We start from the raw sequence: 57671 nt of genomic DNA on the forward strand, positions 1-57671 counted from the left end.
CGATGGAATACAACACCATCGAAAAAATGGGCGCCGGTGATTTCAAGGCGACCAGCGACTGGAACGGGTCGGCGCTGCGCCAGCGGCTGGCCAATCCGGCCATCCACTACAACTATCCGAAAGAAGGCTTTGGCCTGTGGAGCGACAATGTGGTCGTTCTGAAGGAAGCCAAGAATGTCGAGAACGCCAAGCTGTTCCAGAACTTCATCATGGATCCGGAAAACGCAGCAGGTCTCTCGGCTTTTCACCGCTACGCCAACGCCATCACCGGATCGGACAAGTACATGCCTGCCGACATGAAGGATGCACCGGAAGTTGTCATTCCGGCGGCCGACAAGCCGCATGCCGAGTTGCAGCAAATGTGTGCTCCGGAAATCCAGGACATCTACACCAAGATCTGGACCGAACTGCAGAAGTAACTGCGTTTCGACGGACCCGGCGGCACACGCCGCCGGGTCCGTTTTGATGTTCACCGGGGCTTGGCTTTCATGGACTCCTATCGCAATTCCGATCCGCGGCCGCCGATCATGCAGGGCTCGCCGCCCGCCATGGTGGTTCCCAAGCTCGACTGGGACCGGCCGCCGTGGAACCGCTGGGCGTTCCAGCACATCCGCGAATTCCTGCCGACCGCCGAAGTCTGGCGCGGCAATGGCCATCGCCATCGCTTCGACCGCGCCGAGGTTGATCTCGACGGGCTGGTGGTCGAAGACAGCACGGGGGCGCCGACGACGCTCGCCGGGCTGCTCGACGAGACCTATACGGACGGCTTCCTGGTGCTCAAGGACGGCAGGATAGCCTATGAGCGCTATTTCAACGGCATGGGCGAGCGGTCGCTGCATCTGTCGCAATCGATGGCGAAATCGGTCACCGGCTCGGTGTTCGGCATATTGGTCGGCCGCGGCCTGATCGGTCCGGCCAGGCCGGTGACCGACTACCTGCCGGAACTCAGCGTCACCGGATGGGCGGGAGCTAGCGTCCAGCACGTGCTCGACATGACGAGCGGGGTGCGTTTTTCCGAGGCGTATACCGACCGTTATTCGGACATCGGTCAGGTCGATGTCGCGACCGGCTGGAAACCGGTGCCGCCGGGCAGCGATCCGGCCTTTCGTTGGCCCTCGCACATGTTCGATCTGATCCTCGGCCTCACGGAAACGATCCGCCCGCATGGTGCTGCCTTCGAATATCGCTCGATCGAGACCGATGTGCTCGCCTTCATCATGGAGCGGGTAACGGGCAAGCGTCTACCGCAGCTGGTTTCGGAAGAGCTCTGGCAAAAGCTCGGCGCTGATGAAAGCGCCTGTTTCACCGTCGACAGCGCCGGCTATGCGGTCGCCGATGGCGGCTTCAACGCGACGCTGCGCGACTATGGCCGCTTCGGCCAGCTGATCCTCGACAATGGCGGCGGCGTGGTGCCGGCCGACTGGATCGAGGCGACGCGCAACGGCAGGCACGGGCCGGACTTCAACCCCAGCCTGCCCGAAGGCAGCTACCGCAACCAGTTCTGGATCGAGGATCCGCGCTCGCGCGCGCTGATGTGCCGGGGCGTGTTCGGACAGATGATCCACATCGACTGGAACACCCGTATGGTCGTGGTGAAGCTTTCGACCTTTCCGGATTTCAGCAATGTCGGCTATTCGGTGGCGACGGTGAAGGCCGTGCACACCATCGCCGCCGCGCTCGACTGAGAGGCTGTTTGGAAACTCACTCCAGCGGCCATCTAGCGGCGTTTTCTGCGCTTCCGGTGCTCATGGACCCGAATGTCCGCTCCGCTCCGGTTCTCGAAACCACCGCCATATGACTCGCCGGAGCGAGTTTCGAAACAGCCTCTAAGAAACCCAAAGAAGACTTGGAAGGAAGCGCCATGACCGGCAAGACCGCGTTCGAGACCCGATACGGCTTCCGTCGCAATGAGGTGTTGCTCGCCAACTGGCGCGAAAACCCGTTCAACCGGTGGTCGTTCCAGAATCTCGGCGAACTGGTGCCGACGGCGCCCGTGACGGCCTCGCCTGATAGTGTCGAGGCGCCGGTGCGGGATCTTGGCGGGTTACTCGAAAACAAGGTCACGATCGCCAGCGCGCCGGAGACGGTGGCTGAATTTCTCGCCCGCTCGAGCACCGACGCGCTGACGGTGTTGAAGGGCGGCAAGGTCATCGGCGACTGGTTTGCGCCGCATATGGATTTCGGCGCCCGCCACATCATCTTTTCGATCAGCAAGTCGCTGACCGCCATCGTCGCCGGCATACTGGAAGGCGAGGGGGTGTTCGACCCGGAAGCGCCGGTGGCGGCCTACATCCCGGAAGCCGTCGGTTCGGCCTATGGCGATGCCAGCGTGCGGCACGTGCTCGACATGAGTGTCAGTCTCGATTTCGAGGAAGCCTATCTCGATCCGGAAAGCGCCTTTGCCCGCTATCGCCGCGCCACGCTGTGGAACCCGGGCGGCGGCACCGAAAGCCTGCGCGAATTCATCCTGACCTTGCAGCGCCTTGCCGAGCCGCATGGCCAGACCTTCCGCTACCGCTCGCCCAATTCCGACCTGCTCGGCATCCTGCTCGAGCGCGCCTCCGGCCAGCGTTTCACCGACCTGATGCGCGAGAAGCTCTGGCTGCCGCTTGGCGCTGTTAGCGAAGCCTCGATCGGCGTCGACATGGAAGGCACGGCGCGCACCGCCGGCGGCATTTCGGTGACGCCACGCGACCTGGCGCGTGTCGGCGAGATGATGCGGCAAGGCGGCATGGCCAATGGCCGGCGCATCGTGCCCGAAGCCTGGGTGCGCGACACCACCAGCACCGGCGGCAGCACGGATGCCTGGCAGCGCGGCGCGATGCTGCCGCTGTTTCCCAAGGGTCGTTATCGCAACAAATGGTACCAGACCGGTGCCGAAAACGGAGCCTATTGCGGCATCGGCATCCACGGCCAATGGCTCTATGTCGATCCGAGGACCGAAGTGGTGATCGCCAAGATGTCGTCGCAGCCGGAGCCGGTCAACGATCCGCTCGATATCGAGATCGTCGCCTTCCTCGACGCGCTGAGCCGGATGGTCTGATCCTTCCCAAGCCGTCGCAATAGCGCGCGAGCGCGTGCTTTCCTGTGGACCCGCCGGGCTGATGAAAACGCGGCGGTTGGCGGACTGAATGTCTGCGCCTATGGTCGCCGCTCTTTTCGATGAGAGCAGGAACGACATGGCATCCGACATCAAGCGCATTGCAGCCATCATCGCGGCCGAGATCACCGCGCGGCCCGAACAGGCGGCGGCGGCAATAGAATTGCTCGACGAGGGCGCGACGGTGCCGTTCGTGGCGCGCTACCGCAAGGAAGTGACGGGCGGGCTGGACGACACGCAATTGCGCCTGCTTTCGGAGCGTCTCGTCTATCTGCGCGAGCTCGATGCGCGCCGCGACACCATCCTTGGTTCCATCCGCGAGCAGGGCAAGCTGACCGACGAGCTTGAAGGCAAGATCACCGCCGCCACCACCAAGGCGGAGCTGGAAGATATCTATCTGCCCTACAAGCCCAAGCGACGGACCAAAGCCGAGATCGCCAGGGAGCGCGGGCTGGGGCCGCTGGCCGAAGCCATCCTCGCCGACCGTTCGCTGGTCCCGGCCGAACTGGCGCTGGCCTATGTCACCGAAGAGGTGGCCGACGCCAAGGCAGCACTCGAAGGCGCGCGCGACATCCTGTCGGAACAGTTCGCCGAGAATGCCGACCTGGTCGGCAAATTGCGCACGTACATGAAGGAACGCGCCTTCATGCGAGCCCGGGTTGTCGACGGCAAACAGGAGGCCGGCGCGAAATTCTCCGATTATTTCGACCATGTCGAGCGCTGGGCAAATGTGCCGAGCCATCGCGCGCTGGCGATGCTGCGCGGCCGCAACGAGGAAGTGCTGTCGCTCGACATCGAGGTCGATGCCGACGACACGTCACCGGTGAAGCCGGTCGAGCGGATGATCGCCAACGCCTATGCCATCGGCGGCAGCCTGCCGGGCGACCGCTGGCTGATGGAGGTGGCGGGCTGGACCTGGCGCATAAAACTCTCGCTGCACCTGACGCTCGACCTGATGCGGGATCTGCGCGAGCGGGCGGAAGAGGAAGCAATCCACGTCTTCGCCCGCAACCTCAAGGATTTGCTGCTGGCCGCGCCCGCCGGCTCGCGCGCCACCATGGGGCTCGACCCCGGCATCCGCACCGGCGTCAAGGTGGCGGTGGTCGACGGCACCGGCAAGGTGCTGACGACGACGACCGTCTATCCGTTTCCGCCCAGGAACGATGTGCGCGGCACGCAGGCGGAGCTGGCCAAGCTCATTCGCCTGCACAAGGTAGAGCTGATTTCGATCGGCAATGGCACCGGCAGCCGCGAGACCGAAAAGCTGGTCGCCGACATGCTGTCCGATATGCCTGCGGATGGTGGGCCGAAGCCGCTCAAGGTGATCGTCAGCGAGGCCGGCGCCTCGGTCTATTCGGCATCGGCGACGGCGGCGGCGGAATTCCCCGGTCTCGACGTGTCGCTGCGTGGCGCGGTGTCGATCGCCCGACGCCTGCAGGATCCGCTGGCCGAACTGGTCAAGATCGAGCCGAAGTCGATCGGCGTCGGCCAGTACCAGCACGATGTCGACCAGTACCGGCTTGGCCGCTCGCTGGAAGCGGTGGTCGAGGATGCGGTCAACGCCGTTGGCGTCGATCTCAACACCGCCTCGGCGCCGCTGCTGGCCCGCGTTTCGGGCCTTGGTGTATCGCTGGCCGACGCTATCGTCGCGCATCGCGACGCGACTGGACCTTTTGCCAGCCGCAAGGATCTGCTCAAGGTGCCCCGCCTTGGACCTCGCGCCTTCGAACAATCCGCCGGCTTCCTGCGCATTGCCAACGGCAGCGAGCCGCTCGATGCCTCGTCGGTGCATCCGGAAGCCTATGGCGTGGCCAAGAAGATCGTCGCCGCCTGCGGCCGCGACGTGCGCGCGCTGATGGGCGACAGTGCCGTGCTCAAGGCACTCGATCCGCGTGTCTTCGTCGATGAGCGTTTCGGCTTGCCGACGGTGCGCGACATCCTGGCGGAGCTGGAAAAGCCCGGCCGCGACCCGCGCCCCGGTTTCAAGACCGCGACCTTCGCCGACGGCATCGACGACATCAAGGATTTGAAGCCCGGCATGCTGCTGGAAGGCACCGTCACCAATGTCGCCGCCTTCGGCGCCTTCGTCGATATCGGCGTGCATCAGGACGGGCTGGTGCATGTCTCGCAACTGGCCGACCGTTTCATCAAAGACGCGCATGAGGTGGTCAAGGCCGGTGATGTGGTCAAGGTGCGGGTCGTCGATGTCGACATCAAGCGCAAGCGCATCGCCCTCTCGATGCGCAGGGATGGCGGCGAGGGAAGTGCATCGAGGGGCGGGCCACGTGACACCACGGGTGGCAAGCCAGCGCCGCGTTCGCCGGCGCCGCAGCGCCAGCGGGAACGGCCGGCGCAGCAAGGTGCGTTCGGCGCAGCACTGGCCGATGCGTTGAAGCGGAAGTAGTTGCTCTGCACAGACCCTAAGCACGCCCCTGTCCAACAACATTCAGTACAAAGAGCTAGGCCGTGAACCCATAGACTGGGACTCACCGAGATGGCTTGGGGAACGGTTCCCAAGCTGCTAAGTCTACTTCGCGTTGGAAGGTAGCGCGCATGTCACTTTCGCGATTCGTTGAGAAGTGGACCATCCCTAAATATCCCCCTGATTCAGTCTCAGAGGAGGATTTGGATGCTGCTGAGCAGCAGCTAGGCGTCTGCTTTCCCGAAGACTATCGACGAGCAGTACTTGACGTGGGGTTGCCTCGGCCCACAATCGCGCTTTTACATGCTATCGTCGAGCGTGAACTGGATCTGCATGATCTTGGTAACTTCTATTCTCCGAAGGAGATAGTTGAGGAAACGCTTGGCTGGCGTGAGATCGGGATGCCTGATCGGCTTGTCGCTATCGCGAGCGATGGGTCCGGAAACAAGTTCTGTTTCAATGCAGACCAGCTTGGCCGTGACAGCGCCGACATGCGGGCAATTTGGTTCTTCGATCACGACTTTGGAACCGTCGATGAGGTTGCGCCAAGTTTTCATGCCTGGATTGACGCCCTTTGCGACGTCGAGCCGTGGCATGAGGACCCGAGCTAAGTCCGCAACCGGTTTGTCCTGCGTAATTCTGATTCAGCATCGCCGGCGCTGGAAGCCCTGCTTCAGCAAACGGCTCTATCGCGAGCGCAACCTGATCGAGCGGTTCTTCTCCAAGCTGAAGCACTTCCGTCGCGCTCGCCGACAACTACCTCGCCATGGTTCAACTCGCCTCAATGTGCATCAGCAGCCAGTCGCGAAAGCTGGCGACCGGCGGATGGCCGCGCTTGTCGTGCGGGACGACGAGATAGTAGGCGCTGCGGCTTTGCATCGGCTGGCCGGGTGCTGGCACCAGCTGGCCGCGCTGCAATTCGCCTGCGATGAGGATCAGCGGCAAAAGCGCCACGCCGAGCCCCGCCATGCAGGCCTGAGCGGCGGTGCCGAACTGTTCGAACTGCATGCCCGGTCCGGTCGGCGCGCTCAGGCCCTGGTGCTCGAACCATTCGGTCCAGGCGCCCGGCCGAGTCGTCATATGCAGCAGCGGCAAGCGACCGATATCGGCCGGTGCGGCGATGGCGCGGCCGGCGAGGAATTCGGGCGACACGACCGGCGCCACCGTTTCGCGCACCAAGAGCGTCGAGTCGGCCTCCGGCCAGTCCGGCAGGCCGTAGTGAATGGCGGCATCCAGCCGCTCGCGGGCGAAGTCGAAGCGGCCGACGCGAGTGACGAAGTTGATGGTGATATCGGGATTGGTTTCGACGAAATCGGGGATCATCGGCATCAGCCAGCGCGTGCCGAAGGTCGGCAAGATGGCAAGGTTCAGGATGCCACTATGCCGATTGCTCATCAATCCAAGGGCGGCGTCACGCAATTGGCCGAGCGCTGACCGCACCGCATCGGCGTAGATTTCGCCCGCCGTCGACAGCCTGACATTGCGGCTGTCGCGTTCGAACAGCCGGCGGCCGAACTGATCTTCCAGCAATCTGATCTGCCGGCTGACCGCGCCCTGGGTCAGATCGAGTTCCTGGGCGGCGGCGGTGAAACTGCCGAGGCGGGCCACTGCCTCGAAGGCGGCAAGGGCGCTGATGTTGGGCAAAAGGCGGCGCTGGACACTCATGATCCATTACTATCGCTCATTGATCGGCGACGCAATTTCGTTTGATTTTTTCGGGCCGCGGGTCGATAAGCCGGGCCAAGATTTTGCTTCATGCATGTCGCAAAACCGCTGAATACTTTTGGGCGACATGCATTGATTGGGAGAGAGCCATGGCCGCCGACAAGAATGTATTCGTCTGGGAAGACCCGTTCCTGATCGAGGACCAGCTTTCGGAAGACGAGCGCATGGTGCGTGACGGTGCCGCGGCCTTCGCCGCCGACAAACTCGCGCCGCGGATCGAGGACGCCTATCTCAACGAGACCTTCGACACGGCGATCTTTCGCGAAATGGGCGAGGCCGGCCTGCTCGGCATCAACATTCCCGAGGAGTTTGGCGGGCTTGGTGCCAACTACGTGACCTACGGACTGGTGGCGCGCGAAGTGGAGCGCGTCGATTCCGGCTATCGCTCGATGATGAGCGTGCAGTCGTCGCTGGTGATGTATCCGATCTATGCCTATGGCTCGGAAGAGCAGCGCAAGAAGTATCTGCCCAAGCTCGCCAGCGGCGAATGGATCGGCTGTTTCGGCCTGACCGAGCCCGATGCCGGCTCCGACCCGGGCGGCATGAAGACGCGCGCCGAGAAGACCGCCAATGGCTACAGGCTCTCCGGCTCGAAGATGTGGATTTCCAACTCGCCGGTCGCCGATGTGTTCGTCGTCTGGGCAAAATCTTCAGCGCATGACAACCAGATCCGCGGTTTTGTGCTGGAAAAGGGCATGAAGGGGCTTTCGGCACCGAAGATCGGCGGCAAGCTGTCGCTGCGGGCTTCGATCACTGGCGAGGTGGTGATGGAAGGTGTCGAGGTCGGCGAGGACGCGCTGCTGCCGAACGCCAAGGGCCTCGGCGGTCCGTTTGGCTGCCTCAACCGGGCCCGCTTCGGCATTTCCTGGGGTTCGATGGGCGCCGCGGAAGATTGCTGGCATCGCGCCCGCCAGTACGGCCTCGACCGCAAGCAGTTCGGCAAGCCGCTGGCCGGCACGCAGCTTTACCAGAAGAAGCTCGCCGACATGCAGACCGAGATCGCGCTCGGATTGCAGGCTAGCCTGCGCGTCGGACGGTTGCTGGATGAAGGCAAGATGGCGCCGGAAATGATCTCGATCGTCAAGCGCAACAATTGCGGCAAGGCGCTCGACATCGCCCGCCAGGCCCGCGACATGCATGGCGGCAACGGCATCCAGATCGGCTACCACGTCATGCGCCACGCGCAGAATCTGGAAACCGTCAACACCTATGAGGGCACGCATGACGTGCATGCGCTGATCCTGGGACGGGCGCAGACGGGAATCCAGGCGTTTTTCTAAGCCGGCACACCCGCTTAAATTAGGTGCACCGCAACATCTCTGCTTGGAGAATGGCCGCCATTTGTGTCAGGGTTCAGCGAAATCGTTTGAAACGCTGAATTCCGGGGCCCCATGGCAATTCTGGCAGCCGTCTATCACCTGACCCATTACAAATATGACCGGCCGGTGGTTCTCGGGCCGCAAATCATCAGGCTGCAGCCGGCGCCGCATTCCCGCACCAAGGTGTTGAGTCATTCGCTGAAGGTCGAGCCGGCGAACCACTTCGTCAATCTGCAGCAGGACCCTTACGGCAACTTTCTGGCTCGTTTCGTTTTTCCCGACCCGGTGACGGAACTGAAGATCGAGGTCGATCTCGTCGCCGACATGACGGTGTACAATCCGTTCGATTTCTTCGTCGAGCCATCGGCCGAGGCGTTTCCGTTCGAGTACCCGGAAGAGATCCGCGACGATCTCGCCATCTACCGCACGCCGGAGCCGGCCGGTCCGCTGCTTTCGGCCTTGCTTGGGACTATCGAGCGCAGCGCAAAAAACACCGTCAATTTCCTCGTCGATCTCAATGCCCGGCTGCAGCGCGAGATCGCCTATATCGTGCGCATGGAGACCGGTGTGTTCTCGCCGGAAGAGACGCTGGCCGCGAAAAAAGGTTCGTGTCGGGATTCGAGCTGGCTGCTGGTGCAGATCCTGCGCAATCTCGGCATCGCCGCGCGCTTCGTCTCCGGCTACCTGATCCAGCTCAAGCCGGATCTCGTCGCGTTGGACGGACCGCCGGGAACCGCCGTCGACTTCACCGATTTGCATGCCTGGTGCGAGGTCTATCTTCCCGGCGCCGGCTGGATCGGCTTCGACCCGACCTCCGGCCTGCTCACCGGCGAGAGCCACGTGCCGCTCGCCGCCACGCCGCATTTTCGCAATGCCGCACCCATTTCCGGCATGGCGAGCTTTGCCAATGTCGAATTCGGCTTCGAGATGCGGGTCGATCGCATCGCCGAACATCCGCGCATCACCAAGCCGTTCTCGGATGAAAGCTGGCAGGCGCTCGATGCGCTTGGCAACAAGGTCGATGCCGCGCTTTCGGAAGGGGATGTGCGGCTGACGATGGGCGGCGAGCCGACCTTCGTGTCGATCGACGATTTCGAGTCGGCCGAGTGGAACACCGCCGCCGTCGGGCCGACCAAACGCGAAAAAGCCGATGCATTGATCCGGAAGCTGCGCGAGCGCTTCGCGCCGGGCGGCTTTCTCCACTACGGCCAGGGCAAATGGTATCCGGGCGAGAGCCTGCCGCGCTGGACCTTCTCGCTCTATTGGCGCGCCGATGGTGAGCCGGTGTGGAGCGACCCGTCGCTGATCGCGCGGGAAAAGAGCGAGGCCGATGTCGGCCCGAAACAGGCCGAAAGCCTGCTGACCGCGATTGCAGGCGAACTCGGCATCGAAAAATCCATGGTCAGCGAAGCCTTTGAGGATCCGGCCGAGTGGCTGCTCAAGGAAGGCAAGTTGCCGGACAATGTCGATCCGTCCAACTCCAAGCTGGAGGATCCGGAAGAGCGCAGCCGCATGGCGAAAGTGTTCGAGCGCGGGCTAACCAAGCCGTCCGGCTATGTGCTGCCGGTGCAGCGCTGGAACAGCCAGGCGTCTGGTCCGCGCTGGCGTTCGGAAAAGTGGAAGACCCGGCGTGGCCGGTTGTTCCTGGTGCCGGGCGATTCACCCGTCGGCTATCGCTTGCCGCTAGGCACGCTGCCCTATGTGCCGCCGGCGCAGTTCCCCTATATTGTGCCGGTCGATCCGTCGCTGCCACGCGGCCCGCTGCCGGCGCGCGAGGCGATCCTGCCCATCGCGGCTCCGGCCGAGCTGGAAGGCGCCGATGAAATGGCACGCCGCCAGCAAGCGGTGTCGTTCACGGCGGCGACTGGGCAGCAGGACCGGGTCGAGCAGGAAATCACCGAGATCGGCGGCGCGGTGCGCACCGCACTCTCGGTCGAGCCGCGCGACGGGCGGCTCTGCGTGTTCATGCCGCCGGTAGAGGCGCTCGAAGACTATCTTGAACTGGTCGCGGCGGCCGAGAACGCGGCAAAGGCGATCGGAATGCCGGTGCATATCGAGGGCTACGGCCCGCCGCACGATCCGCGCCTCAACGTCATCCGCGTCGCGCCCGATCCAGGTGTCATCGAGGTCAACATCCATCCGGCCGCCAACTGGCAGGATTGCGTGGCGACGACGACGGCAATCTACGAGGAGGCGCGGCAGACGCGGCTTGGCGCCGACAAGTTTATGATCGACGGACGCCACACCGGCACCGGCGGCGGCAACCATGTCGTGGTCGGCGGCGCGACGCCCAACGACAGCCCGTTCCTGCGCCGGCCCGATCTGTTGAAGAGCCTGGTGCTGCAATGGCAGCGGCATCCGTCGCTGTCCTACCTGTTCTCCGGCCTGTTCATCGGCCCGACCAGCCAGGCGCCGCGCTTCGACGAGGCGCGTCACGACTCGCTCTATGAGCTCGAGATCGCGATGGCGCAGGTGCCGCATCCGGACACGGGCGCGGCACCGTTGCCGTGGCTGGTCGACCGGCTGTTCCGCAACTTGTTGACCGATGTCACGGGGAATACGCATCGCTCGGAAATCTGCATCGACAAGCTGTTTTCGCCGGATGGCCCGACCGGCCGGCTCGGGCTGGTCGAGTTCCGCGGCTTCGAGATGCCGCCCAATGCGCGCATGTCGCTGGCACAGCAATTGCTGGTGCGCGCCATCATCGCGCGCGCCTGGAAAAACCCGCTCGACGGCCGCTTCGTGCGCTGGGGCACCTCGCTGCATGATCGCTTCATGCTGCCACACCATGTCTGGGCGGATTTTCTCGACGTGCTCGACGATCTCAAGCTCAACGGTTTCGAGTTCCGTCCGGAATGGTTCGATGCCCAGCTCGAATTCCGCTTCCCATTCTGCGGCGAGGTCCAGCACGCCGGCATCAAGCTGGAATTGCGGCAGGCGCTGGAGCCTTGGCACGTCATGGGCGAGCAGGGTGCGATTGGCGGCACCGTGCGCTTCGTCGATTCCTCGGTCGAACGGCTGCAGGTCAAGACCGAGGGGCTGAACCCCGAGCGTTATGCGGTGGTCTGCAACGGCCGCATCGTGCCGATGAGGGTGACGGATAACAGAGAGGTCGCGGTGGCGGGCGTCCGTTTCAAGGCCTGGCAGCCGGCTTCGGGCCTGCATCCGGCGTTGCCGGTCAACACGCCGCTGGTCTTCGACATCTACGACCGCTGGTCGGGCCGCGCGGTCGGCGGCTGCGTCTACCATGTCGCGCATCCCGGCGGACGCAATTACGATACGTTCCCGGTCAACGGCAACGAGGCGGAGGCACGGCGGCTCGCCCGCTTCGAACCGCGCGGCCACACGCCGTCCTTCTATGTGCTGCGCGAGGAACAACCGGCGGAAGATTTCCCGATGACCCTTGACCTTCGGCGTCCACCAAGACTGTGATCGGACATGGCAAAGGGGAATCACAAGAGGGTACGCGGCAAGCCGCAGCACCATAGCCTGCTGGAGCACTACCAGCCGATCGACGGCGTTGTCGACGAGATGGTCGATGCGTCAGGCAATCCCCGTCCGGTCTGGAAGCATTTTGTCGAAGCCCTTGATGAGCTGGGTGCCGAAAAACTCGGCCAACGTTTTGCCCGCGCCGACCAGTATCTGCGCGATGCCGGCGTCTACTACCGTGTCTACGACAAGGCCGGCGCCAATGAGCGTGAATGGCCGCTGGCGCATGTTCCGGTTCTGATCGAAGAGAGCGAGTGGGCCGCGATCAGCGCCGGCCTCGTCCAGCGCGCCGAGCTGTTCGAGGAAACCATCGCCGATATCTACGGGCCAAACCGGTTGGTCGAAAAAGGCATCTTGCCAGCCGGGCTGATCGCCGCCAGCCCCGAATATTTGCGACCCGTCGTCGGCACCAGGCCGGCTGGCGGCCATTTCCTGCATTTCTGTGCCTTCGAGCTCGGCCGTGGGCCTGACGGCCAATGGTGGGTGCTGGGCGACCGCACGCAGGCGCCATCCGGCGCCGGCTTTGCGCTGGAGAACCGCGTCGCTACCACGCGCGCGCTGTCCGATATCTATGGCGAAATGCATGTGCACCGCCTTGCCGGCTTCTTCCGCCGCTTTCGCGATGCGCTGATCGGTATGGCCAAGGAAACCGATGGCCGCGTCGCCATCCTGACGCCGGGGCCGCTCAACGAAACCTATTACGAACACGCCTATATCGCCCGCTATCTCGGCATCATGCTGCTCGAAGGCGAGGACCTCACCGTTTCCGGCGGCAGGCTGATGGTGCGCACGGTTTCCGGCCTGATGCCGATCAGCGTGTTGTGGCGGCGGCTCGACGCCGCCTTCGCCGATCCGCTCGAACTGCGCTCGGATTCGCAGATTGGCACGCCGGGCCTGGTCGAGGCGATCCGCCAGGGCGCGGTTGCGACCGTCAATGCGCTGGGCTCCGGCCTGATGGAAACACGCGCGCTGCTCGCCTTCCTGCCCAAGATTTCACGTGCCTTGCGGGGCGAGGAATTGCTGCTGCCGAGCGTCGCGACGTGGTGGTGCGGGCAAGCGACGGAGCGCGCGCATGTGCTGGCCAACATCGACCGCATGGTGATCGGCCCGGCGCTGTCGACAAGGCTTGCCTTCGAGGATGACGATTCGACGAAGCTCGGCTCGGCGCTGTCCGCGGGGGAGCGGGCGGAACTGGTGGCGCGCATCGAACGCGAAGGCGGCGCCTTCGTTGGCCAGGAAGCGGTGACGCTTTCGACGACACCCGTCTATGTCGGCGGCTGGCTGGAGCCACGGCCGGCGAGCCTGCGCGTCTATCTGGCGCGAACGCCCGAGGGCTGGACCGTGATGCCGGGCGGTTTTGCCCGCGTCGGCCTGTCGCTCGATCCAACGGCGATCGCCATGCAGCGCGGCGGCCAGGCGGCGGATGTCTGGGTGGTCAGCGACCGGCCGGTGGAGCGCGAAACGCTGCTGCCGCAGGAAGGCGACAGTTTTACACGCACCAGGCCGGGCAGCCTGCCCAGCCGCGCGGCGGAGAATCTGACCTGGCTCGGCCGCTACATCGAACGTTCGGAAGACACGGTGCGTATCCTGCGCGCCTATCATGTGCGGCTCGCCGAGACCTCCGACCCGGACATGCCGCTGCTCGCCGACATCAGGGATTATCTCGAGCCGTTCGGCATCGATGTCGAGACGGCGATCCCGTCAGGGCTGATCGGCACGCTCGACAGCGCCGTCTACAGCGCGGGGCAGATCCGCGACCGCTTCTCGCCCGATGGCTGGCTGGCGCTCAAGGACCTGTCGAAGACCATCCATCAGTTTGCAACCACGGTGGCGCCGGGCGATGACGCGACACGGGCCATGACGGTCATCCTGCGCAAGCTCGCCGGCTTCTCCGGCCTGCTGCATGAGAACATGTACCGCTTCGCGGGCTGGCGTTTCCTGGAGATCGGCCGGCGGCTGGAGCGCGGCATCCAGATCGCCCGCACGCTGTCCCGGCTGACCAGTGCCAAGGCGCCGGACGGCGCGCTCGACATGATGCTGGAGATCGGCGACAGCGTGATGACCCACCGCCGGCAATATCCGGTGCAGGCCGGCCGGCGCACGGTGATCGATCTTCTGGCGCTCGACCCGCTCAATCCGCGCTCCATCCTGTTCCAGCTCGAACGGCTGAAGGCCGAGATTGGCCTGTTGCCGTCGCTCGGCGGTGAGGGGCACATGTCGCCGGCGGCGAAGGAGATACTGCAGCTCAACACCCAGATCGCCATCAAGGAGCCTTCGGACATGACGGCAAAGGCGCTGGACGATCTCGCCTATGAAATCGGTGGGCTCTACAACAGCCTCGCCAAAGCCTATTTCGGCTAAGCAGGTTCCGCAAAAGTGCCGCGGTTTTGCGACAAGAACCTGCGCCAAGACAAGAAAAGTAGCGCATGCTTTACGACATCCGGCTCCATCTCCACTACGACTATGCGGCGGCGGCCGGCGGCGGCCGCCATCAGATCCGCGTGCTGCCGTCGACGATTTCCGGCGTGCAGCGCGTCATCGCCGCGTCATTGTCCTTTGCGCCGGCGCCCAACGAGCGTTCGGATTTTTCCGACTTCTTCGGCAACAACGTCACCTCGATCGCCTTTCGCGACGCGCATGACGCGCTCGACATAAGGATGAGCGCGCGGGTATCGGTGTCGCGGCCCGAGCCCGGGCTCGACGTGTCGCCGGATATCGGCCGGCTCAGGCAGGAACTCGCCGCGGTGCGGTCGCTGGCGCCTGATACACCGCACCATTTCCTGACGGGCAGCACTCATGCCGGCCTCGATGATGCGATCACCCTCTATGCGCACGACAGCGTCGGCGGCTCGGCCGCCGGCACGGCAATGGACCTGTGCAATCGCATCCATCGCGATTTCACCTATGACGGCGAAGCGACCACGGTGCGAACCCGGGCCAGCGATGCCTTCAATCTGAGGCGCGGCGTCTGCCAGGATTTTTCGCACATCATGATCGCCGGCCTGCGCGGACTCGGCATCCCGGCCGGCTATGTCAGCGGCTTCCTGCGCACCATCCCGCCGAAGGGCAAGCCTCGGCTGGAAGGCGCCGATGCCATGCATGCCTGGGTCAAGGTCTGGTGCGGGCGCGATGCCGGCTGGCAGGAATTCGACCCGACCAACGGCATGCGGGCAAGCAACGACCACATCACCGTCGGCCACGGCCGCGACTATTCGGACGTGGCGCCGATCGTCGGCGTGCTCAAGACCACCGGGGGACAGGTCGGCGAGCAGGCTGTCGATGTCATTCCGGTCGTGCTCGAAAAGGCGTGAAGGCAGGCCGGGCGTCATCGTCGCCGCAGGCTTTTCGGACGGGGTGTGGAACCAGCAATCGGCCCGCAGCTTATCTACGGATATTTGCGTGGAGCAGACATGCTGCAAAAATCCGGATTGTCGCACAGCCGATCGGCTGACGAAGAGGCTGTGCCGAAGAACGAGGCGCAAAGCTCGGCCAATCACGCCTCGCTTAGCTATGTCAGCGATGCCGAGCCTGGTATCCGCCGGCTGAAGACAGGCAAGGGGTTTTCCTACAAGGGGCCGGACGGGCGGGCAGTTCCGGACGCCGTGAGGGCGCGCATCGAGGCGATCGTCATTCCGCCGGCCTGGACGGATGTGTGGATTTCGCCCGACGCCGACGGTCACATCCAGGTAACCGGCAGGGACCAGCGCGGCCGCAAGCAATACCGCTACCATCCGCAATGGGCCGAAGAACGCGACGGTGCCAAATATTCGAGCCTTGTCGCCTTTGCCGAAAGCCTGCCTGACCTGCGGCGCAGGATAGACGGTGATCTGCGCCGTCACGGCCTGCCGCTCGAGCGCGTCGTCGCCGCCGTCGTCTGGCTGCTCGACAACACGATGATCCGCGTCGGCAATGTCGCCTACGCCCGCGACAACAAGAGCTTCGGACTGACCACGCTGCGCGACCGCCATGTCGATATTTCGGGCTCGAGCCTGCGTTTTGCCTTCAAGGGCAAGTCCGGCAAGGAATGGAAACTGAAGCTGGTCGACCGCCGCATCGCCGGCATTGTGCGGGGTGCGCAGGACTTGCCGGGCCAGAAGCTGTTCCAGTATCTCGATGAAGACGGCAACAGGCGGCCGGTCCGCTCCGATGACGTCAACCACTACATCAGGCAAGCGGCCGGGGCCGAGTTCAGCTCCAAGCACTTCCGCACCTGGGGCGGCACCATCCACGCCGCGTCGCTGTTTGCGCAGGCGGAATTGCCGCAAAGCCAGGCGCAGCAAAGGCGGGTGATGAACAGTGTCATCGACAAGGTCGCCGAGCGACTGGGCAACACCCGCGCCGTCTGCCGCAAATGCTACATCCATCCGCAGGTCTTCGAAGCATGGTCGAAGGGGCGGCTGCTCGGCGAAATGGCGCAAGCCAACAAACAGAAGCGCCGGGTAGACGGTCTCGATGACGAGGAGACTCTCGTGCTGAGATGGCTGAAGGAGCGCGAAGGCTGACTGGCGGCAAGGGGTGGTCACCAAATCCGCAGCATCGGGATTTTTTTATCGACGTCGTGTCGGGATCGGTCCTAGTGTTTCGTCCTTTGACAGAGAAAAGGACCAACCATGCTCTACGCAATCCTCTGCTATGCCTCCGAAGACGTCGTCAGCTCGTGGAGCAAGGCGCAGGACGATGAAGTCATAGGCAAGCTTATCAACGTTCAAGAAAAGTACGCCCAAGCCGGACGACTTGGCCCAGTGGCGCGGCTGTTGCCGACCACGGCGGCAACGACGCTGAGAAAGGTCAAGGGCGAAGCCGTCGTCATCGACGGGCCTTTCGCAGAGACCAAGGAGCAGTTCCTCGGCTTCTACACGCTGGAATGCGCCGATCTCGACGAGGCTGTCGAGTTCGCCCGCGAACTGTCCGACGTCAACCCGAGCGGGGGGTCCTACGAGATCCGGCCGGTTCAGATGTTTCATGCCAACAAGATTCCCGCATGACCGAACTCGCCTGGATAAGCTCGACAATCAACACCGCCCGTCCGCAGGCGATGGGCGCGCTGCTGCGTTATTTCCGCGATCTCGATACGGCGGAGGAAGCTTTCCAGGATGCGTGTCTCAGAGCTCTGAAGAACTGGCCGCAGAACGGGCCGCCGCGTGATCCAGCGGCCTGGCTGATCTTTGTCGGCCGCAACAGCGGCATCGATGCGGTGCGCAAGCGTGCCAAGCAGGCGCCGATGCCGGAGGAAGACCAGATCTCCGACCTGGAAGATGCCGAGAGCGATATGGCCGAGCGGCTCGACGGCGCGCATTACCGCGACGACATCTTGCGGCTGCTGTTCATCTGTTGTCATCCCGATCTGCCGCCGACGCAGCAGATCGCGGTGGCGCTGCGCATCGTCTCGGGCATCACCGTCAAGCAGATCGCACGCGCCTTCCTGGTCGGCGAAAGTGCCATGGAACAGCGCATCACCCGGGCCAAGGCGCGCATTGCGGACGCCGGCGTGCCGTTCGAGACGCCGGGTGCTGTCGAGCGGTCGGAACGGCTCGCTGCTGTCGCCGCCATGGTCTACCTGATCTTCAACGAGGGCTATTCGACCAACAGCGGCGAGGCGCCGGCCCGCGCACCGCTGTGCGAGGAGGCGATCCGGCTGGCGCGGTTGTTGCTCAGGCTGTTCCAGACCGAGCCCGAGATCATGGGGCTGACGGCGCTTTTGCTGCTGCAGCATGCGCGCGCGCCGGCCCGTTTCGACGAAAATGGCGAGATCGTGCTGCTCGAGGATCAGGATCGCAGCCTGTGGAGCCGCAAGATGATCGACGAGGGCCTGGCGCTGGTCGACAAGGCGCTGCGCCATCGCCAGCCCGGCCCCTATCAGGTGCAAGCAGCGATTGCCGCGCTGCATGCGCGGGCCGAGAAGGCCGAGGACACCGACTGGGTGGAGATCGACCTGCTCTATGGCCTGCTCGAACAGATGCAGCCGTCGCCGGTGGTCACGCTCAACCGCGCCGTCGCGGTCTCGAAGGTGCGTGGACCGGCAGAGGCGCTTGCCATGATCGAGCCGCTCGAACAAAGGCTTTCCGGTTATTTCCATTTCTTCGGCCTCAAGGGTGGCCTTTTGATGCAGCTTGACCGGGGCGAGGAGGCGCGTGTCGCCTTCGACCGCGCCATCGCGCTTGCCAACACGGCCGCGGAAGCCGCCCATATCCGCATGCACATCGACCGGTTGATGAGGGACGGTGCCGGACGGGGACCTGCCCGCACGGCGAAATGATTGAATTGCGGTCTGGTTCAACGGTCTGCGCTCGGCTTGGACCATGCCGGGGTGGCGATTTTCCCCTGAAACGAGTAATGCCACGCCATGACAGTGCCTGAGGTGCCTTTCGGCACGCGGGCGACATGGCGCAAGGCTTGACCCGGTGCCATATGATGGCGACGGGATCTGAAAGGGACAAAAATGACGATAGCGAAGGAAACGGCCGAGCTTCTGGCGAAACTGGGGGTGGCCAAGGACGCGCTTGTCGGCGGCGACCTGATCGTGCGCAGCCCGGTGACGGGCGAGCAGATCGCTGCGCTGAAGACGATCTCGCCGGCCGATGCGGCCAAGACCATCGATGCGGCGCACAAGGCGTTCCAGGCGTGGCGGATGGTGCCGGGTCCGCGACGCGGCGAACTGGTGCGGCTGCTCGGCGAGGAGCTGCGCACGCACAAGGCCGAGCTTGGCCGGCTGGTCTCGATCGAGGTCGGCAAGATCCCGTCCGAGGGACTTGGCGAAGTGCAGGAAATGATCGACATCTGCGATTTTGCCGTCGGTCTTTCCCGGCAATTGTACGGCCTGACCATCGCCACCGAGCGCCCAGGCCATCGCATGATGGAAACCTGGCATCCGCTTGGCGTTGTCGGCGTCATTTCCGCTTTCAACTTCCCGGTCGCGGTGTGGTCGTGGAACGCCGCCTTGGCGCTGGTCTGCGGCGACGCGGTGGTGTGGAAGCCGTCGGAGAAGACGCCGCTGACGGCGCTCGCCTGCGAGGCGATTTTTGCACGCGCGGTAAAGCGCTTCGGTACGGACGCGCCGCAGGGCCTGGCGCCGGTGCTGATCGGTGACCGTGCTGTCGGCGAGATCCTGGTCGATCACCCCAAGGTGCCGCTGGTATCGGCCACCGGCTCGACCCGCATGGGCCGCGACGTCGGTCCGCGGCTGGCCAAGCGCTTTGCGCGCGCGGTGCTCGAGCTCGGCGGCAACAATGCCGGCATCGTTTGCCCGACAGCCGATCTCGACATGGCGCTGCGCGCCATCGCCTTCGGCGCCATGGGCACGGCGGGACAGCGCTGCACGACGCTGCGGCGCCTGTTCGTGCATGACAGCGTCTATGACGCCCTGGTTCCACGCCTCAAGAAGGCTTACGAAAGTGTGACGGTCGGCAATCCGCTGGAGACATCCTCGCTGGTCGGGCCGCTGATCGACAAGGCTGCCTTCGACGCCATGCAAAAAGCCTTGAAGGAAGCCGCCGCCCATGGCGGCAAGGTGACTGGTGGCACGCGGGTCGAGAACGGCCATCCGGATGCGTACTATGTGCATCCTGCACTGGTCGAAATGCAAAGCCAAGTTTCGCCGGTGACCGAAGAGACCTTCGCGCCGATCCTCTATGTGATGAAATATTCGGATTTCGACGCCGTGCTCGACGAGCACAATGCGGTCGGCGCCGGCCTGTCGTCGTCGATCTTCACCCGCGACCTGCAGGAATCCGAGCGCTTCCTTGGTGTCGACGGTTCGGATTGCGGCATTGCCAATGTCAACATCGGCACTTCGGGCGCCGAGATCGGCGGTGCCTTCGGCGGCGAAAAGGAAACCGGCGGCGGGCGCGAGAGCGGCTCCGATGCGTGGAAGGCCTATATGCGGCGCGCCACCAACACGGTGAACTATTCCAAGGCGTTGCCGCTCGCCCAGGGCGTTTCGTTCGACATCGATTAAGAACGCCGGGGCTCTATGCACCCCCCGCGGGGGGTGCCGCACCGATCACCTGCCTGCCGGCGAGCCAAAGGCTTCGACGAAGGCGGCATTGATGATGGCCAGTTTAACGGCCTGGGCGGTCATGTATTCGCGGTAGAAATCGGCCGACACCCACATCACCGAGTTGCCGCGCTGGCCGAGCCAGCCGATGCTGCCGAGATCCTCGGCATCGCGCAGCTTGCGCGCCAGGTGGGTTCGCGACAGCTAGAGCCATTTGGCGAAATCGCCGATCGAGACGATGCCGGTCGGGATTTGAGCCAGGCCGGCATAGTCGGGATCGACGCCCGATATCAGCCAGTCCATGACGGCGCCGCCATTGTTGAGCCAGGTGAACAGGGAAAAGGTCTGCTTGGGCTCACGGACGGGGCTGGAGGAGACCAGGCCGTCGGCCACCAGCGGCTGCACCCTGGCGAGCGCATCGGGCCGCTCCAGGAACGTCGCCAGACGGTTCGCGCCGTCAAGGCTGTCCAGCGTGTGCAAATGCGCCATCATCCAGCCGGCGAGCACATCCAGCGTGTTCACTGTGGGTTGCATTGGGCGGATGCGACCGTCCAAGGTCAGCGACATTCTCCCCCAGCTCCGTTTCAGCCTTACGGCTGCGAAGACCCAAGCCACATTTCAGCCTTCCGTTTCTGTGTCCAGACGCAGTCCGCCGATGCCGGTTCACAGCATTATGCGTTTGGTGCATGACCCCCACCCTGTCGGCGATTTTCCCAGGCAGGCCGAGATCACGGCAAGGGTCGGCGGGCCTCGGATTGCGGAAAACAGGCGTTGAAAGCGCCATCCACAATGGCCAGCTTCGCGGCCTGGACGGTCATGTACTCCTGGAAGAACGTGCTCGATACCCACATCACCGAATGACCGCGCAGGCCGAGCCAGCCGATGCTGCCGAGATTCTCGGCAGCGCGCAGCTTGCGGGCAAGATGGGTCCGCGAGAGCTTGAGCCATCTGGCGAAGTCGCCGATCGAAACCACGCTGGTCGGAATCCGGTCGAGACCGGCATGATCGGGATCGATGCCCGACATCAGCCAGTCCATGACGATGCCGCCATTGTTGAGCCAGATGAACAGGGAAAAGGTCTGGTTGGGTTCGCGCACCGGCTTGGAGGAAAGCAGGCCGTCCGCCACCAGAGGCTGAAGCCTGGCAACCATCTCGGGCCGCTCCAGAAACCTCGCCAGCCGATCTCCACCGTCGAGCTGATCCAGCGTCCGCAGATGCGCAAGGACCCAGCCGGTAAAAGTCTGCACGGTGGCCGCCGTCGGCTGCAAGGGGTGGGTGCGCCCGTCGCCGCCCGACACATACTCGGCGATATGGTAGTGCAGCATTTCCTTGATGAAAGCGTCCGCGGTGTTGCGGCTGGCGACCGCATGCTGGTGCACGACCTCGATGAAACGCGACACCGTCAGCTCCTTGCCGCGGTCGTGCGGGTCACGCCTGAAATGCATGGCAAGGCCGACATGACCCATCAGCCAACGCTGCTGCGTGGCGAAAATGGAAGCCAGCCGCGGGCTCTCTTCATAGATGCGGATCAGCGCCAGCGACTGTGCCTGAACATAGCGATGCAGGGCCGGATGGCCGGCAATGTCTTCCAGATTCAGCGCCATCCTCCTTGTGTTCCGAGTGAGCCTCCGCAACCCAGACGACGTAACCACATTTTCAGCCTTCGCCGCTTGTGTCCAGACGTTCCATCCCGGTTCACAGACTTGCCGAAACCACGGCAGAGTCGGGCAGCATGCCGCTAACTATTTGCTATAGCTTGGAAAACCCCTCCCGATAATAGTCAGCCCGGCGGCCGCCCGTTGAATTGACGCTCACAAAAGCCGCGCATAGTTTCCGCGTCGTCCGAGCGGCGGGGACTGCCCTTCCGGACATGAGTTCGAAAACAACCTTGAATTGACGAGCGACGGGACATCGCGCGGCGGCGAAGCTTTGCCGCGTTCACCCTCGAAATACGAGTGACTGAGCATGTCCTGCCCATCTCATTCTCCCGGTTGTGCACCTGGCTGCCAGGGGCGCCGCGCCTGCGACCGCAGCCTCTGGCACCAGCGGCCGAAGCGGTCGACATAGATGTAGATGACCGGCGTCGTGTAGAGGGTCAGGATCTGGCTCAGGATCAGGCCGCCGACGATGGCGATGCCGAGCGGCTGGCGCAGTTCGCTGCCTTCGCCAAGGCCGATGGCGAGCGGCACGGCGCCGAACAGCGCCGCCATGGTCGTCATCATGATCGGACGAAAGCGCAGCAGGCACGCCTGGTAGATGGCGTCATGCGCCGACTTGTTCTCGTTGCGCTCGGCGGCCAGCGCGAAGTCGATCATCATGATCGCATTCTTCTTGACGATGCCGATCAGGAGGATGATGCCGATCAGCGCCATGATGCTGAACTCGATGCCGAAGGCCGACAGGGCCAGCAGCGCGCCGACGCCGGCCGAGGGCAGAGTGGAGAGAATGGTCAGCGGGTGGGTGTAGCTCTCGTAGAGGATGCCAAGCACGACATAGACGGCGATGAGCGCGGCAAGGATGAGCAGCGGCTGGTCGGAAAGCGAATCCTGGAACACCCGGGCCGTGCCCTGGAAACTGCCATGGATGGTGGCCGGCATGCCGATGCGGTCCGCCGCCGCGTTGATGGCCGCGACCCCATCGCTGAGGGCGACGCCCGGCGCGAGGTTGAACGACAGCGTGGTGGCGACGAACAGGCCCTGGTGGTTGACCGAAAGCGGCGTGCTGCCGGGGCCATAGGTCGCGACTGCCGACAACGGCACCATCATCTCGGCACCGGTGCTGACGGCCGATCCGGTCGAGGCGGCGGTCTTGCCGGTGCTGGTGATGGAATTGGTCGCCTGGTTGCGCGCGGCATCCGTCGCGGCCGCCGTGGTGCTGCTGGACTGGCCCGGCGCGACGAATGTGCCGGCAACCGCATTGCTCGCCTGCGAACCATGCACCGATCCGCCCGACGTGCTGACATAGACTTGGCTCAGCGCTTCGGGGTTCTGCCAGTACTGCGGCGCGACCTCCATGATCACGTGGTACTGGTTGCGCGCCACATAGATGGTGGAAACCTGGCGCTGGCCGAAGGCATCGTAGAGCGTGTTGTCGATCTGGCTGACGGTGATGCCGAGGCGCGTCGCGGTATCGCGATCGATGGCGATATCCGCCTCCAGGCCCTTGTTCTGCTGGTCGCTGTTGACGTCGGTCAGCTTCGGCTCGGTCTGCAATGCCGCCGCGAGTTTGGGCGCCCATTGCGCGAGCTCGTCGAAACTGTCGCCTTGCAGCGTGTACTGGTACTGAGCGTTCGACTGACGCCCGCCGACGCGGATGTCCTGCACCGCCTGCAGGAAGAGGGTGGCGCCGGGCACCACTGCAAGTTCGCGCCGCAGCCGGGCGATCACCTGGTCGGCGGAAACCTTGCGCTCGGCCTTAAGCGACACGAACATCGAGCCGGAATTGGTCTGGCCGCCGCCAGTGAAGCCGACAGCGGCATCGACGGCCGGGTCCTTGCTGACGATGCCGGCGAACTGGCTGAGCTTCTGCGACATCAGCTGGAAGGAGGTCGCCTGGTCGGCCTGGATCGAGCCGACAAGCCGGCCGGTATCCTGCTGCGGGAAGAACCCTTTGGGGATGGTGACATAGAGGTAGCCGTTGAGGCAGAGCGTCGCCGCAAGCACCGCCATGATCAGCAGCGGATGCTCCAGCGCCCAGGAGAGCGACCGGCGATAGCCGCCCAGCATGGCGTCGAAGACGCGCTCGCTGAGCCGGTAGAGCCGGCCATGCGCGCGGCCTCGCTCGCTGCGCAGCAGGATCGAGCACATCATCGGGGTGGTGGTCAGCGAAATGACGAGCGAGACCAGGATGGCGGCCGAAAGCGTGATGGCGAACTCGCGGAACAGCCGGCCGATGATGCCGCCCATGAGCAGGATGGGGATGAACACGGCAATCAGCGAAAGGCTCATCGACAGCACGGTGAAGCCGACTTCCTGCGCCCCCTTGATCGCCGCCTCCAGGCGGCCCATGCCGGAAGCGGCGTGGCGGGAGATGTTCTCGAGTACGACTATGGCGTCATCGACGACGAAGCCGGTGGCCACCGTCAGCGCCATCAGCGACAGATTGTCGATGCTGAAGCCGAGCAGGTACATAGCGCCCAGCGTACCGACCAGCGACACCGGCACGGCCACGATCGGCACCAGGGCCGAGCGCACATCACGCAGGAAGGCGAAGACGACCAGGATCACCAGGCCGATGGCGATCATCAGCGTCTGCGCGACTTCCCGCAGCGAAGCCCGGATGGTGGTCGAGCGGTCGACCGCCAGCGACAGATCTATGGCCGGCGAGATCGAGGCGCGCAGCGACGGCATAAGCGCCTTCACGCGGTCCACCGTCGCGATGATGTTGGCGTTGGGCGATCGGTTGAGGATGATCAGCACCCCCGGCTTGCCATTGGCGAGACCGGCATTGCGGATGTTCTCGACGGAATCGTTGACCTGGCCAACGTCGGAAAGCCGCACCGGCGCGCCGTTGCGATAGGCCACCACCAGCGAGCGATAGGCGTCCGCATGGTTGGCCTGGTCGTTGGCGTAGATCTGATAGCGCTGCGGGCCGACGTCGATGGCGCCCTTCGGACTGTGAGCATTGGCCGAGGCGAGGGCCGCGCGCACGTCCTCCAGCCCGATGCCGTAGTTGTAGAGCGCCTGCGGATTGAGCTCGACGCGCACCGCCGGCAGCGAACTGCCGCCCACCGACACCTCGCCGACGCCGTCGACCTGCGAGAGTTTTTGCGCCAGCACGGTGCTGGCGGCATCGTAGAGCTGCCCCTTGGACAGAGTGTCGGAGGTGAGGGTCAGAATGAGGATCGGCGCGTCGGCCGGATTGACCTTGCGATAAGTGGGGTTCGAATGCAGGCTGGACGGTAGGTCGGCGCGCGCCGCGTTGATCGCCGCCTGGACGTCGCGCGCGGCGCCGTCGATGTCGCGGTCGAGGCCGAACTGCAAAGTGACGCGCGCGCTGCCGACGCTGCTCGACGAGGTCATTTCGGTGACGTCGGCGATCTCGCCGAGATGCCGTTCGAGCGGGCTGGCGACCGTGTTTGCCACGACCTGCGGGCTGGCGCCCGGCAGCGATGCCCGCACCGAGATCACGGGGTAGTCGACCTCGGGCAGCGGCGCCACCGGCAATTGCGGAAACGCCACCAGTCCGGCCGCCAGCAGGCCGAAGGTCAGCAAGGTCGTTGCGACCGGGCGCCGGATGAAGGGAACCGACAGGTTCATGACGCGGTGTCCGCACCATACGCACGGGGAGGATCGGGCTGGATGCCTTGCAGCCGGGTGGCAAGGCGATCGAACCAGAGATAGATGACCGGCGTGGTGAACAGCGTCAGCAACTGGCTGACGAGCAGGCCGCCGACGATGGTGACGCCGAGGGGATGGCGCAGTTCCGAGCCGACGCCGGTGCCGAGCATCAGCGGCAGCGCGCCTAGCATCGCCGCCAGCGTCGTCATGAGGATCGGTCGGAAGCGCAGCAGGCAGGCCTGGTAGATGGCCTCGCGCGGCGCCTTGCCTTCGTTGCGCTGCGCATCGAGCGCGAAGTCGATCATCATGATGGCGTTCTTCTTGACCACGCCGATCAAGAGGATGATGCCGATGATCGAGATGATGGTCAGGTCCTCGCCGGCGATCATCAGCGCGAGCAGCGCGCCGATGCCGGCCGAAGGCAGTGTCGACAGGATGGTGATCGGGTGGATGAAGCTCTCATAGAGCACGCCGAGCACGATGTAGACGGTGATCACCGCCGCCAGGATCAGGAACAGCGTGTTGTCGAGCGAAGCCTGGAAGGCGCGCGCCGCTCCCTGGAAATTGGTGATGACGCTGAGCGGCATGCCGATCTCGCTTTGCGCCTGCTGGATCGCGGTGACGGCTTCGCCAAGCGACACGCCGGGCGCCAGGTTGAACGAGACGGTGGTGGCCGGGAATTGCCCCATATGGGTGATCTGCAGCGGTGCCGTGGCGACGTGGGTGCTGGCGACCACGGCCAGCGGCACCGGACTGCCGCCGGTCGATGACGGCAGGTAGACGGAGGACAGCGCGCGCAGCGAATCCTGCAAGGAGGGATCTGCTTCGAGAATGACCCGGTACTGGCTCGATGTGGTGAAGATGGTCGAGACGATGCGCTGGCCGAAGGCGTCGTAGAGCGCGTTGTCGATCGTCGCCGGCGTGATGCCGAAGCGCGCCGCCTGGTCGCGGTCGATGTCGACGAAGACGGCGAGGCCGGCATCCGTCAGGTCGCTGGCGACGTCGGCGATCTGCGGCAGCGTGTTCAATCTGGCCAGCAGCTTCGGCGTCCATAGCGTCAGTTCGTCCGGATTGGCGTCCTGCAGCACGAATTGATACTGCGTGCGGCTGACCGTGCCGTCGATGGTCAGGTCCTGCACCGGCTGCATGAAGAGGGTGACGCCGGCCGTGGCGGCGGTCGCCTGCTTCAGCCTTGCTATGACTTGCGTGATATCGGCGGTGCGCTCTTCATGCGGCTTGAGGTTGATCAGGATGCGGCCGACATTGAGCGTGGTGTTGGTGCCGTCGACGCCGATGAAGGACGACAGGCTGTCGACATCGGGGTCTTTCAGGATGACCGCCGCCAGGGCTTGCTGGCGCTCGGCCATCGAGGCGTAGGACACCGATTGCGGCGCCTCGGTGATGGCCTGGATGACGCCGGTGTCCTGCACCGGGAAGAAACCCTTGGGGATGACCACGTAGAGTGCCGCCGTCAGCACCAGCGTGGCCGCCGCCACCAGCAGCATCAGCGTCTGCCGGTCGAGCACCCAGGTCAGCGCGCGGCCGTAACCCCTGATCACCCAGTCGAAGAAGTCGCGGCTGGCGCGCTGCAGGGCGTTCTCGCGCACCGCCGACAATGGCTTGAGCAGCTTGGCGCAGGCCATCGGCACCAGCGTCAGCGACACCACGGCGGAAATCAGGATGGTGGTGGCGAGCGTGATGGAAAATTCGCGGAACAGCCTGCCGACGACATCGCCCATGAACAGCAGCGGGATCAGCACCGCGATCAGCGAAACGGTCAGCGATATGATGGTGAAGCCGATCTGCTGCGACCCCTTCAGCGCTGCCTGCAGCGGTGTCGCACCCTCCTCGACATAGCGCGCGATGTTCTCGATGACGACGATGGCGTCATCGACCACGAAGCCGGTGGCGATGGTCAGCGCCATCAGCGAGAGATTGTCGAGGCTGAAGCCGAACAGATACATCACCCCCAGCGTGCCGACCAGCGACAAGGGCACCGAGAGACTCGGGATGAGCGTCGCACGGGCGCTGCGCAAGAAGACGAAAATGACCAGCACGACGAGGATGATCGCGAGCGTCAGTTCGTATTCGACGTCGCGCACGGAAGCTCGGATGGTCGTGGTGCGGTCGGTCAGCACCTTGACGTCGATAGTGCTCGGCAGCGAGGCCTGCAGTTGCGGCAGCAGCGCCTTGATGCGGTCGACCACCTCGATGACGTTGGCGCCGGGCTGGCGCTGGATGTTGACGATGATCGCCGGCGTGCTGTTCATCCAGGCCGCCAGCCTGTTGTTCTCGGTGGCGTCGACCACTGTCGCCACATCGCTCAGCCGCACCGGGGCGCCGTCCTTGTAGGCGACGATCAGCGAACGGTATTCGTCGGCACTTTTCAGCTGGTCGTTGGCGTTGATTGTGTAGGCCCGCGACGGCCCGTCGAAATTGCCTTTCGGCGTGTCGTTGGCGCTGCCCAGCGTGGTGCGCAGATCGTCGAGATTGAGGCCATAGGCGGCGAGCTTGCGCGGATTGGCCTGGACGCGCACGGCCGGGCGCTGGCCGCCGCTGAGGCTGACCAGACCGACGCCCGCCAGCTGCGAGATCTTCTGCGCCAGCCTTGTGTCGGCGAGCTGCTGCACATCGCGCAGCGGCATCGTGTCCGATGTCAGGCCGAGCGTCAGCACCGGCGCGTCGGCCGGATTGACCTTGGCGTAGATCGGCGGTGCCGGCAGGTCGGCCGGCAGCAGATTGCCGGCGGCGTTGATGGCCGCCTGCACCTCCTGCTCGGCGACATCGAGCGAGATCGCCAGGCTGAACTGCAGCGTGATGACGGAGGAACCGGCCGAACTGACCGAGTTCATCTGGTTCAGGTTGGCGATCTGCCCGAGCTGGACCTCCAAAGGTGCTGTGACCGAGGACGTCATGACGTCCGGGCTCGCTCCCGGATAGAAGGTCTGTACCTGGATGGTCGGATAGTCGACCTCGGGCAGCGCCGAGACCGGCAAATAGCGGTAAGCCAGCAGGCCGGACAGCATGATCGCAACCATGAACAGCGATGTCGCCACCGGCCGGAGAACGAAGGCTCGCGACGGGCTCATTGCTGCTGCCCGGACTCCGCGTGACGGTGCTTGCGGCCCTGGCCCTTGTGCCTGGACGTATCGTCCGGTTTCGACGCATCCGATGCGGGCTGCCCCGACGACTGCGCTTGTGATGGTGGCGCTGTCCCTGCCGGTGCAGGGGTTGATGCCTGCGGGGGTGTCTGTGCCGGAGCCTGTGTTTGGCCGTCCTGTTGCAGGTTGATATGCGCTCTGTCGCGAAGCTTGTCGGCGCCATCGGTCACGACGCGGTCGCCCGGGTTGAGGCCCGACAGGATCTCGACGTGCTCGCCATTGGTGACACCAAGCGTGACCTTGCGCACGGACACGGTGCTGTCGGGATTGACCAGATAAACGAAGGTGCCGGGCTGGCCGCGCTGTATCGAGGCGACCGGGGCGATCGCCACGTCCTTGTGCTCGTCCACCAGCAGCTCGACGTTGACGAACTGGTTCGGATAGAGAATGCGCGTTTCGTTGGCGAAGCCCGCCCTGATCTTGATGGTGCCGGTGCTCGGGTCGATCTGGCTGTCGAAGGTTTCAAGCTGGCCGTCGGCGAGCTTCTTGTTGCCGGCGCGGTCGAAGGCGGTGGTGGGCAGCGTGGCGCCCTGCTGCATGCGCTGCGCGATCTCCGGCAATTCGTCCTCGGGCACGGTGAAGAGGACACTGATCGGCTGCACCCGGGTGATCACGACGATGCCATTGGCGTCGCCCGGCGTCACGTAATTGCCCTCATCGACCTGGCGCAGGCCGGCACGGCCGTCGACCGGGGCCAGGATGCGGCAATTGTCGAGATTGAGAGTGGCGGTCTGAACCATGGCCTGGTCGACCTGGATGGAGCCGGCGTCCTGTGCGACCAGGGAGACCTGCGCGTCGAGCGTCTGGTGTGTCGCCGCGCCCTGGGCCACCAGCGTCTGGTCGCGTGCAAGGTCGAGCTGGGCGTCCTTCAGCATCGCCTGGTCGCGCGCCAGCTGGCCCTGGGCCTGGGCCAGCGCCGCCTGGTAGGGCCGCGGATCGATCTCAGCCAACAGGTCGCCCTTGCTGACGTCCTGACCCTCCCTGAAGTTCACCTGGACGAGCGGACCGGTGACCTGTGGCTTGACCGTGACCGTGGAGAGCGAGGTCACCGTGCCAAGGGCGTTGAGGGTGACGTCTATCGTACCCTTCTCGATCGTGGCGGCGCCGATCGACATCGGCTGCGCGTCTCTCCTGTTGCCCGGCTGCCTGGCGGTGACCTGCGGACGCTGGTAGAGATACGCGCCTGTGGCGGCGACGACGGCGAGGAAGATCAGCCAGGGGATCCAGCCGTGCGAACGGCGCTGCGCGACAATCGTCTGCGGGGGCATTTCCAACTGCTGGTCCATGGCGGCATCTTTCACCCCCATCAACCAATATGGCCGAAACCGGCCCAAGTCGAATTAACAGTTGGACAGGTTTGACCGGCCTTGCCGGGCCGTCATTCGCCTTGTTCGCTGCGTCAGACTCCTGCGCCGATGCCTGGCAGGCGTCGCACATCACCGATATCGAATGGCAACGTTCGTCAGCTAATCATCGGTTGATAAGGCAAAACGAAACCGGCCGGCTTCTGCCGACCGGTTTGTTCCGGGCGAGATCAGCCGCAGACGCGGACTTCCTCGATCACCCTGTGGTGGTGGCGCCAGTGCTTGACCAGTTCGATATGGCAGCGATGATGCCGATGGTGGCGGCGATACTCGCCACCCTGGTAGTCACCGAACTGCACGCCGTCGTTCTGGTCGTCACCATACTGGTTGTCGTCATAGTGCCGGTGGTGGCGGCGATACTCGCCACCCTGGTAATCACCGAACTGCTCGTCGCCGTTCTGATCGTCACCATATTGGTTGTTATTGTTATACCGGTCATGATGGCGGCGGATGATGACCACGCCGTTGTCGGACGGATCGGCCGGTAAATACTGGTTGTTGTCGTCGGACTGGATAATCAAGCTTGCGGCTTGCGTTGGCGCAATGACTGCGGCCGTTGCGGCCAATGCCATCATGGAAACCAATAGTAACCTTCTCATGTTTCGTCCTCCTGAGGGTCAATGCATACCAATGCGCGGAAAGACCTAGCGTTCCAATACCAATCCGTAAGCTTTTAACAACCGTGGACGCTAGGCTGACCATCGGCGGCCCGGACAATTTGCGTTACAAGCGCACGAACGCCGTCAGCGGCAGGTGATCTGAGGCAACCCGCGAAAGCGGTGTGTCATGCGCTTCGACGGCCGAGATCATGCCGTGCCGATTGGCCATGATGCGGTCGAGCGCCAGCAGCGGCAGGTTCGACGGGAAGGTCGGAACAGCGGGCGGCAGCGGGCCAAAGGTGACATGCAGCGTGTTCAGCGCGGAGCGGTTGCCGAGCCGCCATTCGTTGAGATCACCGAGCAGGAGCGTCGGCTTCTCGTCGGGGCTGTTCATGATATCGAGCACGACGCGGGCCTGCTGCGAGCGGGACCGGCGCAGCAAACCGAGATGGGCGGCGATGACGCGCAGGGTCCGGTTTCCGTCGAGATCGATTTCCGCCACCACGGCGCCGCGCGGCTCCAGCCCCGGCAGCCTGATCTGATGCACGTCGCGGACGACGCCCTTCTTGAACAGCAGGACATTGCCGTGCCAGCCATGTCCCTTGCCATTGGCTGCAATCGGCACCGGCACCAGGCCGGTTTCGTGTTCCAGGCGAGACAGGTCGAGAAGCCCGTCACGGTCGCCGAAGCGGTTGTCGGCTTCCTGCAGCGCAATCACGTCAGGATCGATTTCGCGGATGACGCGGCTGGTCCGTTCCGGATCGAACTTCCGGTCGATGCCGATACATTTGTGGACGTTGTAGGAAGCAACCAGCGTTCCGGTCGTGCCCATCCGTTTGGGCGCAGCGGCATTTGCCTTCTGCATCCTCCGGTCGCGAATGGATAAAAGCATGCTTGCCGGGAGGCTGCGTCCAGGTCTTTGCATATCCGTGCTGCTCGTCCTCGCTGGTTTCAATTCAGAACCTGGATACAGTCAAAATAGGCGTCTTCGGCGTATGTTCCATGACAGGCGAGTTCCCGAACAAGCCAACCTTGCCTAAAGATAGGGCGAGCCGAGCCAAAGGACCCGGTCGAACAGCCTGACAAGGAAGGGTCGGGCCCGCAAGGCGTCGAGCGTCACCGGCACCGCGGTGGCGAGCGCCGATCCGATCCGCGCGTCGATCTCGCTGGCAAAGCCTGCGTCGAGAATCTCGAGGTCGATCTCGAAATTCAGCCGCAGCGACCGGGCGTCAAGATTGGAAGAGCCGACATAGGCCCACACGCTGTCGATCGAAAGCAGCTTCGAATGGTCGAACGGTCCCTCCGTGCGCCAGACGCGGCAATAATGTTTCAGCACCTGATCGAACTGCGCCATCATCGCGCGGTCGACAAGGAAAAGATTGTTCACCGCCGGCACCACGATGTCGATCTCGACGCCGCGCCTTGCGGCGGTGGTCAAGGCGCTGATCAGTTCGCGGTCCGGCAGGAAATAGGGCGACATCAGGCGGATCGACTTGCGGGCGACGGAGAATGCGCCGATCAGCAGTTTGTGGTTGGTCTCGATGCTGGCGTCCGGGCCGGACGCGACCGCCCGCACCAGCATCGGCAGGCCGGGCGCCGGCGACAACGGCGCAATTTGCCAGGCATCGCCCTTCAGCGCCTCGTCGGTGACGAAGCGCCAGTCCTCGGCGGCGACCGAGAAGAGGTCGGCGACGACTGGACCGGTGACCTGGAAATGCGTGTCCCTGGCGCTGTTGGAACCGGCGAACTCGGCCGAGAAGCCCTTGCGGATGTTCATGCCGCCGGTAAAGGCGACCTTACCGTCGACGACCAGGATCTTCCTGTGGGTCCTGAGATTGGCGTAGGGCAGGCGCAGGCCCATGACGATGTTGCCGTTGAAGACATCGGCGGTGATGTTGGCGCTCTGCAGATGCCCGAGGATGCTGGGAACGGAGTAGCGGGCGCCAACGGCATCGATCAGCACGCGGACGGTTACGCCGCGCCGGACGGCGCCGGCCAGCGCCTCGACGAAGACCAGGCCCACGGCATCATTATCGAAAATATAGGTCTCGAGCAGGATGCTGCGCTCGGCGCCATCGATCGCCGCGCACATGGTGGCATAGGCCTCGTCGCCGGTTTCCAGCACCGCGATTGCGTTTCCCGGGTTGAGCGCGCGCCGCGCCACCCTGTCGCCCAGTGTTCGCAGCCCCGTGAACCGCGGTCCGTATCGCTCGACGATCAGGGCCTCTTCGGCGGCGACGTCGCGCTCATGCTTGGCGGACGCCGCATCGCCGGCAAGCGGGCGCTGCGCGCTGATCGAGGCGCGGCGGATGCGGTTGATGCCGGCAACAGCATAGATCAGCACGCCGATGATGGGCGACAGCACCATCACGCCAACCCAGCCGGTGGCAGCTCGGACATCTTCCTTGGTCATGACGACGTGGATGATGCCGACGGTCGCCATCACCACCGAGATGATCGCAAGGATTTGGGGCCAATGAGTCGCCAGAGTCTCGAACATTGCCGGGACTATCCAGCGAGCGATTGCAGAAGGCAATGCAGCCGATCATTGCCTCGTATTGAGCAGGCTGCCTGCCTCCAGGCAAATCATTAGAGGCCCAGCGACGCCTTGAAAGCAGAAAGCTCCTCGTCGGTGACGGGGACCACGTGCTGCGGCTCGGGATAGGCGCCCGTCTGCACATCGGATATGAACTCGCGATAGGCGGCGATACGCTCGCGCTGTAGACGCTCATATTCGGCGGCGAAGTTGCGGTAGGTCTTGGCGTGGCGCGGCCTGTGGCCGGCGGTGTGGCCGAGCACGTCCTCGCTGAAAAGATACTGCGCGTCGGCATGCGGCCCGGCGCCCATGCCAAGCATGATCATAGGCGTATTGCGGGTGATCAGTTCGGCAACCCGGTCGGGCACCACCTCCAACTCGGCGCCAAAGCAGCCGATGGCCTCCAGGCGCTTGACGTGATCCCACACCGCACGCGCACTCTCGGCCGTCCTGCCGACGGCCTTGAACCCGCCGGTCCAGGTGCATTGCGAGGGGATCAGGCCGACATGGGCGACGACCGGCACGGCGTTGTCGCAGAGCGCCTTCTGGGTGTCGAGGGAGGCGGCGCAGTAGAAGCAGTCGCCGCCGATACGCATGAAGTGGTAGGCGGTTTTCAGATAGTCCTCCGAGGTCACCAGATTGCCGGCGGGACCGTAGAGCAGCCCAACCTGTACGAAGCAGCGGCCGGCCGCCTCGCGCATCTCGGGCGAGAAGAAGCGGCCCTCGATCGAAAGCATGTCGACGCCGGCCGCATCCGCTGCTGCCGCCTCTTCGAGAGAGGTGACGTAAAGCATGGAAATCTTTTGTCCGCGGCTCTTCATGGCGCGGATGTCGGCAACGGTGGGACGGCTGTTCTTGGTGACCATTTCGTTCCTCAGACGGTGAAAGCTTCGCGGAAGGCCTGCAGTGCGGCCTCGGGATCACCGGAGGCAAACGCCTCCATGCCCACCGGCCCGCGGTAGCCCATATCCTTCAGCGCGCGGGCGATGCCGCGATAGTTGATCTCGCCCGTGCCGGGCTCCATTCGTCCCGGGACATCGGCCACCTGGACCTCGCCGATCCATGGCAGGCAGGCGCGGCACAGCTCGATCAAGTTCCCTTCGCCGATCTGCACATGGTAGAGATCGAGGTTGAGGCGCAGGCCGGGCCGGTTGACGCTCGACACCAGCGCAAGCGTGTCTTCGGCGCGTCCAAACGGCACGCCCGGATGGTCGACCGGAAGGTTCAAATTCTCCAGCGTGAATGTCACGCTTTCCGCCTCGGCGAGGTCTGCAATGCGGTTCAGCGTGTCGCGCGCCTTGAGCCACATGGCGCCAGTGACGGTCTCGCAAGGTGTGACCGGCAGGCCGCCATCGCCCAGCCCGGTGCCGTGCAGGTTGAGCCGCGCGACGCCGAGCCGCTTGCCGACCGCCGCCGTCTCATTGGCCGTCTTGAGCAATTCAGCGGCACCCTCGTCATCGGAGAGACGGCCGCGCAGATAGCCGTTCATGATCGAGAAGGTCGCGCCGGATTTCTCGAGCATTGCGAGGTCGTGATCGGGCCAGTTCCAGAGGCCGACCTGGAAGCCCATTTCGGTGAGGCGCCGCAAGCGCCATTCCATCGGCCGGTCGCGCCAGAGCATTTCGGCGCAAGCCGCAAGGGTGAAGGTATCGGACATGTCAGACCTCGATGTACACGCGGCCGTCCTCGACCTTCGTGTTGTAGGTTTTAAGGTTCACGCAAACCGGTGCGCGCAGCGCTTCGCCGGTCCGGTAATCGAACACGCCGTTATGCTTCGGGCATTCGATCCTGTACTCCATAACCAGCCCGTCGCTCAGATGCACCTTCTCATGCGTGCACAGTCCGTCGGTGCAGAAAAACGCATCGTCGGGGCTGCGGTAGATGGCGAATGTCCGGCCCTCGTGATCGAAGCGGATAAGGTCCTCTTCCTCGATATCATCGGTCGCACACGCATCAATCCACTTTGCCATAGTCTGCCTGCAGTCTGTTCTTCGGTTGGTCGAAAAGGCGGCCGGCGGAACCACGCGTTCCGCCGGCCGTACAGGAAGATGCCCGGGAGGAGGAGATGGGCGTCTTCACTGGGTTCACGCATGGCTTGCGCCGTGCGGCGCAGGCCTGTCGTCAGTCGCCGAGAAGCTCTCGATCTCGGCTTCGAGCTCAGCCATCTGCTCGCCGCCGGCCATCAGGTCGGTGATCGCTTCACGGCTTTTCTCGCCCTTGCGGAAGTCGGCGGCCTTGGCGCCTCTGATGAGGACGGCGAAGTGGTCGCCGACGGTCAGCGCATGGACGACATTGTGGGTGATGAAGATCACCGCGATGCCCTTGCGGCGCGCCTGCAGGACGATGCGCAGGACATGCGCCGCCTCCTTGACGCCAAGTGCCGCGGTCGGTTCGTCGAGGATCAGCACGCTGGCGCCGAAATGGACGGCGCGCGCGATCGCCAGCGCCTGACGCTCGCCCCCGGACAGTCCACCGACCAGTCGATCGCCGTCGTCGATGCGGGTGATGCCGAGCTGGCGCATCTCGGTGACGGCGATCTCGTTGGCCCGCTTGCGGTCGTAGATGGTGAGCGGTCCCCAGCGCCGTGTCGGCTCGGCGCCGACGAAAAAGGAACGGCCGATGCTCATCAGCGGGAACGTCCCGCCGAATTGGTGGACTGTCGCGATGCCATGGTCGCTGGCGTCGCGCGGGCTGTCGAAGGCGACGGCCTTGCCGTCCATTTCCATCGTGCCCGATGTCGGTTTGTGGACGCCGGAGAGGATCTTGATCAGCGTCGACTTGCCGGCGCCATTGTCGCCGAGCAGGCACAGCACCTCGCCTCTGTTGACCTCCAGCGAAATGTCATGGAGCACGTCGATCGGTCCGAACGACTTGTTGATTCCGGCCAGTCTGAGCAAGGGCGTGGTCATGAGCGGGCCCTCGATTTGCTGCGCGGCGCGTAGGTCAACGCCATGTTGCGGAAGGTGTTGTTCATCAGCACGGCGGCGAGCAGCAGGACGCCGATGATCAGGCTCGCCCAGTTGGCGTCGAAGCCGGTGTAGAAAATGCCCTGGTTAACGATGGAGAAGGTCAGCGTGCCCAGAACGATGCCGACCACCGAACCGTAGCCGCCGGTGAGCAGCACGCCGCCGATGACCACCGCAATGATCGAATTGAAGATGAACGACTGCCCGGCGGCCACCTGGGCGCTGTTGTAGAGGATCGCCTGCGACATGCCGACGAAGGCCGCGCACAGGCCGCTGCTCATGAACAGCGCGATGGTGACCCGGTCCGTCGGGATGCCGGCATTGCGGGCGCTGACCGCGTCACCGCCCATGGCCAGGATCCAGTTGCCGAAGCGCGAGAAGTTCAAGATGAAACCGACGATCAGGACGATGGCGATCCACCAGAACAGGGTCACCTGGAATTTGCCGCCGAGATAGTCGCCAAACACAAGCTTGGCGATCGGTCCGCTCTTCAGCGCGACGCTGGTGCTGCCAGACAGGATGATCGAAAGGCCGAGCGTCAGGCCGGCCAGCGCAAACAGCGTTGCCAGGGTGACGACGAAGGACGGCACTTTGGTGTGGATCACCAGGACCCCGTTGATGAAGCCGACGATGAGGCCAAGGGCGAGGGCCGCGAGGATGCCGACGATGATCGGCAGGCCGTAGTGGCCCGAGATGATGGCAATGGTCATCGAGCTGGCCGGGATCATCGACCCGACCGAGAGATCGAGGTGTCCGGCGATCATCAGCAGCCCGACCGGGAGTGCGATGATGCCGAGTTCCGAGGCGACGTTGAGCCAGCTGGCGGCGCCGCCGGCCGACATGAAATTGGCGCCGCCGAAGATCGAGAAGAAGACCAGCACGGCGATCATGCCGATCAGAGAGCCGACCTCGGGGCGCCGTACGAGGCTGCCGATCGAGGGCATCGAAGAATGCGGGGCGGGTGGTGCAGTCGCTACCACGGCGGGTTGGTCATGGGCTTGGGATGTCATCGAAGTGTCCCTGGCTTGAGCAATTGGGAGCCTGGCGCGGCTCTCGCTGGGGCGAGCCGGCCGGCGATGTTCGGCCCTCGGATGCATCCTCGGGCCAGACACTCAGCGATGGGCGTTAGCGGGCGCCGGCCGCCGCGCCACCCATTGTCGCGTCGACATTGGCGGCGTCGACGATCCCCGGTCCGGTCAGCACCGGTTTCGTAGGCAGGTCGAGCCCATAGTTGACGAAGCCGTTGAGCAGAGACACCGCAAGATAGCCCTGCAGGTAGGGCTGCTGGTCGATCGAGAACAGCTGCGTGCCGTCCTTGATGCGCTGCAGGCCGGTTTCGTCCATGTCGAACGAAGCGAGCTTGACCTTGTCGCCGACATTGGCCTGGCTGATTGCGTTGGCTGCACTGTTGGCGTCGCCGGCGCTGATGGTGATAAGGCCGTCGAGGGTGTTGTCTTTCAGCACGGCGGCCTTGATCGCCTCGGCGACCGCGGTCGGGTTGCCGAAGCTGGATGAAGGCAGCGGCAGCTGGGTGGATTTGCCGCCGTTCTTGGCGATGGCATCGGCAATACCCTTGCAGCGGTCTTCCGTGTTGGTGGAGCCCGGCAAGGTGTTGACGCACAGCACGTTCTTGGCGCCATGGTTGCCGAAATAGGCGCCGCCACCAAGACCGGCGGCGTATTCTTCGTTGCCGACATAGTTCATGGCGCCGAGCCGCTTGGCTGCATCCATGCCGCCGGAATTGTAGATGATGAGCGGCACGCCGGCAGCAACGACTTCCTTGAAGGCGTCATCCATGGCCTCGGGCACCCAGTCGGGACCGACGATGGCGCTCGGCTTCTGGCTGAGCGCGGTGCGGATCAGCTTGGCGGCGTCCGGGCCGAGATTGTCGTAGTTCTGCGGACCGAGCCAGGTCACCGAGCCGCCCGTCAGTTCGGCGACCTTGCCGGCATCGTCGGCGCCCTTCTTGACCTTCGACCAGAACGGGTCGTCCGCCTTGCCGCCGATGACGAAGATTTTTGCCCCATCGGCCATTGCGGATGTGGCCGATGTCGCCGCCACGCCCGCAAGCATGATCGCCGCCAAGAGTTTTGTGATACGCTTCATTTTCGTCTCCTCCCATTTGCCGTCTTCAGACGGGTTTAGAAAAACTTTGACCTCTCCTGCGCGCCTCTCTCCCAGTTGCGCGCCGCGTCACGTGATCGATGGCTCGCCGGGTCACGCCCTGGGCGTGACCCGGGGTTACGCCCTGGCGTTCATGCGCTCTTTCTTTTTCTGGAACCGGGCGTCCATCAGGGCGTCGCCCTCCTTGGTGCCGTCGTGCAAGGTGCCGAACCACTTATCGAGCGGGATCAGCCCGTCGCCGCCGTAGTTCACCTCGAAATATTTGTGGTGCAGGTAGTGCGCGTAGGCGTGGCTATCGACGGCCCTGTCCTCGGTCACTTCGAGCTTGTCGAAGCCGAGATGACCATTGACGGCGCCGAAGCCGGCGACATGCAGCTGGAACAGCGCGACGATCGGATTGGACGGGATGACCAGGTGCCAGAAGGCGACCGCGTGATAGAGGAACCCTTCCACCGGATGCATCGACAGCGACGACCACGGCGAGGGGTTGATCGAGTTGTGGTGGACCGAGTGGATCCAGCGATAGAGCGGCCCCCAATGGATCAGGCGGTGGATGAAGAAGAAATGCACCTCGTGGATGGCCGGCGCGATCAGCACCAGCGCCGCGAGATAGACCGGGTGATCCTGCCAGCCGACCCACGGCACATAGCCCTTGGCAAAGCACCACAGGAAAATGACTTCGACCACGGTCCACAACGGGATGGTGATGAAGAACGAACGCAGGAAATTGTCGAGGTTCTGGCTCTGGAACCAGAAGACATCCGACGGCGCATCGCCAGGGAATTTGTGGTTGTATTTGAACCGCGTCGCCTGGGCGCGCCTGATGTAATAGCGCAGCTCGAAGATGCCGTAGAAGACCAGGATCGCCGCGGCGTTGACGGCGTAGAGCCACAGCGCCCAGCCCCAGCTGATGGTCTTCATCGTCTCGACGCTGGGGACGACATAGAACCAGTAGATCAGCGCCGTGGCCATGTGGAAGGCGTTCCATGGCCAGATATAGCCAGGCAGCCACGCCAGGATCTTCGGCAGCCTCGGTGGCCAGCTCCAGAACGGCACGGCCTCGATGCGCCCGTTCGGCTTCCAGTCGCCGCGCTTGTCGCGCATGCCGTATTTGAGGTCGTCCATGCAAATCCTCCACCCGCAGTGCCTGGGATGGCTCGCACGCGCGCGCTGCCTCACACCGCCGTTGGGCGGAGGGTCAGAACCTTGTCTGCGCTGTGCTGCTGCTATCCCTGGGCTGGCGGTGCTTGCGCCTTCTTTGCTTCTGCCCGAGATAAACATCTTGATCCAAAATGAATCAAGAATAGAATGTTTATTCCAAAAGGATTGTATCATTCGTCTCAGGGCTGCCTGGCGAATGATATCTTCGTATCAATTGCTACAGGCTGATGAGACGAAATGGATCAGAGCAAGCGGCCGACGATCAAGGATGTTGCTGCCGAGGCCAATGTTTCGGTGGCCACCGTCAACCGGGTGCTGAGCGGCTCTGGCGCCGTGCGCCAGGGCACACGCGAGCGCGTCAGGCTGGCGGCGGAGCAGATCGGTTTCTATGGCATGGGCGCGCTGCGCAGCCGCATAGCGGCCGCCCGGCCGCGCTACCGGTTCGGCTTCCTGCTGCATCAGCCCGGCCGCGCCTTCTACCGCAACATCGCCGAGGCGATACGTGCGGTGGCGCCGACGATGCCTGACTGCGAGATCGAACTGCGCACCGAGTTTCTCGACGATCTGTCGCCGCAGAACGTTGCCTCGCGCATGCTGGCCTTGGGCGCCGAATGCGACGCCGTCGGCATCGTCGCCGCGGTCCATCCGCTGGTGACGCAAGCGGTGGATACGCTCAATGACCGCAACGTGCCGGTGTTTGCGCTGATCTCGCAGATCTCGGCGACGGGTCACGTGCGCTATATCGGGCTCGACAACTGGAAGGTCGGACGCACGGCGGCCTGGGTGTTCGAGCATGTCTGCCGGGCGCCCGGCAAGCTCGGCATCCTGGTCGGCAATCATCGCTACCGCTGCCAGGAAATGAACGAAAGCGGCTTCCGTTCCTATTTCCGCGAACACGCGCCGGGCTTCACGCTGCTGGAGCCGCTGCTGACCTTCGAATCGAGCGCCATCGCGCAGGAGATGACCGAAAAGCTGCTGAATGAAAATCCGGATCTGTCCGGCCTCTATGTTGCCGGCGGCGGCATCACCGGCGCCATTGCGGCGCTGCGCTCTACCGGGCGAGCGGGCAGCCTGGTCGTCGTCGGCTATGAACTTATGGATTCGACCCGCCCGGCGCTGCTCGACGGCACGCTGACCTTTGTCATTTCGCACCCGCTCGCCCGCATCGCGCAGGAAGCGCTGGCGGGCATGGTCCGCGCCGTCTCGGCCCCGAACGAAGGCGGCAACTTCACCACGATCCTGCCCTTCGAAATCTACACCCGAGAGAACATCTAATTCACAGCACCGCCGCATCGGTGTGCATGAGAAGGCCAATCCGAACGAAGCCAAGGGAATGTGGGAAGAGGCGGGAGACCATCACATCGCAATACCACTGTCGTAGAGGCATTCTTCTATTGTTGGCGGCACGCGGTTTAGCTGAAGAATTCCAATTTTTGGGGCAGAGTTCGAACCGATCGAGCTCCGATAGAATCCATTCCCCATCTCGATCTTTGGCGAAGCAAAGAGACTGTGTGCTCGGGTGTCGTCCTGCGCCGCTTTGATCCTCGAGGCTTCCTATGCTTGGACCCGGAGTCATTGTATATCAGCAGAAATAAAACTAACGATGTAACACTTTGATTGATGGCGAGGGGAGCGCCGGATGGTGAAATTCAACTTCGATCGGCCTCCTGTGGGTGACGCCGCCGACATGTCGGCCGAATGTCAGCGCCAATTGCTGCCTCTCCTTCGTGAAATCGTCCAGGCGGCGGTCGCGGCCGGGTGGAACGAGGAGGATGTTCTTCTGGGCTTTGTGGAACTTGCGTGGGATCTGTACGAGAAGCGTCGCAGTGATTCCTAGCAGCCTGCGGCGAACCGGCTGGCTCTGGCCGCCGATCTCGGCGGCAAAAACCAAATTGTAGGCCCGCGCAGGCTAGATGCGGCCTTCATATTAGCGTTAGTACAGAGCCGAAATGCGTGGCCGATTCATACCAAGGCCGATGAACAAAAACGCATCGATGGGGAGACCTCGCCGTCGGTGGAAAAGATGTTCTTGAAACTTCCTTCGGCAGCCATTTTTTTCTTTTTTATCTCGAACAAAAATTTTTCTTTGCGCATGGGAGTTCTTTCTTCCCTGCCCGAGGCGGGTGCGTTACGCTGATTTGGGGTTGGGCAAAAGGGGGCAAGCAGCAGGCAGAGCGGCTGAGGCGAGGCGGATGAAAAATGCGGACGAAGCTCGGGAAAGCGGCGATTCCCAGGGCGTCGGTCGGGCGCGCAGTTCGACCTGTGTTCGACATAATTCCTGAAAATGCAGACCCGAGAAGGGCCACTCCGCGGGGGAGCGCGATATACTCCGTCCGCGCCCGTGGATCGCGGAAGTTCCTCGCCAAGGAACATTCGGTGAATGTGCTCATGCTCTGCCTCAACACCATAAGTCGGCTCGACCAATCACGAATTGTTTTCTTGAGGGAACGGAGATTACGCCCTCAGGTTGATGTCCATCGGGGAGGTATCAGGAGGCCGAAAAATGCGGCGCGATGAGGATTCCCCGAGATGGATTTCCGGGACAGATACAGCGCGACAGCCGGCACTGAACGTAAAAGGTGGGCTGTCCCCTCGCAACGCACGCAGGGTGCAGGAATTCCTGAACGAGAACTTTTCGCGCAAGCTGGCGCTTGCCGATATGGCCGCGGTTTGCGAGCTTTCACCCTATCACTTTGTGCGAGCTTTCTCCAAGACGTTCGGGGCGCCGCCGCATCAATACGTTCTCGATCTGCGGCTCGACTTCGCCGAAAGGCTGCTTGCCGACAGCCGCATGACGATCGCGGAAATCGCCCATTTGAGCGGTTTTTCAAGCCAGAGCCATTTTACGACGGTGATGAAAAAAAACCGCCAGGTGACGCCATTGCAGGCGAGGGCGGGCAAGCTTAACTCGAAGATTAGATGAGATGCCGGTTGCGGCATTATTTGATTACTTGGTGTTAAAGCGTTGGCTAAGGTAACGAGCCGTTAACCTCCGTCAATTTGCTTCGCTTTTTTCTCAAGAGACAGCAATTTCCTGAAATACTACGTGCAGGAATCATGTCTTCCTGCTGCGGATTGGAATTGTCTGACGATTTCATGCCGGCCAGCGGAGAGGGAACCATGACCGACAATCAGATTTCGACCGGCTCGCTTGTTCAGCGTCGCGCGGTGCATTTCGCCGGGCACTGGATCGCGGGTGCCGATCATGGCTCCCGCTCGGTTCGCCGACGCCTGATGGCGGTGCTGCGCATGGCTCATCGCGTGCTCGGCATGCGCCGCAAAGGATCTGGGCTCGGCATGCTCGGCATCGGCAGGATGCTGGCGGCGGTGCTGGGTGCGATCGCATTCGGGAGCATCGCCACGCCGGCGCTGGCGCAGTATGCCGCCGGCGGTGGGACGGCAAACGGCGCCGGCTCGGTGGCTGTCGGTCCGTCCGCTACTACGAACGGATTGCGGGGCGTCGCGGTTGGGTCTGGAGCAACTCAGGCTGGGATCGATTCCATCGCTCAAGGCACCAGCGCCAATGCTGGCAGCCAGAACGCCATCGCGATCGGCTTCCAGTCGATCGCCTCACAGCTCAACACCATCTATCTTGGCTCGCGCACCGCCGCCGGGACAGGTGCAACCGCCCAGAGCGCCATCGGCATCGGCACCGATGTCACGGCATCCCAGGCCGACGCCATCGGGATAGGACGTGCATCCGTTGCGTCGGCACAATATTCCGTGGCTCTTGGCCTGAATGCGAAAGCCACAGGCACCGGCGGCGCGATGGCTCTGGGCCAAGGCACGATCTCAAGCGGCGTCAATTCCGTAGCGCTCGGCGTTCAGGCCAATGCCACCGGAGCCGGCGCCAACGCCTTGGGCACCTTCTCCCTTGCTTCGGGAGGGAACTCCACTGCCCTCGGCACCAGCTCCGCGGCCAGCGGCAACTATGCCACGGCCGCAGGCTGGGGGGCTGTCGCCAACAAGGATAGTGCCGTTGCCATGGGCAAATCGGCCAGCGCGACAGGGCTGAACGCGACAGCGCTCGGCTCCAGTACCAATGCCTCGGCCGATTTCGCCTTGGCGCTGGGCAACCAGGCTGTGTCGAGCGGTATCGGTTCGGTCGCGGCCGGCTCTGGAGCCCAGGCCACGGACGTCTCCGCCATTGCGCTCGGTAACAACGCCACGGCGACTGCCGCGAACGCAAGTGCGCTGGGATTGGGCGCCACTGCGAGCGGTGTAGACGGCACGGCGGTCGGCAAGCAAGCCAATGCGAGCGCGCAAGACGCCATCGCCATGGGTACTACCTCAAAGGCACGTGGCACAGCCAGCACAGCGGTTGGCAACGTCGCCGTCGCCAGCGGCATAAACGCCTCCTCGTTCGGGTCCGGAGCGAACGCGATAGGAGACAATTCCCTCGCCGCTGGCGTCAGCGCCAACGCCGGCGGAGTCGACAGCACCGCTCTCGGCATCGGCACCGTAGCCAGCGCCGACAATTCCACTGCCGTCGGACGTGAATCCCGCGCCACCGGACTCAACAGTACCGCGCTCGGCCGCGGCGCCCAAAGCAGCGCCCTGAACTCCATCTCTCTCGGCGCTGGGACGAGGGCGTCCGGGATAGGCGCCGTCTATGTCGGCTCAAGCACTTTTGCAACGAGCGCCAGTGGAGACAACGCCATCGGCATCGGCACGGACGTGACGGCATCTGAGGACGACGCCATTGCAATGGGGCGCGACAGCCAGGCGACGGCAACCGACGCCATCGCGGTCGGTCTACAGTCCGCCGCGCTCTCCGCCGACTCCGTCGCCATCGGCACGGGCGCTTCTGCCGATGGCGGCAAGGCCGTGGCCATCGGCGCCGGCAACACCGCCTATGGCGACGGCGCGGTGGCCATTGGCGATCCGAGCTACGCCAGCGGCACCGGCGCCTTCACCGGCGGCGCCAACAACATCGCCAACAGCGACGGCACGGCGAGCGCCACCGCGGCCAATATGGCGGCGGGCGCTGTCGCCATCGGCAACAGCAACAAGGCGATCGGGCAAGGCTCCGTGGCGCTGGGCAATGGCTCCACGGCAGGTGCCGCCGGCCTCGCCGGCAATGTCGCGCTGGGCGACGGTGCCACCGCGGCGGCAAGCTCCGGCGACGTGGCGCTCGGCTCCGGTTCGGTGACCACGGCGGCGGTCGGCACGGCAAGCGCCGTGATCAACGGCACGACCTATGCCTTCCAGGGCACCAATCCGACCTCGACGGTCAGCATCGGCGCCCCCGGTGCGGAGCGCACGCTCACCAATCTGGCGGCGGGGCGGATCAGCTTGACGTCGACCGACGCGGTCAACGGCTCGCAGCTCTTCGCCACCAACCAGGCGGTCGACGCCATCGGCACCACGCTCAACAACATCAATGTCGGCGGCGGCATCAAGTATTTCCACGCCAACTCGACATTGGCGGACTCGTCGGCGACGGGTACGGACTCCGTTGCGATCGGACCCACCTCGACCGCGTCGGGGACCAGCTCCATCGCGGCCGGTACCAATGCGAGCGCCTCCGACGTCAACGCCTCGGCCATCGGCACCGGCGCCGTCGCATCGGCCCTCGACGCAACGGCGTTGGGCTACATATCCAAGGCCTCGGGCCAATACAGCACCGCCATCGGCGCCAACGCCAATGCTACAGCCACGTCCAGCACGGCGATCGGCCAGAACGCGTTTGCAACCGGCGTCCAGGCGGCTGCTCTCGGCGCAGGAGCGAATGCCGGCGCCTCGAATGCGCTCGCTCTGGGTGCCCTCTCCACCGCCAGCAACGCCGGCGACGTGGCGCTTGGCTCGGGCTCGGTGACCGCCGTCGCGGTCGGCACGCCTAGCACGGTGATCAATGGCACGACCTATGCCTTCCAGGGCACGACGCCGACCTCGACGGTCAGCATCGGCGCGCCCGGCGCGGAACGCACGCTCACCAACCTGGCGGCGGGGCGGATCAGCGGCTCCTCGACGGATGCGGTCAACGGCTCGCAGCTGTTCGCCACCAACCAGGCGGTCGACGCCATCGGCACCACGCTCAACACCATCGGCGGTTCGGTGACCAATCTTGGCAACATCGTCAACAACATCGCTGGCGACACCTCGACCGCCTATACCGACGCCAACGGCATAGGCATCCGCTACGCCCGCACCAACGAGGCCGGACTGGCGCCAACCGATTCCTTCGCGCAAGGGGTTGGCTCCACCGCCGTCGGTTACCAGGCGACCGCGACCGGCGTCAGCGGGCTGGCGCTCGGCCGCGACAGCCAGGCCAGCATCGACGGCAGCGTGGCGCTCGGTTCCGGTTCGGTCTCCGATCGCGCACTGGCTCCGGCCACGGGCCAGATTGCCGCCGGGCCTTCCAACTTCATCCAGTACAACACGACCGACAAGACACTGCTTGGCGCCGTGTCGGTCGGCACGTCCACCGCCTACCGGCAGATCACCAATGTGGCGGACGGCACCCAGGCTCAGGATGCGGTGACGATCCGCCAGTTGCAGGGGGCGATCGCGGCGGTCTCGGTCACCTCGACAAAATACTTCCATGCCAATTCGGCGGCTGGCGACTCGCTCGCGGTCGGGGCCGAGTCGGTCGCTGTCGGTCCGACGACGGTCGTCAACGGCGACAATGGCATCGGTATCGGCAATGGCGCCATCGTCGACCAGACCGCACCCGGCGGCACGGCCATCGGCCAGAATTCCCATGTGATGCTGGCCGATGGCCTCGCGCTCGGCACCAATTCGACCGCCGCCGGTGTCCAGTCGGTGGCGCTTGGCGCCGGCGCGCAAAGCACGTTCGCCAACAGCGTCGCGCTGGGCGCCCAATCGGTCACAACTGTCGGTGCGCAGGCGAACTACACGGCCTATGCGCTTGCAAGCCCACAAACCTCGGCCGGCGAGGTGTCGGTCGGCGCCGCCGGGGCCGAACGCAAGCTGACCAATGTCGCCGCCGGCTCGGCCAACACCGACGCCGTCAACGTCTCTCAGCTTCGCGGCGTGTCGGAGAGCTTGGTCGATCAGCTGGGCGGGACTTCGGTCGTCAACGGCGACGGATCGATCACCGGACCCACCTACAACATCCAGGGCAACAATTACTCGACCGTCTATGACGGCTTCACCGCCGTCGACAATGCCTTGACCAACATCAGCAATGGCGGCGGCATCAAGTATTTCCACGCCAATTCGACGCTGGCCGACTCTGCCGCCAGCGGCACCGACAGCGTTGCGATCGGGCCGGCGAGCGTGGCGAGCGGCACCGACAGCCTTGCCGCCGGGCACGGTGCCACGGCAAGTGCGCAAGGCGCTGTGGCGCTCGGCGAGGGCGCCAAGGCCAACAACGCCAGCGATGTGGCTCTCGGTTCCGGCTCGGTGACGCAGGCCGCCGTCGGCACCTCCAGCACCACCATCAACGGCAAGACCTACGCCTATGCCGGGACGGCTCCGGTCGGAACCGTCAGCGTCGGCGATGCCGGCGCCGAAAGGACGATCACGAATGTCGCTGCCGGACGCGTTTCCGCCGGCAGCACCGACGCGATAAACGGCTCCCAGCTTTTCGCCACGAACACGGCGATCGAGGATCTGAAAGACGGCGTCGGAAACCTTACCCAGAATGCGGTGGTTTACGACACCAATCCGGATGGCAGCAAAAAGAACAGCATCACGCTGCAGGGCGGAGACGTCAACGCGCCGGTTGTCATCTCGAATGTCGGACCCGGTGTCGCCGGCACCGATGCGGTCAACGTCAACCAGCTGAACCAGGGCATAACCGAGACCAAGAGCTATACCGACAACCGTGTGGCCTACGCCATCGATACGTCCAACGACTACACCGACAAAGTGGCCGTCACGACCTTGCAGCAGGCCAACGATTACACCGACCAGAAGCTCAGCCAGCTCAATCAGGACATCAGCGGCGTACGCGACGAAGCACGACAGGCCGCGGCAATCGGGCTCGCCGCCGCCTCGTTGCGTTACGACGACCGTCCCGGAAAGTTGAGCGTCGCGGCGGGTGGCGGCTTCTGGCGGGACGCCGGCGCTTTCGCCTTTGGCGCGGGCTACACAAGCGAAGACGGCCGCATCCGCGGCAATCTGTCCGGCACGGCCGCGGGTGGACATGTCGGTGTCGGCGCCGGCCTCAGCTTCACGTTGAACTGAGGCGGGAATGAACAGGCAAACCAGTCATGCCCGCCTTGCCGTGCTGACTTGCCTGGCGCTTTTCGGCGGCCTCGTGCCGGCTGTCGGGCAGGTTGCCTCGCAATACAGGATCAAGCCCTCGGACGTGGTGGTGCCTCCCGAGGTGAAACTGGGGGACTACCAGCGCACCATTCGTCCCTTCGAAAATTGGACGCTGATCTGCGACGAGAACCTCAAGGCCCGCAAGAAGGTCTGCAATGTCTCGCAGGTGATCGAGGACACGTCCGGCAAGATGGCCTTCAGCTGGTCGCTGGCCGCCACGCAGGACGGCAAGCCGTACATGATCCTGCGCACCGCGCCGAACGCCAAGAGCGACGGCCTGGTGTCGCTGAAGTTCGAGGGGCGAAGCCAGGCGATCGACGTTCACCTGAACGGCTGCAACGAAATGGTCTGTGTCGGCATGTTGCCGGTCGGGCCCGTCATGCGCCAGCAGATCTCGCAGAATGCGACGCCGGCGATCTCCTACTCGACCGTCGACGGTGGGACGATCACAGTGACCGCAACACTCAAGGGGCTGACAGACGCCCTTTCGCCAGTCAAATAACCGGGGCAGCATCATGAGCCAGCAGGACCAGTTCATGTCCGCAAAACGCAGCAGCCCGACCGTCGAGGCGGATCGGCAGAGGCTCGTCGAGCCCGCGCGGCGGCGGTGGCCGCGCCTCGTCGGATTTTCACTGTTGGGGCTGGTCGTGGCGGGCCTTGGCTTCGCCGCCGGGAACTATGCCGCGATCGCCAACCTGGTCGGCAGCGCGACGGCCGCGCAGCCTGAGACAGCCAACCCAGCACTTCCGGACACGCCATTCCTGCAGCACGTCAAGCAAGCCGGTGTGCAGGCCTGTTCGACTGTCTTTCCGGTGCTCGGACAGATTTTGACGACTGGCACGAAATACAGCGTCAAATCATTGTGGAACGACCAGGCTGCCGACAAACATGCCGTTCAGGCCTTTGTCGGCATGGACTATGCGACGGAGCGGTATAGCGGGCCGGCCGCCGGCGTTGTTTTTGCATCGCCCACCGCTTCCGGTTGCGAGGGGGCGATGGTGCGGGTGGCGCCGTTCGCCAGCCCATGTGCCGACATTCCGTCCGTGCTTCCGCGGGGCAGCAAGATCACCGACCACCTCGGCCAGGTCGAGGTCTACGAGCTTGGCGGGAACGCGGGGGAAGCCCTTCTCCTGCCGACAGGCAGCAGCTGTGTGGTGATCTCCGTCGCTTCGGCGGCGAAGTAAGGACGAAGCTGATGGCGACGAACCCTGCGGAGGCTTGCTGACTATGAGATATAGACCTGTGGCTGCCGTTCTCGGCATCGCCTTGCTCTGGACCGGGCGAGTCATCTCGGCCGATCTGTCGGAAGGACCGCCGGAGCCGCCGGCTCCGCCACCTCAGGAGGAAAAAGGCATCTGGGCGGCAATCGCCTATTCCAGTGCCGATGTCAGATACGGCTTCTTCTGGGGCGCCGACAAGCGGCAAGAGGCGTCGGACATCGCGCTCAAGCATTGCGAGAACGCGGGCGGACAGAATTGCACCGTCGTGGCAGTGTTCCGCAATCACCGCCATTGGGATGACGACGACCAGACCGGCTTTCCTTACAATCATTGCGGTGCCCTGGCCGTGGCCGAGAAGGCAGCCGACCGGCTCACGCCGTGGGGCGCAAAGTCTGCCCAGACCCGCCGGGAAGCGGAAGACCTCGCTTTGCAAGCCTGCCAGGCGGCAGGAGACAAATGCAAGATCCGCGAGTGGGTTTGTACATGAAGCCTGGCCTCACGGCCGTCTCCGCGGGCGGGGCAATCGTATTCTCATTGGTGTCGCCCGAGTTGGCCCAGCAAAGGCGGTTGTTTCAAATGAGGCACCCTAGAGCGGTTCATCGATTCACGGAAACGCCGAACCGCTTTAACAGCGGCTATCCGCGCTTGATTCTGCCCGCATTGGCCCACCGCCAGCTGTTTTTAGTCCTTTTCCCCGCTTGGCAGCGTCCGGATACAATCGCAGGGGGGGCGATGCTTATGTGCCATTTTTGCTACATTTCACAACCTTGTGGCCCGAATTCCCCTTTTAGCAGGGGCTAATTCAATAATTTCTCACACTTTTCGTGAAACTGTGGATAATTCTCGGTGGCAGGCCTTGGCTTGGGTGTAGCACTCGCGAATAAGGGTGCTGGGGAACGTTAGGGTGGGTTTAATGAATACAATAAGCATCTCGACCATGGGCAAGCGCCTTGGTCTTTTGATGGCGGCGACCATGCTGACCTGCGCGAGTGCTCATGCGCTCACGCTCAAGGAGGCGATGGCTGTTGCTGTGGAATCCAATCCCGAGATTGGACAGGCAATCGAAAATCGCGAAGCAATCGAGTTCGAGTTGCGGCAGGCCAAGGGCCTTTATCTTCCCAGTGTCGATGTCGAGGCATCGGCTGGAGCTCGTCGTCTCGACAACTCGTCCCGGCGTGCACTGTCGATAGAGGACGATTCGCTCTATCCGGCGGAAGCGGATCTGGTGGTTACGCAGAAGCTATTTGACAGCGGAGCGCGGCGGGCGGAATTGAACCGCCAGGCATCGCGAGTCGACGGAGCGTCCTTCCGGGTCCTGGAGCGCTCGGAATTCATCGGGCTGTCGGTCGTCCAAGACTACCTTGAATACATGCTGCAGGCTTCGATTGTCGCCGAAGCCAAGAAGAACCTGGGTTTCCATCAGGCGATACTCGGCGACATCCGGCAAGGCATCTCAGGCGGGGCGCTGAACGAGGCCGACCGGCAGCAGGCCGAAGAGCGTCTGTTCGCAGCCAAGGCACGCATGCAGGAGGCGACCGAAGAACTGGAAGCCTCCAAGATCCGGTTCTTCAAGACCGTCGGGAAACCGCTGGTCAATGCTTCGCGGCCTGGTGATGTCGCCGCCGCACTGCCGAGGTCACTCGATGACGCGCTCGGCCTGGCACGACAGAACAATCCGCGCGTTCACATGGCCACCAGCGATATCGCCGCTGCTGCTTCCATGGTGGATGCGGCCCGGGCGAAATATGGCCCTGAAGTGCTGGCCGAAGGCCGTGCCAGGGGAGGGTATGACATTGACGGCGACAACGGCGACGCCAGTGACCTGCAGGCGCGTCTGGTGCTGCGTTGGAACCTGTATCGAGGCGGCATAGACAAGGCCAATGAGCAGGAGCAGATCCGCCGTGCCAGCGAACAGCGGCTTGCCTATCACCAGGTGTTGCGCGAGATCGAGGAGGCTGTCCGCACGTCATGGGATCGCCGTTTCCGGCAAGCCGACCTGGCAAAGACGCTCAGGCTGCAAGCCGCTTCCAGTGAAAAGCTGGTTTCGTCTTACCGCGAGCAATTCAAGGTAGGGCAACGATCGCTGCTCGACGTGCTCGATGCGCAGAATACACGGTTCAACACGGCAACGCTGGCGGACACAGCATCCTATGCATCGCTGTTTGCCGAATACCGGCTTCTGGCCGCGACAGGTCAGTTGCTGAAAACGATGGACCTTCAGCCGGCAAAGCAAGCGACGGCATATGCACGAGCCGAGTTCAACACACCAGAAACCGCAGACACTGAAACCTATGCGCGCACGCCATCGGAGCAGAAGAACGACCTGCCTTTCGATATCCTTGCGCCAGTGAGGAAGAAGTAGGACGGCATAAGGTCCAGCGAGGGTCCTTACGGGCATATCGTGAACCAGCAACCCAACATCCTCTCCCCCAAGGAGGCATTCAAGGCCTGCTTCTCAGCGGTTGCCGGCTATCTCGGCAGGCCAAGTGCCGAGACAGTGCTGTTTGCCGGGGTGCCGATTTCAGAGACGCGAATTGAGGTAGAGGACATTCGGCACCTTGCCGAGCGCATCGGCCTCGAGGCCAAGGAAGTCAATCATCGCGATTTCCTGCGCGGACGCGTCGATCTTCCCGCCATTCTGTTTCGCACCGCCCAGCTGCCTGTTGCCCTGCTCGCGGAGATTGAAGCCGGCGAATACCTGACTGCGCCCCAGGAGAACGGCCGCACCACGATCAGCAGATCCGAGCTGGCTGCCAGCTATATCAGCGGCGGCGCGTCCTTCTCGATCACCTATGCCAACGCCACCGAGGGGATGAAGGTCGGCTCGGCGCAGAAAATCGAAAGGCGCCATTGGCTGACGGGGACGATGGGCGCCTTCTGGCGCACCTATTCGAAAGTCGTCCTGGCAGCGATATTCATCAATGTGCTGGCCATCGCCTCGCCCATCTTCACGATGAACGTTTACGACAGGATTCTGCCGAACAAGGCGATATCCACACTGTGGGTTCTGGCAATCGGCATTGGTGCCGTCATCGTGTTCGATCTGCTTTTGAAGACGGCCAGGGCTTCCCTCATCGACTATGCCGGGCGCAAAGCGGATCTTCGGATATCGTATCTTCTGTTCGAAAAAGTGCTGAACTCGTCACTGTCGGCACGTCCCGGCTCGACCGGCGAATACGCAAACAGGGTCACGCAATATGAGTTCGTCAGGGAGTTCTTCACCTCGAACACCATCAGCGTGTTCATCGACACGGCCTTCGTCTTCGTCTTTCTTCTTGTCATCTATGCGATAGGCGGCTGGCTGGTGATCATACCGGCGCTGGCCTTTGTGATGTCCGTCATCGTCGGCCTGATTACCCAGCGCCGCATCGGCAAGCGCGTCGCCGCCTCAATGAACGAAGCTTCGCAACGCCAGGCCCTGCTGGTCGAATCCATCTCCACGCTGGAGACGATCAAGTCGCTGCGCGCCGAGGCGTATCTGCTGCGAAAATGGGGAGAGCACTCGAAGAACGCCGCCAACACTTCCGAGAAGATCAAACAACTCTCGGCGGCCGCAGGCAACATAACCCAGTCCATACAACAGCTGGTGACCGTCGCTCTGGTGGTGGCCGGCGCCTACGCCTTCTCGGAAGGCCATGTTTCGACAGGAGCAATCATAGGAACGGTCATGCTGGCGAGCAGGGCCGTGGCTCCACTCGGCCAGATCGCCATCACGCTGTCCCGGTTTCGCCAGGCCATGCTCTCGTTGAGAATGGTGAACTCGATCATGGCTCAACCGGAGGACCGACCGGACACGGTGGGTTTCGTCAACCGCCCCATTCGCAACGGGGCGATGGTGTTCAGGAATGTCGGGTTTGTCTATCCCAGCTCGGAAAACGAGGTTTTGACCGGTCTGAATTTCGCGGTGAAGCCGGGAGAGCGGATCGGCATCATCGGTCGCATAGGATCAGGAAAGACGACGATGGGTCGGCTGATCGGCAGGCTTTTCCTGCCGACCTCCGGTGAGCTGCTGCTGGATGGGATCGATATCCGCCAGTATCACCCGTCAGAGGTTCGCGCCGCTGTCGGCATCGTTGCGCAGGCTGGCGATCTGTTCTCTGGCACCATCAAGGAAAATCTCCTGATGGCATGTCCGGAGGCTACCGATGAGCAGATCATCGAAGCGGCAAAGGCGGCTGGCGTCGACGATTTCGTCTCACGCCATCCGCGCGGCTACGACATGAATGTCGGCGAGCGTGGCACCAATCTTTCAGGCGGCCAGAGGCAGACGGTGGCGATCGCACGCCTGCTGCTGACCAAACCGAAAATCGTCTTTCTGGATGAACCATCGGGCTCGATGGATCTCGCATCGGAACGCCAGTTGATAAAGCAGCTCAAGGTCGCCTTTGACCGCGATACGACGTTGATCGTCTCCACACATCGCTTCAGCATGCTTGAACTGGCCGACCGCCTGATCGTTATCGAACAGGGCAGGATCGTTGCTGACGGACCGAAGGACCAAGTCATACAGGCGTTGCAGAAAACAAGCGCCTGATAAATAAATTGAATGCATCCAATGCGTTGGGGCGTGGGAAATGCTGGCCAGGGAAGATCGACCGCCGCTCTTTGCGTCGGCGTCCATATTCATAATAGGAGCGCTCTTTGTCGTTTTTGTCGCCTGGGCATCCTTTGCCGAAGTCGATGAGATCGCACGGGGCGACGGCAAGGTGATACCCGCGTCCAAGACCCAGATCATTCAGGCGAGTGAAGCCGGTGTCGTCCAGGAAATCGCAGTGACGATTGGCCAGGTCGTCAAGAAGAATGATCTCATCATTCGCCTGGACAACACGCTCAACACGTCCAGCCTTGGCGAGCAGCAGGCCAAGGCGCGGGCCCTGCAGGCGCGCATTGCGCGGCTCCAATTCGAGCAGAGCGGCAATCTCGAAGGCTCATTTCCCTGTCCGCCCGAGATACAGAAAATAGCGCCGGAAATCTGCGAAAACGAGCAGAAGCTGCTCATCGCGCGCCGCGAAAACTTCGAAGTCAAGCTGTCGGTTCTCAAGTCGCGCCTCGATCAGCGCGAGAATGAATTGGACGAGGCCACCGCCAATCTCGATCGCCTCACCAAGAATCTGGCCGTTAGCGACCAGGAAAAGGCACTGGTCGATTCCATGGTCAAGAAGGGGCTGATGGCGAGGACCGAGCAGATCCGCGTCGACCGCGAGCAGACCGAACTGCAAGGGCAGTTGAACCTCGCCGGTGAAACCATCAAGAAAACCAAGGGGGCTATCACGGAAGCCCAGCTTCAGGTCAACGAACTCGGCCTGCAGTTGCAGCAGGAAGCTCTGAGCGACCTGACGGAGGCGCTGGCCGACCTCTCGGTGGTGGATGAAACCATAAGGGGGGCGACCGACAAGGTCGCGCGCACGGATATCCGGTCTCCCGTGGACGGGATTGTCAACACGCTGGAGCTGAACACTGTCGGTGCCTTCGTCCAACCTGGCGCCGTCGTGGCCGGCATCGTGCCAACCTCCGAGACTTTGCTGGTGGAGGCGCGGGTGTCGCCCCGGGATGTCGCGTTCATCCGCCCCGACCAGGACGCGCTTATCAAAGTCACCGCCTACGATTTCTCGATCTTCGGCGGCATCGAAGGCAAGGTCTCCAACATTACAGCCGACAGCCTGGTCGATCAGAAGACAGGCGAACCCTATTACCAAGTGCGCGTGTCGACGGACAAATCGACACTTGAGAGAGACGGCAAGGCCTATTCGATCATCCCGGGCATGATCTGTTCAGTCGACATCAAGACCGGGCGCAAGACAATCCTGAACTACCTCTTGAAGCCGATCAACAAGGCACGTCAGGAGGCGATGAGTGAGCGGTAGCGCCAGCTCTCCCGGTCACGAGCGGCTGTTGCCTCCCGTCACGGCAGAGGATTTTGGGCTGGAATTTCGGGTTGTGGCACGTGGCGGCATACGACGCGGCATCCGTTTGGAACGGGCATTCTGGATGTCGCTGAAGCAGATGGCCGAAAACAGGAAGTGCACCATCGGCATGCTCATCGATGAGATCGCCGAAAGTCAGCCACAGACAGGTAACCTGACATCTGCGATCAGGGTGGCTTGCATGCGTGGATTGGCGGAAGAAAACCTGACCTTGCGAAGGCTTGCGTCGATCAACACCATCAACGCCATACTGGTCGCCTGCCCGTCACCAGCCTTTGCCCTGGCATCGTCGAAGAAGATCCTGACGTTCAACTCGCCGTTCCAGCAACTGGTCAAGCGTCAATTGCCGATAGCCCCAAACGATGATGCGCGCCATGACCTCAAGCTGGCGCTGGACCTCAATGTAGCCGACATATTCACGCGGCTCGACGCCAATGGCGAATCGCCGGTGGCTACAGGTTTTGTCATCGGCGCCGGTGAACGTCGATACCGCGGTCAGTTGAATGCGGTGCGAGCCCCGGTGGTCGAGCCGGAGTTGCTGATGGCGTTCGTCTTCGGCGGCTAAAGCGTGTCGCATTGAACCGGATTCACCCGATGCGCTCACGCCTGTGTTTCACCCATGCCGTTGTCCCAAAATCGCTGCGCACTTTTGACGCCGCACGATCTTGCCGGAACCCTATGGCTGAAAACCTTCGCCCGGCGCGACAGTCGCGAAGCCGCCTTTGATGTCAGCCATCTGGGCTGCGCCCGGTTTTGAGCCGTGGATCCAGGCCCGGTCCGTGCTGAACGAATAGAGCGGAACGTAGTCCGGAAGATCGCTATCGCGCACAACGGTGTTGCTGAGGCTGTCGAGAATGAAGGTGCCACTGCCTGTGCTCACGGACAGCACCGCGTGAAAGAAGCCTCTCTTGCGGTCCTGGAGAACAACGAGCGCCATGCTTTGCGTCGGAATGCCGGCCCTCAGCAGAGCCGTCATCTTGAGGATGGCAAAATCCTCGCAGTCGCCGGCCCGCCGTTCGAGAATTTCCGACGGCTTTGCCCAATAGTCGAGTTTGCCGTAGACAACGCTGTCTTTCCTGTAGGCGATCAGGCGATTTACGCTGCTGTTGACGAAGGATAGTTTCTCGCTGAAACCCTTGCCCTGAGCGGCGGAGACCATGTTGGCAAAAGCCGCACTCTTGCGCTCGCAGGCACTGCCTGCCGAGCAGTTGGTGATTGCCCGGTAGACGGGTGCCCAACGAGCCGAGACGGGAAAATTGCGCATCGACAAGGCGACCGATCCGAATACGCCGGGAATAATCGACGCCGTCTGCACCGGATCTATCCCGGCATCAGCACGCGCCGTTGACGAGCCATCCCCGCGATCAGCAACGGCCGGGCCGTAGCTGCCGACAACCATGCTGATCCGGTAAGGGGCCGCAGGCTGCCAGGGTTGAGGCCTCGCCAACGAAACACCGCCGAGAGAGGGCGGCGTCAGAACCTTTTCCAGAGGCGTGCCGGTAGCGGCAACCTCCCTGGAAACGGCATTCGCGAATGATGGTCCTGCCAGGCCGACAAGGCCGATTGCCAGCAGGAGCACCTTGAGCCTGGTTTTTCCCAGGACTGATTTTTCTTTTTTCATAACGCCCACCTTTGACTGTGGACGCTACCAATCTTGTCTCAAATTATTGGAAAGGAAGGTGGATAACTTTCTAAGAAATGGCTTTGTCTATTTTCTCTAAAATTTTATTTAATTTTATACTTATATTTACCAAGAAGGCTCGCTCAACCCTCCGCCAAGCAAGCCGTACGGAAGCAAACATATATCGGGGTATATGTTCGTGGTTTACCACGTGTAAAAAATGCTGAGGCAAGCATATCGGAATATATGAAATAGATTACGGGACTGTTGCAAAGCAGAAGTGGCCGCTGTCTCTATCCGGGAAATATCGGAGGGGTTTCAGCCATGACGACCAATAACGAGTTGGACAGTTTCTCGGGTTCCTTGGACGAGCATTCCGCGTCCAATGAACACAACGGCCAGGCATCGCCGGCGGAGATCCGGGTCGCACAAGCAACTTCGGCGCAGCAGCCCGCGCCGGCAGCGGCCGAGCCGGTGCCGGTCGATGTTGGCGGCGGAGCGCCCGTCAAGCCGGAAGCGCCGGCGACAGCAAACGCACCCGCGGCGACGGCACCTCATGAATATGTGGCTGACGCCAGCAACATCGTAAAACTTCCGTCCAGCGTTTCCATCGACAACATCAAGGTCGACGGCCATAACCTTGTGCTCGAACAGGCCGACGGCTCGGTGATCGTGATCAAGGATGGCGCCTTGAACGTGCCGACCTTCGTCATCGGCGACGTCGAGGTGCCGCGCGTGGCCTTGCTGGCAGCGCTCGAGGCAAGTCATGTCGACGTTGCCTTTGGTGCCGACGGCTCCATATCGGCCGGTCCTGGCGGTTCGCCCTCGAGTGCAGGCGGGAATTTCGAAATTCCCGCAGGCGGTATCGGCGACGGGTTTGGCCTTTCGGATTTGTTGCCTCCGACAGACTTGCAGTTTGGGTTGCTGGACCGGCGTGAGCTGACGATCGGGCTCAGGGAAGAGGACTCCACCCCCTCGATCGACCTCATAGGCTCGGCAACAGTCAACGAGGCCGGCTTGCCGGCGCGCGGCGGCGAGCCTGCCGGCTCGAACGAGGCTGCGGCCTCGGAGACGACCTCAGGCAACATCGGCTTCACCTCGCCGGACGGCGTGTCGGTGGTCTCGCTCGACGGCCATGCGCTGAGTGCGGTGGATCAAACCTTCACTGATGGGACCGGCTCGCTGACGGCGAGCTATGTCTTCGATGCGGCGACCGGCATCGGCACCATCCACTACACCTACACGCTTCTCGACAACACCGCTGGCAACGCCACAAATGTGAGCTTCCCTGTTGCGGTGATGGACGCAAATGGCGATCCGGCACCGGCCGGCAATCTGGTCGTCAACATCATCGACGACGCGCCGACGGCAGTTGCCGACACCGATGCGGTGGCGGCGGGTTCGCACGCGCCGGTCGGCGGCAATGTGATCAG

General features: G+C 63.4%; 42 protein-coding genes and 2 pseudogenes (2 of these 44 only partly in view). 28 read left to right on the forward strand and 16 right to left on the reverse strand.

The genetic code is table 11. The annotated features are described in order from the left end of the window. The 6 genes and pseudogenes from ACFFNA_RS19255 to ACFFNA_RS19280 all read left to right on the forward strand — a co-directional run. Nucleotides 1-419 carry the 3' end of an extracellular solute-binding protein gene (locus ACFFNA_RS19255; RefSeq protein ID WP_378920751.1) on the forward strand. Its footprint begins 616 nt before the window's first position, so 419 of the gene's 1035 nt are visible here — the last part of the coding sequence; its start codon lies off the left edge, out of view; its stop codon occupies nucleotides 417-419. 69 nt (nucleotides 420-488) lie between these two features. Next, entirely contained in the window at nucleotides 489-1685 is a 1197-nt protein-coding gene (locus ACFFNA_RS19260) for a serine hydrolase domain-containing protein (protein WP_378920753.1), read from the forward strand. Nucleotides 1686-1861: 176 nt separating this feature from the next. After that, nucleotides 1862-3043: a serine hydrolase domain-containing protein gene (locus tag ACFFNA_RS19265; protein WP_378920755.1), complete on the forward strand. Its 1182-nt coding sequence runs from the start codon at nucleotides 1862-1864 to the stop codon at nucleotides 3041-3043. A 136-nt stretch (nucleotides 3044-3179) separates the two neighbouring features. Beyond that, entirely contained in the window at nucleotides 3180-5504 is a 2325-nt protein-coding gene (locus ACFFNA_RS19270) for a Tex family protein (RefSeq protein ID WP_378920813.1), read from the forward strand. A 149-nt stretch (nucleotides 5505-5653) separates the two neighbouring features. After that, complete coding sequence (locus ACFFNA_RS19275) at nucleotides 5654-6133, forward strand: SMI1/KNR4 family protein (RefSeq protein WP_378920757.1); 480 nt, start codon at nucleotides 5654-5656, stop codon at nucleotides 6131-6133. Between the two features lie 43 nt (nucleotides 6134-6176). Beyond that, nucleotides 6177-6381 (forward strand): annotated as a pseudogene (locus ACFFNA_RS19280) (hypothetical protein); the annotation flags it as partial. On the opposite strand, the gene ACFFNA_RS19285 reads toward ACFFNA_RS19280, so the two are convergent. Beyond that, a complete protein-coding gene (locus ACFFNA_RS19285) occupies nucleotides 6294-7187 on the reverse strand; it encodes a LysR family transcriptional regulator (protein WP_378920759.1) in 894 nt (297 codons plus the stop codon). The pseudogene ACFFNA_RS19280 and the gene ACFFNA_RS19285 overlap by 88 nt on opposite strands. A gap of 149 nt (nucleotides 7188-7336) precedes the next feature. Between ACFFNA_RS19285 and ACFFNA_RS19290 the strand changes: the two genes are divergently transcribed. From ACFFNA_RS19290 to amaB, 8 genes are all read left to right on the forward strand, one after another. After that, nucleotides 7337-8527: an acyl-CoA dehydrogenase gene (locus tag ACFFNA_RS19290; protein WP_111542691.1), complete on the forward strand. Its 1191-nt coding sequence runs from the start codon at nucleotides 7337-7339 to the stop codon at nucleotides 8525-8527. A 111-nt stretch (nucleotides 8528-8638) separates the two neighbouring features. Next, nucleotides 8639-11998: a transglutaminase family protein gene (locus ACFFNA_RS19295; RefSeq protein WP_378920761.1), complete on the forward strand. Its 3360-nt coding sequence runs from the start codon at nucleotides 8639-8641 to the stop codon at nucleotides 11996-11998. 6 nt (nucleotides 11999-12004) lie between these two features. After that, complete coding sequence (locus ACFFNA_RS19300) at nucleotides 12005-14416, forward strand: circularly permuted type 2 ATP-grasp protein (protein WP_378920763.1); 2412 nt, start codon at nucleotides 12005-12007, stop codon at nucleotides 14414-14416. Nucleotides 14417-14481: 65 nt separating this feature from the next. Next, nucleotides 14482-15366 carry a transglutaminase family protein gene (locus ACFFNA_RS19305; RefSeq protein ID WP_111542694.1) on the forward strand — a complete coding sequence of 295 codons (885 nt, stop codon included), beginning with the start codon at nucleotides 14482-14484 and terminating at the stop codon, nucleotides 15364-15366. A gap of 99 nt (nucleotides 15367-15465) precedes the next feature. After that, nucleotides 15466-16557, forward strand: coding sequence for a DNA topoisomerase IB (locus tag ACFFNA_RS19310; protein WP_378920765.1), 1092 nt, complete (start codon nucleotides 15466-15468; stop codon nucleotides 16555-16557). Between the two features lie 108 nt (nucleotides 16558-16665). Further along, nucleotides 16666-17040: a YciI family protein gene (locus ACFFNA_RS19315; RefSeq protein ID WP_111542696.1), complete on the forward strand. Its 375-nt coding sequence runs from the start codon at nucleotides 16666-16668 to the stop codon at nucleotides 17038-17040. Beyond that, nucleotides 17037-18311: an RNA polymerase sigma factor gene (locus ACFFNA_RS19320; protein ID WP_378920767.1), complete on the forward strand. Its 1275-nt coding sequence runs from the start codon at nucleotides 17037-17039 to the stop codon at nucleotides 18309-18311. Before ACFFNA_RS19315 ends, ACFFNA_RS19320 begins: the two co-directional genes overlap by 4 nt. A 183-nt stretch (nucleotides 18312-18494) precedes the next feature. Beyond that, a complete protein-coding gene (gene amaB, locus ACFFNA_RS19325; RefSeq protein WP_378920769.1) occupies nucleotides 18495-20009 on the forward strand; it encodes an L-piperidine-6-carboxylate dehydrogenase in 1515 nt (504 codons plus the stop codon). Nucleotides 20010-20054: 45 nt separating this feature from the next. Here amaB and ACFFNA_RS19330 read toward each other — a convergent pair. From ACFFNA_RS19330 to ACFFNA_RS19350, 5 genes and pseudogenes are all read right to left on the reverse strand, one after another. Beyond that, nucleotides 20055-20600: pseudogene (locus tag ACFFNA_RS19330) on the reverse strand (hypothetical protein); the annotation flags it as partial. A 176-nt stretch (nucleotides 20601-20776) separates the two neighbouring features. Further along, entirely contained in the window at nucleotides 20777-21652 is an 876-nt protein-coding gene (locus ACFFNA_RS19335) for a hypothetical protein (protein ID WP_378920770.1), read from the reverse strand. Nucleotides 21653-22027: 375 nt separating this feature from the next. Beyond that, nucleotides 22028-25306, reverse strand: coding sequence for an efflux RND transporter permease subunit (locus ACFFNA_RS19340; protein ID WP_378920772.1), 3279 nt, complete (start codon nucleotides 25304-25306; stop codon nucleotides 22028-22030). Next, nucleotides 25303-28416, reverse strand: coding sequence for an MdtB/MuxB family multidrug efflux RND transporter permease subunit (locus ACFFNA_RS19345; protein ID WP_378920774.1), 3114 nt, complete (start codon nucleotides 28414-28416; stop codon nucleotides 25303-25305). Before ACFFNA_RS19345 ends, ACFFNA_RS19340 begins: the two co-directional genes overlap by 4 nt. Continuing rightward, complete coding sequence (locus ACFFNA_RS19350) at nucleotides 28413-29774, reverse strand: efflux RND transporter periplasmic adaptor subunit (protein ID WP_378920776.1); 1362 nt, start codon at nucleotides 29772-29774, stop codon at nucleotides 28413-28415. Before ACFFNA_RS19350 ends, ACFFNA_RS19345 begins: the two co-directional genes overlap by 4 nt. A gap of 71 nt (nucleotides 29775-29845) precedes the next feature. On the opposite strand from ACFFNA_RS19350, the gene ACFFNA_RS19355 reads away from it, so the two are divergent. Further along, nucleotides 29846-30340, forward strand: coding sequence for a hypothetical protein (locus ACFFNA_RS19355; protein WP_378920778.1), 495 nt, complete (start codon nucleotides 29846-29848; stop codon nucleotides 30338-30340). A gap of 235 nt (nucleotides 30341-30575) precedes the next feature. On the opposite strand, the gene ACFFNA_RS19360 is transcribed toward ACFFNA_RS19355, so the two are convergent. The 9 genes from ACFFNA_RS19360 to ACFFNA_RS19400 all read right to left on the reverse strand — a co-directional run bounded on the left by ACFFNA_RS19360 (nucleotide 30576) and on the right by ACFFNA_RS19400 (nucleotide 39202). Then, nucleotides 30576-31376: an endonuclease/exonuclease/phosphatase family protein gene (locus ACFFNA_RS19360; protein WP_111542702.1), complete on the reverse strand. Its 801-nt coding sequence runs from the start codon at nucleotides 31374-31376 to the stop codon at nucleotides 30576-30578. Between the two features lie 111 nt (nucleotides 31377-31487). Continuing rightward, nucleotides 31488-32951 carry a phospholipase D-like domain-containing protein gene (locus ACFFNA_RS19365; RefSeq protein WP_111542703.1) on the reverse strand — a complete coding sequence of 488 codons (1464 nt, stop codon included), beginning with the start codon at nucleotides 32949-32951 and terminating at the stop codon, nucleotides 31488-31490. An 89-nt stretch (nucleotides 32952-33040) separates the two neighbouring features. After that, nucleotides 33041-33853 (reverse strand): 3-methyl-2-oxobutanoate hydroxymethyltransferase, encoded by an 813-nt coding sequence (locus ACFFNA_RS19370; protein ID WP_378920781.1) that lies wholly within the window; start codon nucleotides 33851-33853, stop codon nucleotides 33041-33043. Nucleotides 33854-33861: 8 nt separating this feature from the next. Continuing rightward, nucleotides 33862-34644 carry a TIM barrel protein gene (locus ACFFNA_RS19375; protein ID WP_378920782.1) on the reverse strand — a complete coding sequence of 261 codons (783 nt, stop codon included), beginning with the start codon at nucleotides 34642-34644 and terminating at the stop codon, nucleotides 33862-33864. Between the two features lies 1 nt (nucleotide 34645). Continuing rightward, nucleotides 34646-34957 (reverse strand): MocE family 2Fe-2S type ferredoxin, encoded by a 312-nt coding sequence (locus ACFFNA_RS19380; RefSeq protein ID WP_378920784.1) that lies wholly within the window; start codon nucleotides 34955-34957, stop codon nucleotides 34646-34648. A gap of 114 nt (nucleotides 34958-35071) precedes the next feature. Beyond that, the gene (locus ACFFNA_RS19385; RefSeq protein ID WP_111542707.1) at nucleotides 35072-35896 is read right to left on the reverse strand and encodes an ATP-binding cassette domain-containing protein; all 825 of its coding nucleotides are present in this window, start codon (nucleotides 35894-35896) and stop codon (nucleotides 35072-35074) included. Next, nucleotides 35893-36897: an ABC transporter permease gene (locus ACFFNA_RS19390; RefSeq protein ID WP_111542708.1), complete on the reverse strand. Its 1005-nt coding sequence runs from the start codon at nucleotides 36895-36897 to the stop codon at nucleotides 35893-35895. Before ACFFNA_RS19390 ends, ACFFNA_RS19385 begins: the two co-directional genes overlap by 4 nt. 181 nt (nucleotides 36898-37078) lie before the next feature. Beyond that, nucleotides 37079-38059 carry a sugar ABC transporter substrate-binding protein gene (locus ACFFNA_RS19395; protein ID WP_378920787.1) on the reverse strand — a complete coding sequence of 327 codons (981 nt, stop codon included), beginning with the start codon at nucleotides 38057-38059 and terminating at the stop codon, nucleotides 37079-37081. Between the two features lie 135 nt (nucleotides 38060-38194). Continuing rightward, nucleotides 38195-39202, reverse strand: a complete 1008-nt coding sequence (locus ACFFNA_RS19400; protein WP_378920789.1) for a sterol desaturase family protein — start codon at nucleotides 39200-39202, stop codon at nucleotides 38195-38197. Between the two features lie 273 nt (nucleotides 39203-39475). Between ACFFNA_RS19400 and ACFFNA_RS19405 the strand changes: the two genes are divergently transcribed. The 12 genes from ACFFNA_RS19405 (at nucleotide 39476) to ACFFNA_RS19465 (ending at nucleotide 55182) form a co-directional block, all read left to right on the forward strand. Beyond that, nucleotides 39476-40513, forward strand: coding sequence for a LacI family DNA-binding transcriptional regulator (locus tag ACFFNA_RS19405; protein ID WP_378920791.1), 1038 nt, complete (start codon nucleotides 39476-39478; stop codon nucleotides 40511-40513). Between the two features lie 364 nt (nucleotides 40514-40877). Continuing rightward, nucleotides 40878-41075, forward strand: coding sequence for a hypothetical protein (locus ACFFNA_RS19410; protein WP_378920793.1), 198 nt, complete (start codon nucleotides 40878-40880; stop codon nucleotides 41073-41075). A 177-nt stretch (nucleotides 41076-41252) separates the two neighbouring features. Continuing rightward, nucleotides 41253-41375: a hypothetical protein gene (locus tag ACFFNA_RS19415; RefSeq protein WP_378920795.1), complete on the forward strand. Its 123-nt coding sequence runs from the start codon at nucleotides 41253-41255 to the stop codon at nucleotides 41373-41375. Nucleotides 41376-41741: 366 nt separating this feature from the next. Then, nucleotides 41742-42161: a helix-turn-helix domain-containing protein gene (locus ACFFNA_RS19420; protein WP_378920797.1), complete on the forward strand. Its 420-nt coding sequence runs from the start codon at nucleotides 41742-41744 to the stop codon at nucleotides 42159-42161. A gap of 197 nt (nucleotides 42162-42358) precedes the next feature. Beyond that, nucleotides 42359-47392, forward strand: a complete 5034-nt coding sequence (locus ACFFNA_RS19430; protein WP_379079030.1) for a YadA-like family protein — start codon at nucleotides 42359-42361, stop codon at nucleotides 47390-47392. 7 nt (nucleotides 47393-47399) lie between these two features. After that, nucleotides 47400-47975: an invasion associated locus B family protein gene (locus ACFFNA_RS19435; protein WP_378920799.1), complete on the forward strand. Its 576-nt coding sequence runs from the start codon at nucleotides 47400-47402 to the stop codon at nucleotides 47973-47975. Between the two features lie 13 nt (nucleotides 47976-47988). Beyond that, entirely contained in the window at nucleotides 47989-48657 is a 669-nt protein-coding gene (locus ACFFNA_RS19440) for a hypothetical protein (protein ID WP_378920801.1), read from the forward strand. Nucleotides 48658-48700: 43 nt separating this feature from the next. Then, a complete protein-coding gene (locus tag ACFFNA_RS19445) occupies nucleotides 48701-49180 on the forward strand; it encodes a DUF4189 domain-containing protein (protein ID WP_378920803.1) in 480 nt (159 codons plus the stop codon). A 426-nt stretch (nucleotides 49181-49606) separates the two neighbouring features. After that, on the forward strand, nucleotides 49607-51055 hold the full coding sequence (locus ACFFNA_RS19450; RefSeq protein WP_111542717.1) for a TolC family protein: 1449 nt from the start codon (nucleotides 49607-49609) through the stop codon (nucleotides 51053-51055). 39 nt (nucleotides 51056-51094) lie between these two features. Further along, the gene (locus tag ACFFNA_RS19455; protein ID WP_378920805.1) at nucleotides 51095-53227 is read left to right on the forward strand and encodes a type I secretion system permease/ATPase; all 2133 of its coding nucleotides are present in this window, start codon (nucleotides 51095-51097) and stop codon (nucleotides 53225-53227) included. 40 nt (nucleotides 53228-53267) lie between these two features. Further along, nucleotides 53268-54557, forward strand: coding sequence for an HlyD family type I secretion periplasmic adaptor subunit (locus ACFFNA_RS19460; protein ID WP_378920807.1), 1290 nt, complete (start codon nucleotides 53268-53270; stop codon nucleotides 54555-54557). After that, complete coding sequence (locus ACFFNA_RS19465) at nucleotides 54547-55182, forward strand: ribbon-helix-helix domain-containing protein (protein ID WP_111542720.1); 636 nt, start codon at nucleotides 54547-54549, stop codon at nucleotides 55180-55182. The genes ACFFNA_RS19460 and ACFFNA_RS19465 overlap by 11 nt, the downstream gene beginning before the upstream one ends. A 111-nt stretch (nucleotides 55183-55293) precedes the next feature. On the opposite strand, the gene ACFFNA_RS19470 is transcribed toward ACFFNA_RS19465, so the two are convergent. After that, complete coding sequence (locus tag ACFFNA_RS19470) at nucleotides 55294-56238, reverse strand: transglutaminase-like cysteine peptidase (RefSeq protein WP_378920809.1); 945 nt, start codon at nucleotides 56236-56238, stop codon at nucleotides 55294-55296. A gap of 324 nt (nucleotides 56239-56562) precedes the next feature. Between ACFFNA_RS19470 and ACFFNA_RS19475 the strand changes: the two genes are divergently transcribed. Continuing rightward, on the forward strand, nucleotides 56563-57671 hold part of the coding region annotated (locus tag ACFFNA_RS19475; protein ID WP_378920811.1) for a VCBS domain-containing protein (this coding region is incomplete at its 3' end). 849 nt of the annotated region lie beyond the right edge of the window; 1109 of 1958 annotated nt are visible.

It is taken from the genome of Mesorhizobium kowhaii (assembly GCF_042431665.1).
GTDB lineage: Bacteria > Pseudomonadota > Alphaproteobacteria > Rhizobiales > Rhizobiaceae > Mesorhizobium > Mesorhizobium kowhaii.

What these genes read in the sequence shown, in the direction of transcription:
- ACFFNA_RS19420 (WP_378920797.1), top strand. Translation starts at nt 41,742, where the DNA reads ATGCGGCGCGATGAGGATTCCCCGAGATGGATTTCCGGGACAGATACA.
- ACFFNA_RS19390 (WP_111542708.1), bottom strand. Translation starts at nt 36,897, where the DNA reads ATGCCCTCGATCGGCAGCCTCGTACGGCGCCCCGAGGTCGGCTCTCTG.
- ACFFNA_RS19300 (WP_378920763.1), top strand. Translation starts at nt 12,005, where the DNA reads ATGGCAAAGGGGAATCACAAGAGGGTACGCGGCAAGCCGCAGCACCAT.
- ACFFNA_RS19435 (WP_378920799.1), top strand. Translation starts at nt 47,400, where the DNA reads ATGAACAGGCAAACCAGTCATGCCCGCCTTGCCGTGCTGACTTGCCTG.
- ACFFNA_RS19450 (WP_111542717.1), top strand. Translation starts at nt 49,607, where the DNA reads ATGAATACAATAAGCATCTCGACCATGGGCAAGCGCCTTGGTCTTTTG.
- ACFFNA_RS19340 (WP_378920772.1), bottom strand. Translation starts at nt 25,306, where the DNA reads ATGAACCTGTCGGTTCCCTTCATCCGGCGCCCGGTCGCAACGACCTTG.
- ACFFNA_RS19350 (WP_378920776.1), bottom strand. Translation starts at nt 29,774, where the DNA reads ATGGACCAGCAGTTGGAAATGCCCCCGCAGACGATTGTCGCGCAGCGC.
- ACFFNA_RS19345 (WP_378920774.1), bottom strand. Translation starts at nt 28,416, where the DNA reads ATGAGCCCGTCGCGAGCCTTCGTTCTCCGGCCGGTGGCGACATCGCTG.
- ACFFNA_RS19385 (WP_111542707.1), bottom strand. Translation starts at nt 35,896, where the DNA reads ATGACCACGCCCTTGCTCAGACTGGCCGGAATCAACAAGTCGTTCGGA.
- ACFFNA_RS19440 (WP_378920801.1), top strand. Translation starts at nt 47,989, where the DNA reads ATGAGCCAGCAGGACCAGTTCATGTCCGCAAAACGCAGCAGCCCGACC.
- amaB (WP_378920769.1), top strand. Translation starts at nt 18,495, where the DNA reads ATGACGATAGCGAAGGAAACGGCCGAGCTTCTGGCGAAACTGGGGGTG.
- ACFFNA_RS19295 (WP_378920761.1), top strand. Translation starts at nt 8,639, where the DNA reads ATGGCAATTCTGGCAGCCGTCTATCACCTGACCCATTACAAATATGAC.
- ACFFNA_RS19400 (WP_378920789.1), bottom strand. Translation starts at nt 39,202, where the DNA reads ATGGACGACCTCAAATACGGCATGCGCGACAAGCGCGGCGACTGGAAG.
- ACFFNA_RS19365 (WP_111542703.1), bottom strand. Translation starts at nt 32,951, where the DNA reads ATGTTCGAGACTCTGGCGACTCATTGGCCCCAAATCCTTGCGATCATC.
- ACFFNA_RS19460 (WP_378920807.1), top strand. Translation starts at nt 53,268, where the DNA reads ATGCTGGCCAGGGAAGATCGACCGCCGCTCTTTGCGTCGGCGTCCATA.
- ACFFNA_RS19470 (WP_378920809.1), bottom strand. Translation starts at nt 56,238, where the DNA reads ATGAAAAAAGAAAAATCAGTCCTGGGAAAAACCAGGCTCAAGGTGCTC.
- ACFFNA_RS19375 (WP_378920782.1), bottom strand. Translation starts at nt 34,644, where the DNA reads ATGTCCGATACCTTCACCCTTGCGGCTTGCGCCGAAATGCTCTGGCGC.
- ACFFNA_RS19360 (WP_111542702.1), bottom strand. Translation starts at nt 31,376, where the DNA reads ATGCAAAGACCTGGACGCAGCCTCCCGGCAAGCATGCTTTTATCCATT.
- ACFFNA_RS19305 (WP_111542694.1), top strand. Translation starts at nt 14,482, where the DNA reads ATGCTTTACGACATCCGGCTCCATCTCCACTACGACTATGCGGCGGCG.
- ACFFNA_RS19270 (WP_378920813.1), top strand. Translation starts at nt 3,180, where the DNA reads ATGGCATCCGACATCAAGCGCATTGCAGCCATCATCGCGGCCGAGATC.
- ACFFNA_RS19395 (WP_378920787.1), bottom strand. Translation starts at nt 38,059, where the DNA reads ATGAAGCGTATCACAAAACTCTTGGCGGCGATCATGCTTGCGGGCGTG.
- ACFFNA_RS19405 (WP_378920791.1), top strand. Translation starts at nt 39,476, where the DNA reads ATGGATCAGAGCAAGCGGCCGACGATCAAGGATGTTGCTGCCGAGGCC.
- ACFFNA_RS19290 (WP_111542691.1), top strand. Translation starts at nt 7,337, where the DNA reads ATGGCCGCCGACAAGAATGTATTCGTCTGGGAAGACCCGTTCCTGATC.
- ACFFNA_RS19410 (WP_378920793.1), top strand. Translation starts at nt 40,878, where the DNA reads ATGGTGAAATTCAACTTCGATCGGCCTCCTGTGGGTGACGCCGCCGAC.
- ACFFNA_RS19335 (WP_378920770.1), bottom strand. Translation starts at nt 21,652, where the DNA reads ATGGCGCTGAATCTGGAAGACATTGCCGGCCATCCGGCCCTGCATCGC.
- ACFFNA_RS19370 (WP_378920781.1), bottom strand. Translation starts at nt 33,853, where the DNA reads ATGGTCACCAAGAACAGCCGTCCCACCGTTGCCGACATCCGCGCCATG.
- ACFFNA_RS19260 (WP_378920753.1), top strand. Translation starts at nt 489, where the DNA reads ATGGACTCCTATCGCAATTCCGATCCGCGGCCGCCGATCATGCAGGGC.
- ACFFNA_RS19285 (WP_378920759.1), bottom strand. Translation starts at nt 7,187, where the DNA reads ATGAGTGTCCAGCGCCGCCTTTTGCCCAACATCAGCGCCCTTGCCGCC.
- ACFFNA_RS19380 (WP_378920784.1), bottom strand. Translation starts at nt 34,957, where the DNA reads ATGGCAAAGTGGATTGATGCGTGTGCGACCGATGATATCGAGGAAGAG.
- ACFFNA_RS19310 (WP_378920765.1), top strand. Translation starts at nt 15,466, where the DNA reads ATGCTGCAAAAATCCGGATTGTCGCACAGCCGATCGGCTGACGAAGAG.
- ACFFNA_RS19265 (WP_378920755.1), top strand. Translation starts at nt 1,862, where the DNA reads ATGACCGGCAAGACCGCGTTCGAGACCCGATACGGCTTCCGTCGCAAT.
- ACFFNA_RS19320 (WP_378920767.1), top strand. Translation starts at nt 17,037, where the DNA reads ATGACCGAACTCGCCTGGATAAGCTCGACAATCAACACCGCCCGTCCG.
- ACFFNA_RS19445 (WP_378920803.1), top strand. Translation starts at nt 48,701, where the DNA reads ATGAGATATAGACCTGTGGCTGCCGTTCTCGGCATCGCCTTGCTCTGG.
- ACFFNA_RS19430 (WP_379079030.1), top strand. Translation starts at nt 42,359, where the DNA reads ATGACCGACAATCAGATTTCGACCGGCTCGCTTGTTCAGCGTCGCGCG.
- ACFFNA_RS19315 (WP_111542696.1), top strand. Translation starts at nt 16,666, where the DNA reads ATGCTCTACGCAATCCTCTGCTATGCCTCCGAAGACGTCGTCAGCTCG.
- ACFFNA_RS19275 (WP_378920757.1), top strand. Translation starts at nt 5,654, where the DNA reads ATGTCACTTTCGCGATTCGTTGAGAAGTGGACCATCCCTAAATATCCC.